The 57671-nt window shown below is 52.5% G+C and carries 41 protein-coding genes and 7 pseudogenes (2 of these 48 running past the window's edge); 19 read left to right on the top strand and 29 right to left on the bottom strand.

Features of this window, described 5'->3' with window-relative positions:
• From CE168_RS07065 to CE168_RS07095, 7 genes and pseudogenes are all read right to left on the bottom strand, one after another.
• A protein-coding gene (locus CE168_RS07065; protein ID WP_099571740.1) for an O-antigen ligase family protein crosses the window boundary here: on the bottom strand, nt 1-1092 show its 5' portion. 234 nt of this gene lie to the left of the window's left edge; only the first 1092 of its 1326 coding nucleotides appear in the window; its start codon is at nt 1090-1092; its stop codon lies off the left edge, out of view.
• Nucleotides 1093-1148: 56 nt separating this feature from the next.
• The gene (locus CE168_RS07070; RefSeq protein ID WP_099571741.1) at nt 1149-1991 is read right to left on the bottom strand and encodes an NAD-dependent epimerase/dehydratase family protein; all 843 of its coding nucleotides are present in this window, start codon (nt 1989-1991) and stop codon (nt 1149-1151) included.
• A 27-nt stretch (nt 1992-2018) separates the two neighbouring features.
• Nucleotides 2019-3050 (bottom strand): glycosyltransferase, encoded by a 1032-nt coding sequence (locus CE168_RS07075; RefSeq protein ID WP_180753744.1) that lies wholly within the window; start codon nt 3048-3050, stop codon nt 2019-2021.
• Between the two features lie 44 nt (nt 3051-3094).
• Nucleotides 3095-4327 carry a nucleotide sugar dehydrogenase gene (locus tag CE168_RS07080; protein WP_065446906.1) on the bottom strand — a complete coding sequence of 411 codons (1233 nt, stop codon included), beginning with the start codon at nt 4325-4327 and terminating at the stop codon, nt 3095-3097.
• A 50-nt stretch (nt 4328-4377) separates the two neighbouring features.
• Nucleotides 4378-5442, bottom strand: coding sequence for an NAD-dependent epimerase/dehydratase family protein (locus tag CE168_RS07085; protein ID WP_270201875.1), 1065 nt, complete (start codon nt 5440-5442; stop codon nt 4378-4380).
• 11 nt (nt 5443-5453) lie between these two features.
• Nucleotides 5454-6599, bottom strand: a complete 1146-nt coding sequence (locus CE168_RS07090) for a glycosyltransferase family 4 protein (RefSeq protein WP_099571743.1) — start codon at nt 6597-6599, stop codon at nt 5454-5456.
• A 342-nt stretch (nt 6600-6941) separates the two neighbouring features.
• Nucleotides 6942-7220, bottom strand: a pseudogene (locus tag CE168_RS07095) (transposase); the annotation flags it as partial.
• A 106-nt stretch (nt 7221-7326) separates the two neighbouring features.
• Here CE168_RS07095 and CE168_RS07100 point away from each other — a divergent pair.
• The 5 genes and pseudogenes from CE168_RS07100 to CE168_RS07120 all read left to right on the top strand — a co-directional run.
• A pseudogene (locus tag CE168_RS07100) lies at nt 7327-7452 on the top strand (IS256 family transposase); the annotation flags it as partial.
• A gap of 195 nt (nt 7453-7647) precedes the next feature.
• Nucleotides 7648-7816: pseudogene (locus tag CE168_RS09365) on the top strand (IS3 family transposase); the annotation flags it as partial.
• Nucleotides 7817-8048: 232 nt separating this feature from the next.
• Nucleotides 8049-8290, top strand: a pseudogene (locus CE168_RS09180) (IS3-like element ISBlo10 family transposase); the annotation flags it as partial.
• Nucleotides 8291-8329: 39 nt separating this feature from the next.
• Nucleotides 8330-10318: an ATP-dependent nuclease gene (locus CE168_RS07115; RefSeq protein WP_099571745.1), complete on the top strand. Its 1989-nt coding sequence runs from the start codon at nt 8330-8332 to the stop codon at nt 10316-10318.
• Between the two features lie 14 nt (nt 10319-10332).
• Complete coding sequence (locus CE168_RS07120) at nt 10333-12075, top strand: UvrD-helicase domain-containing protein (protein WP_099571746.1); 1743 nt, start codon at nt 10333-10335, stop codon at nt 12073-12075.
• A 58-nt stretch (nt 12076-12133) separates the two neighbouring features.
• On the opposite strand, the gene CE168_RS09370 is transcribed toward CE168_RS07120, so the two are convergent.
• A complete protein-coding gene (locus CE168_RS09370; protein WP_427277898.1) occupies nt 12134-12316 on the bottom strand; it encodes a DUF6809 family protein in 183 nt (60 codons plus the stop codon).
• A 74-nt stretch (nt 12317-12390) separates the two neighbouring features.
• Nucleotides 12391-12945, bottom strand: a pseudogene (locus tag CE168_RS07130) (transposase); the annotation flags it as partial.
• 195 nt (nt 12946-13140) lie between these two features.
• On the opposite strand from CE168_RS07130, the gene istA reads away from it, so the two are divergent.
• Together istA and istB are read left to right on the top strand one after the other, a co-directional pair.
• Nucleotides 13141-14601: an IS21 family transposase gene (istA, locus tag CE168_RS07135; protein WP_099571747.1), complete on the top strand. Its 1461-nt coding sequence runs from the start codon at nt 13141-13143 to the stop codon at nt 14599-14601.
• A 62-nt stretch (nt 14602-14663) separates the two neighbouring features.
• Complete coding sequence (istB, locus tag CE168_RS07140; RefSeq protein ID WP_427277907.1) at nt 14664-15368, top strand: IS21-like element helper ATPase IstB; 705 nt, start codon at nt 14664-14666, stop codon at nt 15366-15368.
• A gap of 117 nt (nt 15369-15485) precedes the next feature.
• Here istB and CE168_RS07145 read toward each other — a convergent pair.
• From CE168_RS07145 to CE168_RS07160, 5 genes and pseudogenes are all read right to left on the bottom strand, one after another.
• Nucleotides 15486-15728 (bottom strand): annotated as a pseudogene (locus tag CE168_RS07145) (transposase); the annotation flags it as partial.
• Between the two features lie 86 nt (nt 15729-15814).
• Nucleotides 15815-15949, bottom strand: a complete 135-nt coding sequence (locus CE168_RS09270; RefSeq protein WP_272896521.1) for a hypothetical protein — start codon at nt 15947-15949, stop codon at nt 15815-15817.
• A 36-nt stretch (nt 15950-15985) separates the two neighbouring features.
• Nucleotides 15986-17266 carry a hypothetical protein gene (locus tag CE168_RS07150; protein ID WP_099571749.1) on the bottom strand — a complete coding sequence of 427 codons (1281 nt, stop codon included), beginning with the start codon at nt 17264-17266 and terminating at the stop codon, nt 15986-15988.
• 462 nt (nt 17267-17728) lie between these two features.
• Complete coding sequence (locus tag CE168_RS07155) at nt 17729-19339, bottom strand: hypothetical protein (protein WP_099571750.1); 1611 nt, start codon at nt 19337-19339, stop codon at nt 17729-17731.
• 76 nt (nt 19340-19415) lie between these two features.
• A complete protein-coding gene (locus CE168_RS07160) occupies nt 19416-20813 on the bottom strand; it encodes a polysaccharide biosynthesis tyrosine autokinase (RefSeq protein ID WP_442861947.1) in 1398 nt (465 codons plus the stop codon).
• Between the two features lie 219 nt (nt 20814-21032).
• Between CE168_RS07160 and CE168_RS07165 the strand changes: the two genes are divergently transcribed.
• Nucleotides 21033-22838, top strand: a complete 1806-nt coding sequence (locus CE168_RS07165; protein WP_099571752.1) for a DUF4012 domain-containing protein — start codon at nt 21033-21035, stop codon at nt 22836-22838.
• Between the two features lie 66 nt (nt 22839-22904).
• On the opposite strand, the gene CE168_RS07170 is transcribed toward CE168_RS07165, so the two are convergent.
• Both CE168_RS07170 and CE168_RS07175 read right to left on the bottom strand, forming a co-directional pair.
• Complete coding sequence (locus CE168_RS07170) at nt 22905-23525, bottom strand: arsenate reductase/protein-tyrosine-phosphatase family protein (protein WP_099571753.1); 621 nt, start codon at nt 23523-23525, stop codon at nt 22905-22907.
• Nucleotides 23526-23729: 204 nt separating this feature from the next.
• Nucleotides 23730-24746, bottom strand: a complete 1017-nt coding sequence (locus CE168_RS07175) for an endonuclease/exonuclease/phosphatase family protein (protein WP_099571754.1) — start codon at nt 24744-24746, stop codon at nt 23730-23732.
• Nucleotides 24747-25047: 301 nt separating this feature from the next.
• Between CE168_RS07175 and CE168_RS07180 the strand changes: the two genes are divergently transcribed.
• On the top strand, nt 25048-25371 hold the full coding sequence (locus CE168_RS07180; protein WP_180753746.1) for a hypothetical protein: 324 nt from the start codon (nt 25048-25050) through the stop codon (nt 25369-25371).
• Between the two features lie 18 nt (nt 25372-25389).
• On the opposite strand, the gene CE168_RS07185 is transcribed toward CE168_RS07180, so the two are convergent.
• The gene (locus tag CE168_RS07185) at nt 25390-26931 is read right to left on the bottom strand and encodes an MDR family MFS transporter (protein ID WP_099571756.1); all 1542 of its coding nucleotides are present in this window, start codon (nt 26929-26931) and stop codon (nt 25390-25392) included.
• 538 nt (nt 26932-27469) lie between these two features.
• On the opposite strand from CE168_RS07185, the gene CE168_RS07190 reads away from it, so the two are divergent.
• Entirely contained in the window at nt 27470-27883 is a 414-nt protein-coding gene (locus tag CE168_RS07190) for a hypothetical protein (RefSeq protein ID WP_180753747.1), read from the top strand.
• On the opposite strand, the gene CE168_RS07195 is transcribed toward CE168_RS07190, so the two are convergent.
• Nucleotides 27861-29105 carry an Nramp family divalent metal transporter gene (locus tag CE168_RS07195; protein WP_099571808.1) on the bottom strand — a complete coding sequence of 415 codons (1245 nt, stop codon included), beginning with the start codon at nt 29103-29105 and terminating at the stop codon, nt 27861-27863. The two genes, CE168_RS07190 and CE168_RS07195, sit on opposite strands and share 23 nt — an antisense overlap.
• 140 nt (nt 29106-29245) lie before the next feature.
• Between CE168_RS07195 and CE168_RS07200 the strand changes: the two genes are divergently transcribed.
• Nucleotides 29246-30100 carry an aldo/keto reductase gene (locus tag CE168_RS07200; RefSeq protein ID WP_099571757.1) on the top strand — a complete coding sequence of 285 codons (855 nt, stop codon included), beginning with the start codon at nt 29246-29248 and terminating at the stop codon, nt 30098-30100.
• A gap of 50 nt (nt 30101-30150) precedes the next feature.
• Nucleotides 30151-30957, top strand: coding sequence for an HNH endonuclease family protein (locus CE168_RS07205; protein WP_236824357.1), 807 nt, complete (start codon nt 30151-30153; stop codon nt 30955-30957).
• 75 nt (nt 30958-31032) lie between these two features.
• Here the strand turns inward: CE168_RS07205 and CE168_RS07210 are convergent, their stop codons facing one another.
• The 6 genes from CE168_RS07210 to CE168_RS07235 all read right to left on the bottom strand — a co-directional run bounded on the left by CE168_RS07210 (nt 31033) and on the right by CE168_RS07235 (nt 42259).
• Entirely contained in the window at nt 31033-32109 is a 1077-nt protein-coding gene (locus tag CE168_RS07210; RefSeq protein ID WP_099571758.1) for a LacI family DNA-binding transcriptional regulator, read from the bottom strand.
• A gap of 143 nt (nt 32110-32252) precedes the next feature.
• Complete coding sequence (locus CE168_RS07215; RefSeq protein ID WP_099571810.1) at nt 32253-34307, bottom strand: beta-galactosidase; 2055 nt, start codon at nt 34305-34307, stop codon at nt 32253-32255.
• A gap of 322 nt (nt 34308-34629) precedes the next feature.
• Nucleotides 34630-35490 (bottom strand): hypothetical protein, encoded by an 861-nt coding sequence (locus CE168_RS07220; RefSeq protein ID WP_229067278.1) that lies wholly within the window; start codon nt 35488-35490, stop codon nt 34630-34632.
• Between the two features lie 632 nt (nt 35491-36122).
• Complete coding sequence (gene pdxT / locus CE168_RS07225) at nt 36123-36830, bottom strand: pyridoxal 5'-phosphate synthase glutaminase subunit PdxT (protein WP_099571759.1); 708 nt, start codon at nt 36828-36830, stop codon at nt 36123-36125.
• 113 nt (nt 36831-36943) lie between these two features.
• On the bottom strand, nt 36944-37819 hold the full coding sequence (gene pdxS, locus CE168_RS07230) for a pyridoxal 5'-phosphate synthase lyase subunit PdxS (protein WP_004223372.1): 876 nt from the start codon (nt 37817-37819) through the stop codon (nt 36944-36946).
• Between the two features lie 363 nt (nt 37820-38182).
• Nucleotides 38183-42259 (bottom strand): ABC transporter ATP-binding protein/permease, encoded by a 4077-nt coding sequence (locus CE168_RS07235; protein ID WP_180753749.1) that lies wholly within the window; start codon nt 42257-42259, stop codon nt 38183-38185.
• A gap of 668 nt (nt 42260-42927) precedes the next feature.
• On the opposite strand from CE168_RS07235, the gene CE168_RS07240 reads away from it, so the two are divergent.
• Nucleotides 42928-44751: an AMP-dependent synthetase/ligase gene (locus CE168_RS07240; protein ID WP_099571761.1), complete on the top strand. Its 1824-nt coding sequence runs from the start codon at nt 42928-42930 to the stop codon at nt 44749-44751.
• 128 nt (nt 44752-44879) lie between these two features.
• Here CE168_RS07240 and araA read toward each other — a convergent pair whose 3' ends face one another.
• From araA to CE168_RS07260, 4 genes are all read right to left on the bottom strand, one after another.
• Nucleotides 44880-46394 (bottom strand): L-arabinose isomerase, encoded by a 1515-nt coding sequence (gene araA, locus CE168_RS07245; RefSeq protein WP_099571762.1) that lies wholly within the window; start codon nt 46392-46394, stop codon nt 44880-44882.
• 202 nt (nt 46395-46596) lie between these two features.
• Nucleotides 46597-47289: an L-ribulose-5-phosphate 4-epimerase gene (locus CE168_RS07250; protein ID WP_003833806.1), complete on the bottom strand. Its 693-nt coding sequence runs from the start codon at nt 47287-47289 to the stop codon at nt 46597-46599.
• Between the two features lie 23 nt (nt 47290-47312).
• Entirely contained in the window at nt 47313-48950 is a 1638-nt protein-coding gene (locus tag CE168_RS07255; protein WP_099571763.1) for a xylulokinase, read from the bottom strand.
• Nucleotides 48951-49170: 220 nt separating this feature from the next.
• Entirely contained in the window at nt 49171-50289 is a 1119-nt protein-coding gene (locus tag CE168_RS07260) for a LacI family DNA-binding transcriptional regulator (RefSeq protein WP_236824358.1), read from the bottom strand.
• Between the two features lie 410 nt (nt 50290-50699).
• Between CE168_RS07260 and CE168_RS09375 the strand changes: the two genes are divergently transcribed.
• From CE168_RS09375 to CE168_RS08960, 6 genes are all read left to right on the top strand, one after another.
• Nucleotides 50700-50834: a class III lanthipeptide gene (locus CE168_RS09375; protein ID WP_180753375.1), complete on the top strand. Its 135-nt coding sequence runs from the start codon at nt 50700-50702 to the stop codon at nt 50832-50834.
• A 30-nt stretch (nt 50835-50864) separates the two neighbouring features.
• Nucleotides 50865-53450: a class III lanthionine synthetase LanKC gene (lanKC, locus tag CE168_RS07270; RefSeq protein WP_099571765.1), complete on the top strand. Its 2586-nt coding sequence runs from the start codon at nt 50865-50867 to the stop codon at nt 53448-53450.
• Nucleotides 53447-53572 (top strand): class III lanthipeptide, encoded by a 126-nt coding sequence (locus CE168_RS09380; protein WP_099571766.1) that lies wholly within the window; start codon nt 53447-53449, stop codon nt 53570-53572. Before lanKC ends, CE168_RS09380 begins: the two co-directional genes overlap by 4 nt.
• 76 nt (nt 53573-53648) lie before the next feature.
• Nucleotides 53649-55268 (top strand): ABC transporter ATP-binding protein, encoded by a 1620-nt coding sequence (locus CE168_RS07280; RefSeq protein ID WP_099571767.1) that lies wholly within the window; start codon nt 53649-53651, stop codon nt 55266-55268.
• A gap of 93 nt (nt 55269-55361) precedes the next feature.
• Nucleotides 55362-56024: a response regulator transcription factor gene (locus tag CE168_RS07285; RefSeq protein WP_099571768.1), complete on the top strand. Its 663-nt coding sequence runs from the start codon at nt 55362-55364 to the stop codon at nt 56022-56024.
• Nucleotides 56025-56100: 76 nt separating this feature from the next.
• Nucleotides 56101-57195 carry a hypothetical protein gene (locus tag CE168_RS08960; protein WP_143433416.1) on the top strand — a complete coding sequence of 365 codons (1095 nt, stop codon included), beginning with the start codon at nt 56101-56103 and terminating at the stop codon, nt 57193-57195.
• A gap of 152 nt (nt 57196-57347) precedes the next feature.
• On the opposite strand, the pseudogene CE168_RS07295 reads toward CE168_RS08960, so the two are convergent.
• Nucleotides 57348-57671: pseudogene (locus CE168_RS07295) on the bottom strand (Maf family protein); its annotated part runs 750 nt beyond the window's last position; the annotation flags it as partial.

Here is a 57671-nt window from a genome sequence, read left to right on the forward strand (position 1 = left end):
GACCATCATCAATAGCCAAAAAACGATTCCGTATACCGCTGCATATGTTGCTATACTTGCTGCAACAGCTGCTGGATCAATATTATCCCGTATGGTATTAAATCTATCAAATCCAATACCAAATAAATCTTCACTCAGCGCCTGAAAACTGGCTTGAACAGTCTCCATGCGGTATTGACCCGTGCCGTCGGAAATATTAATTCCTGACGCAGTTCCTCCAAATATCTTATTGATTACTTGAATATACAGTATGCTGTCAGTTCCCCGAATTACGTAATCAATAAGTACTGCCGCACCCGCAACAACCAATAGTAAAAGCAGATTCGCCTTAAATCCAAGCGCATTGCTCTCGCGTGAATGCATGCAGAAGAAGCAGGCAAGAATCACTATCATAGCAATGTACCCTGTAGTGGACTGACACGTTATCAGAGTGATAAAAATAATCGACACTAATGTTCGATATTGTTTTTCATTTTTCAGTCTTAGTTTGTCTTTCCAAAACAGAAGAATGAACAGCGCAGCATTAAGAACAATTTGGTACACGCCAGGTTCTGTATAGAAACCACAATTTCGTGTCGCATGTATTTCCAAATATGAATAGAACCACAATCCTTTTCCATGCAAGACAGTGGCCCACTGCCCAGTACCTAAATTCTGCGTCCAAAACGTTGTCGCTGGCCAAAGATCCACAAGGCTTGGAAATATACAGAAAACTGCCCAAAAAACAATACTGATAACAGCAAATACCGAAACTATTTTGACAAATCTCGTAAGGAACCATTGCTTATCAAATGCTATAGCAATATATGTAATAATAAGCATCGAAATGTTCTCAAGAAAACTGAGCGGACCGACACCGTTTGTCTTTGCGCGAATAGTTATCGTCGCCAATAAGAGAAGCACGCAAAACCATGGAATATAAGCATCTCTATATTTTTTTGAAAACAATAACAATAAAAAGTATGCACCGCACACTACGCCATACAGTATCGTGGTGTTCAAATAACGTGAAACGGCACAGCTCCCCGGAATAAGAAGCATTACATATAACAGCCCATACTGTATTATTTGCGTTTTTTTTCTGTAACTCATTTCCGATTTCCAGTAGTAGGTTGTTTGTCGATTCTTACTCTATTATAGTGAATCTTTCATGCCTTATCATCCTTTAATTTTTTGACGATAGAGCTTATTTTGGTATTATCCCCCCAAACTGCCTTGGAATCGTAAGGGCGATCAGGGAATGCACCATACTTTAATTTAATATCAAGATCATTTTCGCGAATGAACCGCTCAACTCGATCCGATAGTTTTTCCGGTCCACCCGAACAAATATTGATGATTCCAAGAACATCGTGCTGACTGATCGCCAGTGCTACCTGTTGGCAAAATTGCGGATAGTCCAAGAAATCATATTGATTCTTCCCCATTGTGAAAGGAAACTCTTTCTTTCCATCCTGTGCTGCTGCCACAATCTTAGAAAATATTGAATTACCATACTGCGTATTGCTAACAATGTAATATCCACGCAACCACTGAAACATTACATTATTCTGTTTGGCTATTATCTGCAAGGCATCACGCAATGCGTTTTTTGCAATACCATACATGTTCATCGGCCAGCAAGGAGTATCATCATGAATGCTTCCTTCATGAAATCCGATTTCATGCATGCTCCCCATACAGGCGATTTGCTGAATACCCGATTCGCACATTTGAGTCAGGAAGGCAACATGTTTGGGCAAATCCTCAAGGTGTGCCGAAGACATATGCACAAAACCATCTCTCCATGCCAAATGCAACAATACGTCCGGCTCATTGAAGCAATGGTAGGGGTCCTTCACTTCAAACAAATTCCCTTCTACACGCTTGGCCTTGCTATTCACACGATCACAGGACAAATCGGTCGCAATGACCTCGTTACCGAGCGCAAGAAGCTCATCAATGATTCCACGTCCAAGATATCCATTAGCACCAGTAACCAAAACTCGCATCATTTCTCCTTCACCTTTAATCGGAATCTATGCAGATTGAATAACCGACAGCCATTGCCTCGCTATGCTTGGCGCCGAAAGTTTTTGTCTTAACAATGAACTCTGTTCACTGAACCGCCGTTGCACATCTGGATGCGAAGCAATGTCAATCATCGCATCTGCAAGCCGTTCCTTGTTCCGTATAGGTACAAGATATCCGTTGACACCGTTTTCGATGACCATACGAGAGCCGCCAATGGGACAATCCGTGGCAATAGTGGGAATCCCTAGCGCCAAAGCTTCAATCATCGAATTCGACAATCCTTCAAAATCCGAGGAAAGGACAAACATCGTGGCATCGTAGATGCAATCATAGATATCTTTGCGGAAACCTTTAAATAAAACCTTCCCGTCAAGCCCAATATCATGAACATGACGCCGTAATTCATTTTCTTTCTCGCCCTCCCCATATATTTCAAATACATATTCAGGAAAACGAGAATTCAGTTCCTTGAACGCATCGATTGCCAGAGCAAGATTCTTTTGTGCATGCAAACGACAAACCGTCACTACACGCTTACTGCGATTGGACACTTCGCGAATAGGAAGTTTCTCATTTAATGGATTCAATATAACATGATATTTGCGCCTAGCGTATTTAGGATAGAAATCGCGGGCATCATAAGTCTGGAAAACTACCTTATCAGCACACGTATATAACCAAGGATGAATCTTAGATATGAACCTTCTATTCCCAAAAGCCCGATGAGGATCATTACGCTGCGATATGATAACCTTGTTTTTTCGTCCGATTCCCGCAAGAAGTGTGAAAAGATTCTGGTTGTCCATCATAGAAATAAAAGCCATTTCCGGAACGGCCTTCATTTTCTCTCTTATAGCTCGAACTTGCCCGATAAAGCCCAACTTCCGAGTCACGCATCCCGTATCAATATGAATACGCTTATCCAAGTCATACACGATTTGAGTGCTGTTGGTCAGCATCAACGTAACGTCGTATCCCGCTTTGATAAACTCATTCGCAAGTACGGACACAACTCGTTCCGCACCACCGCCGCTCATAGTGGGCATTACAAAACAAATCCTATTACTCATGATGAATAACCTCAGTCACGCTTGAACAGATCACGCGTGTAGACCTTGTTCTGCACATCGTCGAGACAGCTATCATATCGGTTTGCGATAATCACATCCGACCGTTTCTTGAACTCTTCCAAATCATTGACGACCAAGCTGCCGAAGAACGTGGAACCATTCTCCAGCGTTGGTTCATAAATGACCACGGTCGCACCCTTGGCCTTCACCCGCTTCATCACGCCCTGAATGCTGCTCTGGCGGAAGTTGTCGCTGTTCGATTTCATCGTCAGCCGGTACACGCCAACCGTCACCGGGTGCTCGGCATCCTTGTCATATTCGCTGTTCGCCTCATAATATCCGGCCTTCGCAAGCACGCGATCGGCGATGAAGTCCTTACGAGTGTGATTCGACTCCACAATCGCCTGAATAAGATTTTCAGGCACATCTCGGTAATTCGCCAGCAACTGCTTCGAATCCTTCGGCAGGCAATAACCACCATACCCAAAACTTGGATTATTGTAATGCGTGCCGATGCGCGAGTCCAAGCACACACCGTCAATGATCTGACGAGTATCAAGGCCTTTCGCCTCAGCATACGTATCCAACTCGTTGAAATACGCCACTCGCAACGCCAGATACGTGTTCGCGAACAGCTTCACCGCCTCGGCCTCGGTGAATCCCATGAACAGGGTATCGATATTTTCCTTGATTGCTCCCTCCTGCAGCAGCGCAGCGAACGTGTGCGCGGCTTCCACAAGCTTTGGGTCATTCAAATCGGTGCCGACCACAATGCGGCTGGGATACAGGTTGTCGTACAGGGCTTTGCTCTCACGCAGGAACTCGGGACTGAAGATGATATTCCCGCTACCGGTCCTTTCACGAATCGACTTCGTATAGCCGACCGGAATCGTGGACTTAATGACCATCACCGCATCCGGGTTTGACTTCATCACCAAGTCAATCACTGATTCGACCGCCGACGTATCGAAGAAATTCCTCTTCGAGTCGTAATTCGTCGGAGCCGCAATCACCACGAAATCCGCATCCTTGTAAGCACTTTCGCCATCCAGCGTCGCAATCAAATTCAGATTCTTCTCGGCCAGATACTTTTCGATGTAATCATCCTGAATCGGTGATTTGCGGTTATTGATCAAATCCACTTTCTCCGGGATAATGTCCACCGCCGTGACATGATGATGCTGCGCCAGCAATACGGCCAAACTCAACCCCACATAGCCGGTACCCGCAATCGCAATCTTCAACGAACCAAAGTCACGCATTTTCTTGTCCTTTTCTAATTTTTTGATAAAAGTTATTTCTTATCGGAAGTGTGATAGAAACCCGCATACCACTCGGCGAACCGACGTAGCCCTTCACGCAGGGATGTACCCGGACGATAGCCGAAATCATGCGCCAAAGCACTCGTATCAGCATAGGTGACCGGAACATCACCCGGCTGCATCGGAACCAGTTCCTTATGTGCCTCAAAGTCATAATCTTCCGGTAGTACACCGGCCCGGACCAGTTCCTCTTGCAATATAGTCACGAAATCCAATAGATTCTCAGGATGACCATTACCAATGTTGTACACGGCATATGGCGGTACGGGAAGCCCATCATTCCCTGTGGAACGATCCGGAGCCTTCTGCATCACACGAACGATGCCTTCGACGATATCGTCAATGTACGTAAAATCACGCTTGCAATTACCATAGTTGAAAATCTTTATCGTCTCACCTTTAATCAATTTATTGGTGAAACCAAAATATGCCATGTCTGGCCGGCCGGCCGGCCCATAGACCGTAAAGAAACGCAGTCCCGTGGAAGGAATGTCATACAGCTTACTGTATGCATGTGCCATCAATTCGTTGGATTTCTTCGTAGCCGCATACAGACTAACCGGATTATCCACTTTATCGCTCGTGGAAAATGGTACTTTCGTATTGCCACCGTAAACCGACGAACTCGACGCATATACCAAATGCTCAACAGGATGATGACGACATGCCTCAAGGATATTGAAAAAACCCACAAGATTGGACTGAATATAAGCATCGGGATGAGTAATGGAATAACGGACACCAGCCTGAGCGGCAAGATTTACGACGATTTCCGGCTGATACCGACTAAATAAAGCATCAATGGCCTTCTTGTCGGATAAATCCGCTTTAATGAACTCAAACCGCTCGTACTGTTCCAACTCGGACAAACGGGCATATTTTAGATGAACATCATAATAATCATTAACGTTATCCAGTCCAATGACCTGCACTGCGGGAATCGTTCCTAGCAAACGCTCCGCTAAATTCGATCCGATAAAACCAGCAGCTCCCGTAACTAGAATTGTTTTCCCCTCAAGACTGACTGCAGTCATCATGATTCCTTTCTTTATAGGTTCTCTTCGTCGGTTGCATATATGGCCAGCGTCCGTTCCGTCACCGCGTCCCAGTCGTATTTGCTGGTAATGAAACCGGTCGCATCAGCCTTGTATCGCTGCACGGCCTGCGGATCCTCCAACAGCCCCTGCAACGAATCCCGCAACGAATCCACGGAACCGTGCTCGAACGTGGCGGCCTTGTCCTCCACCACCTCCGTGCACTCGGGAATATCGGAAGTCAGGCAGCAGTTGCCGTAACTCATCGCCTCCAGCAGACTCATCGGCATACCCTCCAAATCGCTGGGCAGCACATATATATATGAGTTGCTGTACAGCTCCTGCAACGTGTGCCCCTCGACAAAACCGGTGAACACGATCCGCGGCTCCCCGGCCGCCTGCTGTTTGATCCGCTCAAAATACTCGTTGGAATCAGACGAACCGCCCGCAATCACCAGCTTTTTGTCCGTATCCAGCCGTTTGAACGCGTCGATCAGATAATGCACGCCCTTCTCCGGCACGATACGTCCCAAAAACAGTATGTAACCGTCTTTCGCCAAGCCGAACCGTTCCGTGATCTCCTGTGCCGGCACCCGCTCGCCACGCTCGATGCCGTTGGGAACGAACCGTGTCTCGCGTCCATATGTTTCATGGAAGTAATCCTGCACGTTGCGGCTCAGCACAATCACCTCGTCGGCGCATTTCGCTGCGGTACGTTCTCCGAATTTGAGATATGCGGAGGCGAACTTGCCCCATTTGGCACGCTGCCAGTCAAGACCATGAATGGTCGCTACCGTGCGAATGCCCGCCCAATGCGCCAGACGCAGCATGACGCAGGGACCTTCGGCATGATAGTGAATGACGTCCGGCCTCGTCACGATGGCACGCAACGTGGCGAAAAAGGAAGAGGATAGTGCGGCAAGCCCCCTGCCTTCAATGGTGGGAACGGAAACAACATTCACCCCGTGATAGGAGAATCGTTTACCATGTCCATTGGCCATGCCGTCGAATTCGGATCCGGCGATGTTGTGCCCGCTACGGTTATATGCAATGACCTGATGTCCACGATCGACCATTCGCGTAGCCAGCTCATCGACCACGATCTCAATGCCGCCCTCTCTGGAGGGGATGCGTTTATGCCCAATGAATGCAATCTTCATACTCAGATAGACCTCACGAGTAAAGAAAATCTACGCTCTTCACACCGCCAAGCATTACCAGCACAGACCCGCTTCCAGAAAGGATAATCCAGCATATACATAGTCCCCAATTCATACCTCATAAAGCACAGATTGACATGCCTACCAAAGACTTAGGAGACAGCTTTCTGAACCGCCGCCTAACTACAGTTCAGTGTTGCATCCCCCATAGACTGCATCATAGAGTATGGAGGGGGGTAAGACATCTACAAGGATTTGGTGGCCTTCGCATTGATCAGCAATCAACGGGTAGTGCCCGAAAGTATGCGCAAAATGTGATCTCGCCCGGCTGTGGCTCGGTGATCAGCTCGCTACCTGCAGGTAGTCATCGAGCCGGGACATGTCGAGGTAGCGTCGGGTGCTCCATTCGTTCGAGGTGACGTACCTGATCCTCGCGCAGATGAGCACGAGGGCGCCGTTGCCGTCGGGGAAGCCGCCCACGACGCGGGTGCGGCGTCGGATCTCCCTGTTGGGCCGTTCGATCATATTGTTCGTGCGGATCCTCCTGCGGTGCCCGTCCGGGAATTCGGCCAGCAGGTAGACGGTCGTCTCCCCGACGCCCTCCCCGAGGCAGTTGGCGGCGGGATAACGTCCGAAATCTTGCGCACTTTCGGATTCCCACCCTGACGTAAGAGGGCATGGCCCGCATCCTGTGTACGTCTTTCATTCGCCAAAACAAAAAACCGCGATTGGAAGCCAGGAGACGGAACCAAGACCCTCGAACATCATACAGATCGACCAGAACCTGCCCGGGACCAGGCTCGACCGGCTGATCACCGAAAAGGTCACCGAACTATTGGACGCGATGCTCGACCTTGTCACGCACCATGGCGTCGAGCTTTGTCTCAAACATAGCGTCGTCGAACTGTATGATTTCCTTGGACATGGCCTCTGCCTCTTTCCGATCGCGGTTTTCCAGTGTCAGCGACTGAAAATCGTACCCGGCACGGGCCATGTCCTCTTCCAGGAAACTCAAATCACAAAGTGCACAGAAATTCGGGCACTACCCAAGGACGGGGAGAATCCCGACATCCACAGTGACCGTGGCTGCCACTACCGGTGGCCGGAATGGATCCGCATCCGCAAGGAACACGATTTGTCACATTCCATGAGCGCGAAAGTCTGTTCTCCGGACAGCGCCGCCGTGGAGGGGTTCTTCGGCCGTCCCAGGCAGGAGTTCTTCCACAAGCGCGGTTTCGCGGGCGTCTCGTTGGACGGGCTCATCGGCATACTGGACGAGTACATGGTCTGATATCGGGACAGGCGGATCAAGACGGAGTTCGGCATGAGCATCATAGACCGTCGACGCAGGCTCGGTCTTGTGGCATGATTGGTGATGATGGAATCAATGACGAGTCCAACAAAACGTCACCGCTCCCAAGCGTCCATCTCGATTTGCCGAAATACTATTCGTACGACAACGTCATGGCCGAGTCCGTCAATGGCGCGTACAAGACCATACTAATTTGGCGATGCGTGCCGTTCTCGGATCTTTCGGATCTGAAGCTGACGACGTTCCGGTGGGTCTCGTGGTAGAACTCGAAGTGGTTCCACCAGTCACTGGGCTACAGGACACCGCAGGCGGTGGAAACCGAGTATTATGCAAACCAAGCGGCGCAGGCTGCCTCACTATAAAGACGGGAAAAAATTAGGCCACTTCATATTACTACAGATAAAAAAGGGAGATATATATGCAATTATCAAAGATAAAAATTAAAAACTACAGATTGCTTATTGATGCTGAATTGGAAGTCGATTCTAGAACAACCTTAATTGTAGGCAGAAACAACACAGCCAAAACATCCTGTTTTTCGTGCATTGGAAAGGTATTGAATGGAGAAGCTGTATCTTTCGATGACTATCCACTATTAAGAAGAAAAGATTTCTACACAAAAATCGCTCTGTTCATGGAGAAAAAGCTCACTTATGAAGACCTTTGTAGGCATATTGAAATTATCTCCATAGACTTCCTGGTGGACTATTCGTTGGATGATCTAGATGATAATTTGGGAGCATTGTCGCCATTTATCATCGATGTTGATGTGGACACAACAACTGCTCTAATTCGTGCAGAGTATCGCCTAAAAACTGACGAAAAAACCCTGTGGTCGCTCTTGGAAAGCAGCTATTATAAGGGTGGTGCCTATTCGCCGAGCGAAGAAGCCCATAAAGTGCTTGCTGATAATTTCGGCAAATTGTTTGGATTAACCGTATATGCCATCAATCCGAATAATCCAGAAGACAAACAGGTAAAAAGCCAAAAGGAATTATATGATCTGTTCCCATTCCATGCAATTCCTGCTGAACGAGTTCTTGGCGAAGATGACGCACATAATAGTTCTCTCGGATTATTAATCTCCGGCTTCTTTGATACAAGCGAAGCGGAACTGGATCCAGATGTTGCCACAGAAATAAAACGATTACGCTCGATAGTGGAAAAAGCCAATAAAGACGTTCAAAAACAGAGTGATGAAATCCTAAGTTCTGTTGTAAACAATTCTATTGGTTTTGGTTATCCCAACATAGAGGAATTAAAGCTCGGAGTTACAACGCAGCTCAGCATCAACGACCAGATCAAGAATCAGACTAAGCTGTCTTATATATCCGGCACAGCAAACGAAAGTTTGCCGAGTTCTCATAATGGTCTTGGCTACAAAAATCTGATCAAAATGGAGTTCCTCCTTGCTGCATTTGCCAAGGATATTGAGAAACGTGGTGTTGCATGTGTGCCACTTCTCTTTATTGAGGAGCCTGAATCTCACATGCATCCACAAATGCAGACGGCTTTCGCTGCGTATTTGGAAAAGTTTCTTGGCAAGCTCTCTGATGTGAAAATTCAAACTTTCCTAACCTCGCATTCCGCTCATATAGCTAATACTATGGAGTTTTCAAAAGTTCGGTATACGCAAAAGTCTAATACCGGTGTAATTTACAAAAACTTGAACACCTTTGCTCAAGACCATCCTAATAATGTAGATTTTATTCGGAAGTATTTAACCCTGACCAAATGCGATTTGTTCTTTGCCGATAAAGCCATTTTTGTTGAGGGAGCATCCGAACGGTTGCTATTGCCTGACATGATTGAGAAATGCGAAAAATCTGGAGAGTTTAGTCATTGTAAATATCCTTTATCTGCGCAGTATTATGCCTTAATTGAAATCGGTGGAGCTTATGCACATAAATTTATTCCATTTATTGATTTTTTAGGAGTACCGTGCCTAATCCTTACGGATTTGGACTCTGTAGCAAACAGTAAAGGAAAAAATGGGAAGGCGGTAAAAAAATCCGTTGTTGTTAGTCAAGGGGAAACTACGTCTAACGAAACAATAAAATGGTGGGTTCGTAGAAATAGGGGGATTTCTGAGAATAATACTTCAAAAATCAACCTTTCGGAGATTAAAGCTATAACAGCAGATGACAAAACCAGAGGGAAATGCCATATCGAGTTCCAAACTACTGAAAATGGATTGTGTGGACATTCTTTGGAAGAAGCCATACGCAATGTCAATCGAAAGCATTATAATTTAAGTGATAAAATAAGCGAGGATGAGCTTGAATTTAAAGGTAAGAGTAAAACAGATTTTGCACTTGATTTAATTTACAAATACTCTGATTATTGCGTTCCTGATTACATAAAATCCGGGTTAAAATGGCTAAATAACCAAAGAGTTCTTGAGTAAGGAAGGGCCAGTTCATGAGTAAAGAGTGTATTGGCGTAAATTATGGTATTGCAAAAGCAGAAGCCGATAAGGTTGATGCACGGATTATCGAAGCGCTTAAATCAGGACACAGTTTCCGTGTTGAAGCTGGTGCGGGTTCTGGAAAAACGTACTCTCTGAATCGAGTTATTGAATGGATACAAGCAAATAAATGGTCTGCCTATAGCCGAAAGAAACAAAATGTGATCTGTATTACATATACAAATGCGGCTGTGGATATAATTGCAGAAAGACTTGCCAAAGATTCATTTATTCTTCCCTCTACAGTTCACTCGTTTGCATGGAATGCAATCAAACAGTATCAGGGTGTTTTAATCGAAGCTGTCACAACAAATCCCGATTATCTGCCAGACGAAGGTGACTTTAATCAGGTCACCGAAGTTGCATATACTTTGGGGCATCGCTACAAGGAAAATGGTGTTCAGTACCTCTATCATGACGACGTTCTAAAGCTCTTCTGCCAACTTCTTGATAACGCTAAATTTCGCCGGGTATTTGCAGATAAATACCCTTTGATATTGATTGATGAATATCAGGACTCCTATAAGCCGATTATTGATCGCTTTATTAATTTTTTCATAGCAAAAAGTGCTGGACCGCAGTTCGGCTTTTTCGGCGATGCTTGGCAAACCATCTATCAGTCAAACAAAGCCTGTGGAGAAATTGAACACGAAAAAATCGAGGTAATAAAGAAGGGATCAAATTTCCGATCTGCGCCAAGGATTGTTCAACTTTTAAATAATATCCGTCCTGAATTGCCGCAAAAATCAGCCATTGATGGATTTGACGGTGAAGTTTTAGTGATTACGTGTGATGATTATTCGGGAGCTCGTCGCACAGAACGTAATTTCAAAAATGAATTGCCGGCTGCCGAGTTTAAGGCAAGACTGAACACTATCGTAACAAAAATTGAGCAGAACACACCTGCTGATGAAGATCTTAAAGTTCTGATGATTACGCACAAAGTTCTTGCTTCTCAACAAGGCTACGAGCAACTTTTGGATATACTGAATGATGCGTTGCGCAACAAGGAAGATCCTTTTCTTATTTTCTTTGCTGATACGATAGAATCGATATATCATGCGCTTGATACTTCGAACACCCAGTTGCTTTTTGACACGCTCGGAATCAAGCGGTATCCAATTGCAAAAAAATCCGAAAAAACCAAATGGAAAATGCTGTATGAGCAACTAACAGAAGTTCGCACACAAAAAGCTATTGACGTTTTGAAGACTATCATTGATAGTCAACTGATACCCATTCCGCCTAAAGTGGATGGATGGTACCGACTTTATATGGATGCTCCAGAAACAATGTATGCATCAAAGGCCACAATTCATCAGTTTTTACAGCTAGATTATGCACAATTTATTGCTGTTAGGGATTTTCTATATCCAGACGCACAATTTTCAACAGAACATGGCGTAAAGGGCGAAGAATACGATAATGTTGTTTTTGTTATCAGCAAGGGATGGAACCAGTACCAATTTGAAACCTATGCGCCAATGATAACAGGTCATGCTTCTATTCCTAAAGGCAAAGAAGCATCGTATGAGCGAAACCGGAATCTTTTCTATGTTTGTTGTTCAAGGCCAAAAAAGCGGTTGTTCTTTTTTGTCACCGTGCCGATAGATTCCTCATTCAGAACTTTTTTGGTAAAACTAACCGGTAAAGAAAATATTCTAACCTATCGACAATTTATGGAAGCATCTAATTAGCGAACAACGAAATGCAGCTCACCGGTCATTGCTGATCGATGAGCTGCTATATGCTCAATTATTCTTCCATAACTTCTAACATCATTCTGGCACCCAGTCTAAAACTGTTCTGAAATACCAGGCAATCCGTGGTGGTTTGATGCGCTTGCACACAATCGGTATATTTCTCGAACAATTCTTTCTGCTCGTCCGTTATGGTAGCTTTAAGCGTTTCTTTATTCCTGTTAATCAACTTCTGCAACTTCTTGGATTAGGAGGGAGGGTAGTGCCCGAAAAGTTGCACACTTTGGATCATGGCCGTCCATGGCACGATGATCAGTTCGCTTCCACGAGGTTGCCATCGAACCGAGACATGTCGAGGTAGCGGCAGGTCGACCATTCGTTCGCAGTGACGTAGCGGATGCGGGTACATATGGGCATCAACGCGCTGTCACCGTCGGGGAAGCCGTCGGGGGAAGCCGCCGGCCACGCGCTTGCGCCGCCTGATCTCCCGGTTCAGCCGTTCGACCATGTTGCTCGTGCGGATTCTCCTGCGGTGCCCGTCCGGGAACTCATCCAGCAGTTAGGTCCCCGGATTCTCTCCCGCAGACAGTTCGCCGTGGCCTTCAGCCTCCTGGCCTCCATCTCCGCGGTGACGGTCTCGGCCTTGTCCAACGCGGATTCCCGGGACTCCATGGCGAACACGGCCTTCAGGGCCGCCGACGCCCATTCGCGGTGGCTGGGCGGCACCTTGGAGAGCACGTTGCGCAAAAAGTGCACCATGCACCGCTGGCACCTCGCCTTCGGCAGCATCGAGTCCACCGTGGCGACCAGTCCCGCGCACCGGTCGCCGACCACGAGCCGGACGCCCTTCAGGCCGCGTTCGATCACCGCGGACGCGAACGGTGTGTGTGATCGAATAAAGGTGTTCACTGTCGGCACTTGTTTCTGTACACCTTGAGCGTTCAATTTGGACGGTGTCGGCGGTGATGGCGCCGGTGGAATGAGAACACCGGCATCGTCCGGTTCCTTGATGGATTCCAGAGTGCCTGTCAACCAAACTGATGGTTCTCGGGAGGAAAGGAAATGACGACACCGGTGTGTGTTCAACAGCGTATCAGGCAGCTCGACCGCCAGGGCTTGAGCCACAGGGAGATATCGCGGAAACTCGGCGTATCGCGCACGACCGTGGTCAAGTACGCCAACCACGGGGATTACTCTCCCAAGCCCCTTGGCTCGGGGCATGCGGGCAGGTCGCTGGTCGACGCGGGGTATTCGGCCGTCGTGGACGGGTGGCTGACCGCGGATCTGCGCATGCCCGTCAAGCAACGCCACACCGCGACGCGCGTGTACGAGCGGCTCGTGGCGGAGTGCGGGTTCACGGGCTCGTATTCGTCGGTGCAGCGTTGGGTCAAGCGCTGGCGACGGGAGCATCGCATGGAGTCGGACGGCTTCGCCGAGTTGGAGTGGGCGCCGGGAAGCGCGCAGGTCGATTTCGGCCAGGCCAGGGCCGTGATCGCCGGAGTCGAACGCGTGGTGCATTTCCTGGTGGTGTCGTTCCCGTATTCGAACATGCGCTGGGTGGTCGCCCTTCCCGGCGAGACCTCGGAGTGCGTGTGCCAGGGTTTGCTGTGGATCTTCGAGCGCATGGGCATGGCGCCTAGGGTGGTGGTGTTCGACAACGCCACCGGCGTGGGCCATCGCAGGCCGGACGGCACGGTCACCCAGACCCGCTTGTTCTCCCTGTTCTGCGCGCATTACGGGTTCGAGCCGCGGTTCCGCGACCCATATTCCGGCCATGAGAAGGGCAGCGTGGAGAACGCCGTCGGCTTCGTCAGGCGCAACCTGATGGTGCCGATGCCGTCGGCCGAGAGCTTCCAAACGCTGACGCGCGTGTGGCTTGACGAGTGCGAACGCGTCGCCGGGTCGGATCACTACCGGCATGATGTTCCGATGATCGAACTATTCGAGGCGGAGAAGGACCACATGCTTCCATTGCCCGGCGTGCGGTTCGACCCGTGCGACTGGAGGAGCGTGAAGGCCGACAAGACCGGCGCCGTCACGATCGACGCGAACCGGTATCTGGCCGGACCGAAATGGCGTTCCATGCGCCTGCAGGCCGGGGTGCGCGTCTTCGAGATCGAACTGCGGGGCCCCGACGGCGAAACGATCACCACGCTGGAGAGGATTTGGGGCCATTCGGCGAAAACCCAGGTGGATCCGGCGAGCCTGCTCGCGATCATCGCGCGAAAGCCCCGCATATGGGGCGAAAGCCCGATCAGGAACGATTTCCCCGAAACCGTGCGAGCCCTGCTCGACCGCATGGACGCACGCACGCGCTCCAATCTGCTCGACGACATCCGAGCCGTTGCCGCCGACTGCGGGTTCGCCGCCACGGTCAAAGCGGTGGAGACCGTCATCAACGCGGGACGGACCGTCGACCGCGCGGCGATCGGCACATGTGCCAAACGCATCCTCGAGGGTGCGGGAACCGAAGGCGGGCAGGATTTGAAGCGTTACGACAAATACATGAAGGAGGCCGAATGAGCCAGCAAAAACCGCGGCAGCGCGGCGGCCGCGTTCTTGACAAGGTCACGCCGGAACAGGTCATGGGCCTCGCCCGCAACCTGCCGTTGACACACAGCGTGCTCGAGAAGGCCCTGGAGGACGCCACGCCCGGCCAGCTCGGCTTCCTGGCCAACCTGTTCGAGAAGGAGAACGCGAGCCGGGCCGAATCCAAACGGCGGCGGCTGCCCGGACAGGCCGGCTTCCCCCAGAGCAAGACCCTGGAGGGATACGACTGGAGCATGGCCTCGTTCCCCGCCGACTGGGGCCGCGAACAGCTGGAAAGCCTGGAATTCGTCGACCGGGCCGAGGACCTCGTGCTCTACGGCGACATCGGCTGCGGCAAGACCCACCTGGCCATCGCGATCGGCATGCTCGCATGCCAACGCATGATACCCGTGAGGTTCTTCACCGCCTCCAGCCTGGTCATGCGTTTGAGGAAGGCCAAGGACGACAACAGATTGGACGCCGAGCTCAAGTCGATAGGCAGGGCCGGGCTGGTCATCATCGACGAGCTCGGCTACCTGCCCATCGACATCGACGGGGCCAGGCTTCTGTTCCAGGTCATCGCGGACAGCTACGAGACCCGCAGCGTCATCTTCACCTCGAACCTCGAGTCCGGCAGATGGGGCGACGTGTTCGGCGACGGGGACATGGCCGCCGCGGTCATCGACCGCATCGTCCACCACGGCAGGATCCTCCGCTTCCACGGCGAATCCTACCGGAACAGACACTCCCTCATGAAATAAACCAGACAAACAACAAAAAACAAGGAACCAACCGCCGACGGTGTTCAAGCTGAACGCCGAAGGTGTTCAGATTAAGTGCCGAAAGCGTCCACCTCAATTTGACGAAATACAAACGGGGGCGCCCTTCAATTTCGGCACCTTGAGCCCGAGCCTGCCGGCCTTGGCGGTCAGGCTCCGCTCGTAGTGGCTGGCCCGGTAGGCCTTCCGTCCGCCGGAACGCTCGTATCTGGACACCCGACGATCTCGTCGGCCTGAAGCGTCGGGCATCGCATTGAGTACCTCGGACGCCTTCTGCGTGACAAGCCGGTCGAGCCTGGTCCCGGGCGTGTGCCGATCAATCCGCATGGCATTCTCGGGCATGGTTCCGTCTCCTGGTTTCCAACCTCGGTTCTTTCGTTTTGGCGAATGAAGAAATCGTGCACAGGACGCGGGCCATGCCTTTCACATCAAAGACGGAAACCCAAAGCACGCAAGAATTCGGACGTTATCGCTACCGCCGGATAACCGTAGATCGCCATGCCGGCTTTCATTAGATGCAATACCATGTGCGCTGCCTCAATAACATCCGGATTCTTGCCCATGTCTCGCCTATATAACGCAGATGCGAGCTTGTGCAGTTATGAAGACCGCAGTCGGCTCGTTACGAATGCGCAGACAGCGGCAGCGACCAGCAACAGAAGCGATGCGACTGCGAGCGCTTGGATTGCAGAGCCGGTACGGGGCATGTCTGACTGCTTGGGCTCGGCGGGCTTACCAGGCTCATCTAGCTTGTCTGGCTTGACCGGCTCTTCTGGCTTGGCGATGGATTTGATGTTCACTGTTACTTGCGTGCTGATTTCATCATGGCCGGAGGTACGGAATTGCGGGTCCGCTCCCCCATCGGCGGTTTCAGCATTGCGTGTTGCAGTGATGGTGACGGTTTGGCTTACCGCATCAAATGCCTTTCGCTTGGCGACTGCCTGCAGCGCGAGCTCGATCTGCTTGTTCAGAGCTTGCAGTTGCTCGACATCCGCTACGAGACGATAATCGGAAATACCGTTCAGTTTGGTTCTGGTGAGGTCCAGCAGACTGTCGTTGGTTAGCTTCTGCAAGGTTGAGCCTTGCTCAAGTGCTACCGTGGGGTAATCACTTGAAATAGCCAGCTCACTGATATTAAACATGCCGTCGTCTCCGTTTGGAATTAGGCCTGCCATGTCGGCCAAGTAGGGTGTGAGATTCTCCGTAGTGGAGAATGAACCGCCCATGAGCACAAGCGTGTCAAGCCCGGCGGGGATTGCGCCATGGTATTCACCGCCGCGAATGCTCACATGGCCGAGGTGTTCTACATCATCCAACACGCCAATCAGTGTTGGTACGGTGAATGTTCCTGCGGAAATACTGGCCTCGGCAGAGGCGCTGCCTGTTTCTGCGAACCGCATGAGCGTAGTGTTCGATGTGAAGTTACCACCTTGAATCTGCAATGCTCCACGGCAGTCGATTGCGGGATTATCTCCGCCGACAACCGTGCCCGATCCGGTGATGGCGAGCTGCATGTTGGCAGGAACGGTGATTGCCGTGGTATTGCTGGCATTGAGCGTATGTCCGTTCAATTCGAGCGTGACCCCGCGCACCACTTTCGATGGGGTGACGGTGATGCTTTCCGTAGTATCGGTAAGCAATGTGACCGTATTGTTCTTCATCGACGTATGGCCAATTGCGTCTTGCACGCTCATATAGGTCGTGTTGTCCACTTGAGCGACCGGCTGCGGCTCATCTGCAAACGCCATCACGGGAAACAACAGCGTTCCCGATAATGAGATAATCAAGAAAGACGCGATAATCGCCGTCGAAAGCGTTGACAACATATGGATGTGGTTTGATTGCAGGCGTTCGACCGCCTGCTTTTCATGCTTATACATGATCGTTCCTTGCATGGAGCGGTGATTAACTATTTCAAACGCACCGAAATGCGTGTAGACCACCCTCAGCTCTGAGGGATAAAGAAAACAAAATAACAGTACTACAGCGTTGAAAAATTATCTCACACAATCTACTTAAAAAGCAAATCCACTACCGAAAGAAACTAGACAAATAGTAGAGTAACTAACTCTATATCAGTAGTATTGCAATCATGTCGGTAATTCCCCAGAAATTCTTTATAGAAGTAAAGAATAAAAATCAATAGTAAAAGATACACCACAATTCAAATACTATAGGAAAGTTTTCCTACTGATGTGTCAGTATTGCATGCAAAAAAGACGCGATCCATCCAGGTGATACAAACACCCCATGAACCGCGTCATACCCCACTATTTCCCAGTGCATAACACCTTAGGGCAGAAGAACATTCAAAAGCTCGGCAAGAGCGAACCCAAAAAGATTCAGAGCACACCCTGATCGCTTGGAGTCTGCGAGCCAGAGCCAGAATCGCTGCCGGAACCGGAATTAGAACCGTTATTGCCGGGATTACTACCGGTACTAGGATTACTGCCAGGATTGGCATCAGAACCAGAGTTATTACTACCGGTACTAGGATTACTACCTGAACCAGGATTATTGCCAGGTGTAATAGGAGCCGAGGGAGTCAATCCGCCGGAAGGCTGCCGCGTGTACTGGTAGTTGTACGAATTGCCAGTATTGCTCTGTTGTTGCTGTTGCTGCTGCGCAGCCAACGCGTTCATGGAAGCATTCACATCATCAGAGGCGGTTTGCAAATCCGTTATCGACTGGTTAATGGCATTAGTATCGGTACTGTTGCCATTGAACAATTCCAAAGCATGATCAATGGCGCTTTGCAACGTCACTCGTGTGGAATCATCCGCCACTTGGTACAAGCTATCGTCAAGCAGTGACTGCGCATTATTGATGGCTGTTTCAAGCTTCTTCAGCGCATCAGCGTTGTCTTGCTTCCCCTTAGCCTTCTGACTGTTCGTAACGGCTGTTGCAGAATCATTCAAGGTCTTGGACTGGCTTTGCAACGTAGGCAGTTGCTCGTTCATGGCTTTACTGCGCTGGCGAAGTTCAGCGTTGCTCAAATCAGCACTGCACTCCCCCACCGCCGTAAGATTCTGCGCATCTTTCACTGCAGACTGCAACGCGGTCAACGTTTTCGCATCCGAAACCTGATCGCTTTTCACATTCTGCAACGCTTTGGCGTTCTTCAACGCCGACTTGTGTTCCTTCACAGCCTTCTCATATGCCTTGGAAGACTTTTTGCACATGCTCAACGCGGTACGGTGCTGTTCGTTCCGTTCAAGCCCTTGGTCATACTGCTGGCGCTGCCAAACACCAAATCCAACGCCCGCGGCGACCAACGCCACTATGGCCACAATCGCAACGGTAATAATAATTGTCTTGCGATGTGACTTCTTTGGCGGAACCGGAAGAAGCCTCAATGGATCATGCTCATCGTTTTCCATGTCAGACAGGTCATCTGGCATGGGCAGGCTTTCAGGTATGAAGGTAGTAGAAGCAGAGGCAGGAGAATCCACAAAAAGCGGCATAGTGGAATCCACAGAAAAGGCCGACTCTACCGGAGATGCAAACGAAACAGTTCTCTCGGCAGATTCAGCAGATGGTGAAGCATCAGCAGACTGTGTAGCATCGAGCGTTGCGGTCGAAGAAGACATCGAATCAGGCTCGAGCGACGGGGTGGAATCGTTGTCAGCACCAGAAATATGTTTTCCTGCACTATTCGGAAAATCCTCAACACGAAGGTTTACCGTGGGCGCATCACTCACCGGGGTGGATGACGTGGCAGCAGTCATGCTTGTGGCTGCAGCCTGCGCATAAGCCGCATCGGATGCCTCGCCACGTTCCACAGCCGACTCAACTTCCGAGAAGGTGATCGGTGGAATATCCCAGAACGTATCCACCACATCATGTTCGGAAGCCGACTGCGCCTTGGTCTGCTGCTCGCCCTGAGAGTCCAAAGAATCTCCCGACGAAACAAGATGCGACAGATTCGGCACAGTATTGTTGTTGTCACCCATGTTAATTCCTTATTATAGCGTGAGACCGAAGCTTCACGCTCCGGTCCCATGTTCACGCCTCATACACTACTTGTGGCTACTTTTTGTGGCTTTTCTTCCGCGGAGCATCCTCGTAGTAGTAATAGTAGTTCGAATTGGAATGCGTCTTCTTCGGATCGGCATAGTTGAAGATGAAACCAAGCACCGGAACTTCGGCTGTATGCAAGGATTCGGAAATCTCCTTAAGTTCCTTCTTCTCGCACACGCCACGACCGGTCACCAGAACCAGACCCTTGGCCCAACGACCGAACACGGTACCATCGTTGGAAACACTCAACGGAGCGGTATCGATAATAACATAATCGTACTGGGTCAAAGCTTGCTTGACCATCATACGCATGGTGTCTGACCCAAGAAGCACGCCAGCATTCGCCGGGCGTTTACCAGCAGGAAGAATATGCAGATTCGGCTTCCAGTAGTTCTGCACCACATCTTTCGGAGACATCTGGCCAGAAAGCACGTGCGCCAAACCGGCAGAACCTTCAAGACCCAAATGATGAGCAACGGAAGGATGACGCAAATCGGCGTCGACCAACAGCACGCGAGCACCACCTTCAGCCAAGGCCGCAGCCAAGTTGATTGACATGGTAGTCTTGCCCTCAGAAGGCTGCGCACTGGTAATGACCAGTAGCTGCCCCTTGCCCGCAACCTTATCGGTCTGCAAGAATTCGATATTGGTGTGAATACGGCGGAATTCCTCAGCGATAGGGCCATTAGGTTGGCTGACGAGCACTGGGCGCTTCTCACCTAGGGAATTATCCTGAGGCACGGAACCCAAGGAAGACGCCCCAACCAAGCTGCGCACGTCGGAAGTCTCCTCGACCTTAGTGTTCAGCATGTCTTTCAGCAGTGCGGCGAACACTCCAAGCACCAGACCTGCGACCACGCCGACCGCCAGATACAGCGGCTTATTCGGCGAGCTCGGGCTTTCAGGAACACGCGCCCTCTGCACGATGGAGATCTTCACCGGAGACTTATCTGCTGCGGAATACAGATCGTTTTGAATCACGTTCTGCATAGACACTGCCACTGCATTGGCAATGTCGGATGCCTGCTGCGCGTCACCGTCTTCCGCGGAAATGTTCACGAACGCGGTGTCCGTAGGATTGGTGACAGTCAGTTGCTCGGCCAGACTCTTCACTGAAGTATCCAGTCCAAGATCCTTGATGACCGGCTCAAGCACGGTTTCGGTGGTTGCCAACGTTGTATACGACGTGATCTGGCCGGCGATGTACGTGCCACCCGTGTACTGCTGGCTAATGCCCGCATCATCCCCCTGGGATGCATTGTACGTAGCCATAGCCTGAGCCGTGGCGGTATACTTCGGTGGAACCAAGAAGGTGTACGCAGTCACCCCGGCGAAAACCATCACAAATACGATGGCAGCGGTGACCAGATGCTTGCGAATGATACGCATCAAATCCATCAGCGTGATGCCGTCTTCAGAATCATCTTCAACGACAACCTGCTGGACATTAGTGTTCTCTGCGGAAGTCACTGAACCCCTCATCTCCGTATGTCAAAAACCTTAAGAAATGCTACCTTACCCCCTAGAAATAGAGTCGGTTTTTATCAGGCAGCAATCGCTTTTTCACTATTTATCCATACGAATGTGCCATGATAAAAGGCTGGAACACCTAACAGAGGGGGATTAATGTCTCAACATGCGAGCGCTCACGCCGCCCGTTCTCATAAGCTTCGCAATACATTTCTTGTTATTACGGCACTGCTCATCCTGCTGGTCATTGCCGGGGGCGTCGTCGGTCTGAATTTCTACAAGCAGGCGAAGGAAGTCAAAGCTCACGAGGAGCAGGCGGTCTCGTCTATTTCGGCCATCACCAACGTCAATACGTTGAAGGATGCGCAAGCGTCGGCCGCCGCGATCAAGCAGGCACAGACCCATACCGCCGCAGCAAGAGATATTGCCAATGGAACACTGTGGAACATGTTGTCAAAGATGCCGGTTGTGGGCGGTGATGTTACCAACGTGCAGGGCATGACGCAGGTGGTGGATGATTTGGTGCAACAAACACTGCCGTCACTCACCGATGTGGTACAACAGCTTGCGAACGCGCAGATCAGCGGCGAAAATGGCCAGTTGAATCTTCAGCCCATCGTGGATGCGCAAGACGACTTCTCTTCGGTAAGCAAGCAGGTGAAGTCGTTGAATTCGAAGCTCAGCAATCTGCCTGAGCCACGTATCGGCATGGTAAAGAAGGCATATTCGCAGAGTCGCAGCCAGTTCACCAAGGTTACGGACATGGTGGAGCAAGTGAACAATGCGCTACAGATGCTCCCCTCCTTCTTGGGACAGAACGGTGCCCGAACGTATCTGCTGGTGGCGCAGACCACTTCCGAACAACGTTCCGGCGGCGGACTGGTGGGCTCCATGGGTACGTTGCAGACCGATCATGGACAAATTCAAGTCGGTGAGTTCCATCACAATGGAGACTTCATTAACGGCAGTAATGGCAATGCTTCGGAACATTCCGTATTCAAGGGACCCCTGGGATTCTCCTTCGATATTCGCGATACGTTCGCGGTGCCAGACATCGCCCGCAATGCGGAAATGATGAATGAAGCTTGGCAGCGTTCCCAATATGCTTGCGATGTTGACGGTATCGTATCTGTCGATCCTGTGTTCATCCAGAAAATGGTGGAAATCAACGGCAATGTGACGTTGGAAGATGGTACTGTGCTCACTGGCAAAAATACCGCTGAATACATGCTCAACACCATCTATAAGGAAGTTCCTGTATCTCTACAAGACACGTATTTCGAATACATCGCCTCCACCATCATGAACAACGCCTTCAGCAACATGGACATCACCAAGATGATGAAGGTGGCTCAAAGCATCGGCGAATTAACTAAGAACCGCCATTTCTACGCATACACGTTCCATGATGATGAAGCCAAATATTTCCAAGGTGCCGGACTCGCCAAGGGCACTCCAGACAGCGAGACCGATCCGGAAGTGGGCATTTACCTCAACGAACAGAATCCGTCGAAGTTGGGATGGTATATCGACCGTAAGTCGCAGATTACCAAAACCGGTCAGAATGCCGATGGGTCGAAAACCTACCATGTCACCTACACGTTGACCAATACGCTGACTTCCAGCGAAATGGCCACCTGCACCGGCTATATTCTGGGCGGCGAGCAGGCAGGTGTAACGGGTAAGCCTGTTGCGGCTCCGGGAACGTCTGCGCAACGTATGCTGTTTTACGCACCAAAGGGCGGTTCCATCAGCAAGATCACCTCATCCGGAGACGTACGAGACCAAAGCAATGCTGTGATGGATGATCAAAAACTGGTCACCAATGTGGCTTATATCGCCCCCGGAGAAAGCGTGACTTTCGATCTCGACGTGACCACCTCGCCGAAGGCCGAAAGTGACCTGACCATCGATCAGACACCATCCGGCAAAATGACTAACGAGGTCAACTACCAGTACTGACCGATTCGTGCCGGCGCTGACTGAAGGCACCGGCACGAAATCGTCGACCATGACGGCCACTGCCATCTAAGCCCACATATTGTAAGTATCAGTGGACCGCACAGAACAAATCTGCGAGCGCACAGGCGCTATACCCACGCTGTAATGCTTTTTCATGCTTTTCAGCATGGTTCGCAGAGCATCATTGGTCTGGTTGGCCGCAACACGGAACTTGTCGAACGACTTGCCGTGCGGGTCAGCGATGTCTTTGGGAGTGGGCAGCATCGGACGAATCATAGAAGAGACTTTGATAACGGAAGCAAGGCGCTCCTGGATGGTCAGTCCGCTTACCATGCCGTTTTGCGCACAGTATTGGCACATGTTGGCAAAGTCGTTAAGCAGAAATGTATAACGGACCGCGCCGGGCGCGAGGGCAACGATGTCTTTGCGCTGTTCTTTCTCGAAACAGAGAATCAGATCAGCACTCTCAGCCATAGATCGGGTGAGTCTGCGGGATCGGAATCCGCTTGGTTCAATGTTGACGCTGGTCATAAGTCTGGCACTGGACGGATCCATCTGGCATCGCGGAAGGCCACGCGTGCCGGCGCTAGAAACCTGCACAGTGGTGCCAGCGAGGTAGCGAGTGAGCAAAAGTTCGCCCATAGGTGACCGGCAGATATTGCCTGTACAGACGAACATGATATGCATACCGCACACCCCTTTGTATCTCTACCTAACTAATGAAAACTACAATCCTCAATCTTACCTCAGGTATAGATATTACAATTTGGGGTTTAACCATTTTACCCCTTCGGGGATACCGCAGGAAACACATACACCCCCGACAAAGGAGCGTGCTTCTTGAGTTGCAGGCTTATCGCGGAAGTTCGTTTCCGCCGCCACTTTCCGCCGCTATGCAATGGTTAGGGTGGCAAGCAGTGCGAGATGGTCGGAACCTTGAATCCGCTTGGTTTCCAAATTTCTGGCGTGCACGCCCCTGTCGTAAATAATGTGGTCGATTTCAGCGATCGGGAATACCGAAGGATACGTCATATGCAATCCCTCGCCGGCACTCTCCCCCGCATCCGTAAAGCGATCACCCAACAGATATCTGAAGCTTGCATGATCCCACGTGGAATTAAAATCCCCCATCAGCACATACGATTCCCCATTATCGTAATGCTGTAATTGCGCTATGGAATCCAAACTTTTATTCCATAATCCCTGATTGCTTGGTCGTGGAGAAAACGGATGAACCGACCCAAATCGTACTTTTCTGCTATTGAAATCAACTGTCGCGGCAGGAATACTACTGGATTCAATAGGAATAAGATCTTGTGTTGTTTTCTGTAGCGGATACGCACTGTAAAGTACGTTCACACCGCCATTATCGTGCCAAGTAAGTTGCGCGGAAACAGAATACGGAAGATAACTCTCAATTCCAGCATCATGCAACCGATCTAATAATCCTGATGAAACTTCCTGCATTGCAAGAATTTCAACATGCTCACTTTTGATTGTTTGCACGATTTGCTGCGCATCGGCACAACCTTGCTTCGTATTGAACGTCATAACGCGCACTGTCGCAGAAGGTTGTATGGCACGATCATTGGTCGGAACGACATACCCCCAATGCCAAATAATTTGGATGATCACGCACAATACGCTTAACGCGACTAAAAGTTTCCGTTTGCCAACAGTGCGAAAAACTGTTGCAAAAACTGCGATTATCACGGAGAGCAAACCCAGCCACGGCATCAGCGCGACGATCAAAGGCACGTACCGTTTACCATCAAGACTGTTCGGCAGCATGCGCAGAAGCATCGCGAATACGATGACGGCGGATGCGAACCACAGCAACGCCGTAAGCAGTGAAGCGCGCATTTCACGACGCGTCTCACTTCGTTGAACATCGCCAAGTCGAGTCATGCGCACTCCTTCCCCATTCCATATTCCCGTTTCATCTTCCCGTTCCATGCAATCCGCAATCGTATGCAGTCACATGTTGCAACCGGTAGTCTCACGCATCGTTTTTCACAACTTCTCTCACAACATCTCTTCTCGTGAACACTACCCACGTTCATTCCCACATATGTTTCCCGCGCGCATTTAGGGTGACGCCTTCACAAGAGTGCCACTATATGGACACTTTCCGGCATTTGGAATCGTTCTGCTACGTTCATCCGATAATCTATAGGTTGCAAAACGGTGCTTAACAAAAGAGGCAATCATGAGCGAAGAAGCAATACGAGAAGAAGTGGCGCAAGCTGTGGAAGTGGCCGCAAACAAGGCCGCCGAAGAGGAAATCAGCAAGCTAGCCGAATTCGAAAACGCCATCGACGAGACGCTCGCCTCCGGATATTTGGACGATACGCTCACCGTCACCGACGCAGACGGCGTGGCGCAAGTGCTGCCGATGCTTGATTCCGAACCAATCTCACACCTGGTGGAAGGCTTGGAAGCCGTAGGCGGGAGCGCCAATGTGTTCGTGCACACCAGCGCAGGCGTGGTGGCCCTCAGCGTAGTGGAATACAAGCCCAACGAAGAAGAGTAGCCGTCGCAGCATGCACGCTCAGGCGGCACGCATGCGGTTGAGGGCGCGCTGCACGGTTTCATGGGTGGAACCGGCACCCTGGCCACGCACGCCGAAGAACACCATCAGCACCATCACAAAGCAAATCGCAGCGCTGATGCGCAACGCCCACTGAATGCCGAACACGTTGGCAGCCGCATACACGGCTTTTTTGCCACCGAGCGCAGCCCAACGCAACGAAGTGAACGTCTCCATCAAAATAACCAACACCGGGGCGCCAATCGCGCCCGCGATCTGACGAACCGTATTCGTCACCGCGGATCCGGCGCTCACCTCTTCCGGTTCCAAACAGTTCAGCGACCATGTGGTGATCGGCATCAACACGAAACCCATGCCGATCTGGCGCACAAACTGCCAAATCGATACCCACCAAATCCACGAGGTCATGGAAATCAAACTCATCATGACCGTGCCGAAACACAAAGTAATCGTGCCGACCAACGCCACCGGGCGTGCGCCGAAACGGTCAAGCACTTTGCCGCCGAAAAACTGCGAAATGCACTGGCCGAGCGCGCCGGGAAGCATCACTAGGCCGCTAATTGCAGCGGAATAGCCGCGGCAATCCTGAATATACAGGGGCATGATCACCATAATCGAACTGAACGCGAAGAACGAAAGCGCGGCCGTGATCGTGCCAACAGTAAAACTACGATTCTTCAACACACTCAAATTCAGCAACGGCGGCTGCGCTTCAGGATTTTCGACCTGCCTGCGAGCGCCATGAATCTGGCGGAACACAAACCAAATAATTCCCGTGATACCAATCAACATTGGCAGCCAAACCATCGGATTTACAAACGAATACGATTCAATATTCGTAAAGCCGAACATTAAGCCGCCAAAGCCGAAAACAGACAGTCCAACGGAGAAAAAGTCAGCCTTCGCGGTTTTATCGTTCTCGCCGAAATTATGCAATCCAAAATAGGCAAGAAGCAGTGAAATCACGCCGATAATGGTCAACGTGAGGAAAATTGAACGCCAACCGTTCAAATCCGTCTGCACGCCGCCAAGCGTCGGACCGATCGCCGGAGCCACGCTCATCGCCATGCCAACCGTGCCCATTGCGAAACCGCGGCGAGACAGCGGATAGATCGAAAACACGGTGATCTGCAGCACCGGCCACATCACACCCGTACCAACCGCCTCAAGCAAACGCCCGATCAGCACCATCAAAAATGTTGGACCAAGCCAGGCGAATACCGAACCGATCGTAAACACGACCATGGAAACAAGCACGATTTCGCGCGTCGAAAAACGCCTCGTAAGGTATGCCGTAAGCGGCACCATCACGCCCATGACCAGCTGGAAAATCGACGTAAGCCACTGGCCGGTCGTAACGGAAATACCAAAATCGCTGACAATCGTCGGCAACGCGGCGCTCAGCTGCAATTGCGTGAAATTACCGACGAACGTAATAAATGTAAGAATCGCAATGGAAATAAACGCCGTGCGCGTTAAATGACCGTTCTGATACGATTCCTCTCGAGTAAGCGCTCGGGACATGTTCCGCTTCGCTGACATCAATCACCTTCTCCACATTCAAACGCAAAAAACTATATGACAGCCCATATGACATGGATGCTTGAGGACTGCGAAATTGCGCTTACTGAGTGGATTGTGAGGCAGCATTGCAGCACATGGCAGCATTGCGGCACATGGCAGCATTCCGGTGGCGTTCCTCTGGATATTCGCTTACGAATCCCTGTTTTTGTCATTTCGGGGTAACACTCCCCCATTTAGAGGCATCATGACACGCAAAACGGTAGGCAAGTTTTCGGCGTAGGCAGTGCCGGAGGGTAATGATGACAATTAGAGCCATGTTCCACATCTGCATGGAGTTGTGGGGCATTTTCATATGCCTGATTTGCACAGGCGGAATTCTCATTGCCACACCACAAAAACCAGACGCACTCGCATCAAAATACTTATGCAGATCGCCTGCATGCTTCTTCTTGGAGCCGACGCGCTCAGCTAGTATTTTCTCAACAATCCCGGAGAAACCGCATACTACATGGTGCAACTCGTTAATTTCTCCGTATTCTGCATTAATTATATTTTCATGAGTTTATTCACAACCTATATTTGGTTGACAGTAAGCAACCATAATCATCGCAAACCAGCCGCATTGTATGCCGTCTACGCATTGTCCGCAAGCGGAATTCTTTTACTCATCATCACTCAATTCACTGGTCTTTTCTACTATTTCGATGACCACAATCGTTACCATCGCGGTAACTACTATCTTCTTTCGCAGGCAATTGCGGTCTTGGGAATCGCATTATGCCTCTTCATGTTGATCTCATATCGCAAGAATCTTGATCGCATTATTTTCCTTTCCATGATGTCGTTCTTCGTACTACCAGTATTGGCGACCATCTACCAAGCACTGGCATACGGTTTTTCATTGCAATGTTTGGCGGCCGTAATCCACACAGAAAACGGGATGTGCATCAGGAGCGGCCGGAAAGTGTGAGGAAGACGAGAATCACATTAAGCGCAACAATCAGCGAAACAACTACCATATTGATCGCGAATTTCACCGGACCATCCACATAGTCGCCCATTAATGAGCGATCGTGAGTGTATTTCATCAGCGGAATGATCGCGAACGGAATACCGATCGACAGTATCACCTGCCCTATGATCAGCGCCTCCGTCGGATTCTTCGCAAACCACAGTACAATCAATGCCGGCACAAGCGTCACCACGCGACATGCCCACATCGGCGCTTTGATACGCAACAGTCCATGCATGATTTCGGCGCCGGCATACGTGCCGACCGATGTGGAACTCAGGCTGGAAGCCAACAGTCCAATTGAGAAAATCGTGCCGATCACAGGGCCCAGAGCGGCTGCGATGGCATGCTGCGCGCCTTCGATCGAATCAGTGCCGGTCACGCCATACAGCGAATTCGCCGCGAGAATCAGCAGCGCCAGATTCACCGTGCCGGCCAGAAGCAACGCCCATACCACATCGACCTTGCTGCCATGCAGCAGCGTCTTGATGTCAGGCTTCTTTTGCCCCGCGGAATAATGGTCATTGACGAGTGTGGAATGCAGGTAAATCGCATGCGGCATCACCGTGGCTCCCAGCATCGAGGCGGCCATGAGCACGGTCGCGGACCCTTTGAAACGCGGGATCAAGCCCGTTGCCACCTGCGTGGGATTCGGCGGGTCGATGAAAAGACCCGCGATGAAGCCGAACGTGATCACCAACAGCAGCGCGATGATCATCTTCTCGAAAAGACGATGCGTAGGCCCCTTCTGGAAAATCAGCAACACCGTGGAAATCGCGCCGATAATGCAGCCGCCGACGAACAACGGCAGACCGAACAGCAGTTTCAGTGCAATCGCTCCGCCGATCACCTCCGCCAGATCCGTGGCGATGGCGATCACCTCAGCCTGCATGAAGAACATGAACCGGCCGGCATCCCCCAGACGTTCGCCCAGAATCTCCGGCAGACTCCGGCCCGTGACGATGCCGAGTTTGGCTGACTGGTATTGGATGAGCACGCTCATACAGTTGGCCAGAACGAGCACCCATACCAGCAGATAGCCGTATGTGGCTCCGGAAGTAACATTCGCAGCCACGTTGCCTGGGTCCACGTATGCCACAGCAGCCACAAAAGCGGGGCCGAGGATGCCGGCAAGCGCGTGCCCGTAATGCTGGTGAGATTGTGGTTGAGGAGTAGTCATTGCATTCTTTGAATCCATATTGTCCTCCATATCCGCGCAACGTTATAGCGCGCTTACCTGCATGGAATTGTTACGGCCGTTACGCCTCCCGCTAAACTGGTGTAGAGAACATCGCATATTCGATTCAAGAGGTTGTTTCCATGGCTACTTTCCATACTCCGATGGTTACGCTTTCCGACGGCAATCTGATTCCGCAGATCGGTTTGGGCGTACTGCGCATCGACGATGAGGGCGTTACTCCCGTAGTTGAGAGCGCACTGGAAGCCGGCTATCGGCACATCGACGGTGCCGCGGGATACAACAACGAGGCCGGTGTGGGGCGTGCGTTGCGCAATGCGGGCTTCACGCAAGGCGAGCATCGCAAGAATCTGTGGGTGACCACGAAGCTGCGCGATTCGGAACAGGGGTACGATTCCGCGCGCAAGGCGTTCGACCGGCAGCTGGGTCTGCTGCAGCTCGACTACGTCGACATGTATATGCTCCATTGGCCGACTCCGTTCGACTGGCGTTCCGGCGAAACGTGGAAGGCATTCCAGGAGTTTCGTGCGGAAGGCCGCGTGCGCACACTGGGCGTGTGCAATTTCATGCCCGAACATCTTGACCGCTTGTATGAGGAAACCGGTGAATATCCGACCGTCAACCAGATTGAACTGCACCCGACTTGGCAGCAGCGCGAGGTTGTGGCATACTGCAAGGCGCACAGCATTGCAGTGGAAGCGTATTCGCCAATGGCCCGCGGCGCTGATTTGAACGCTGGAAATGGCACGATTGAACGTATCGCAGCTGCGCACGGGGTCACCCCGGCACAGGTGATTCTGCGCTGGCATATCGAAAATGGAACAATCATCATCCCCAAGTCGACGCATGCGGAACGACAGAAGCAGAATCTTGATCTGTTCGGTTTCGCGCTTGCTCCTGAAGAGCATGCCGCGATTGACGCGCTTGATGGTCCGACGCGCGCAGGTCATGATCCGATGACGTTCACTTACGCCTGATATTCCCAATTCCGCAATTTCAGTGTGTCGCATGTATTATTTCAATAATTATGGCACGAAAGAATAATCGTAATTCTTATAATTATCGGAATATTGAACAAGATGTGCGTGATATTCAGCGGGCTGGCAAACGGTTCAAAAAAAGTTGGATTAATGCTGACGGTCCGCTGGAACGCATTCTCATTCTGCTGGTCGTCGTTGCGGTAATCGGCGTCACTATCGGCATGCTTCTGCCGAAGGTCAATCCGACCGTAGGTGAGATTACCGGCGAATACACGGCAACCGGCACTGCCGCGGAAACGTTGGAAAAACTTATGGTCGATGACAATCCCAGCAAAGCCGGATATGATCGCGACGCGTTCGGATTCCGAGAAACCGACAACGACGGCAATGGTTGCGACGTGCGTGAAGACGTGCTCGCCCGCGATTTGACGAACGTGCAATATAAGAACAGCCGCAGCTGCCAGGTTGCATCGGGCACGCTTGATGACCCGTATACCGGTCAGACCATTCAGTTCGTGCGCGGAGTGAAAACATCTTCGGCGGTGCAGATCGATCATGTAGTCGCGCTGGAGAATGCATGGCAGTCGGGCGCGAACACGTGGGATCATGCGAAGTTGTACCAATTCGGCAACGACATGTACAATCTGCTGGCCGTGGATGGGCCGGCGAATCAGCAGAAGGGTTCCGCTTCGGCCGCATACTGGCTGCCGACGAACAGCGAATACCGTTGCGATTATGTGGCTCGGCAGATTGGCGTGAAAGACAAGTACGGGCTGACCGTCACCACGCAGGAAAAACGAGCGATGCTTTCCGTACTGCACGGCTGCCCCGCGCAGGCATTGCCGGCAAACTGACGCTAATTCCCGTCCGCACAAGTCCTGTTCTGCGGCTGTGCAAGTCCGGAACTGGCTGTGCAGACGGCAGGTCAGCTACGCGCGGGTGGTGGCACGGGCGATCACGTGCGACTGGGTGGTGATGCAACTCGGTTCGAGCGTGCACGTGCCGTCGATCCGATCGAGGATACGGCTGACCGCAGTCGGCGCAATCCAGTCAAGGCAGGAATCCATGGTGGTCAGCGGAGGCTGGAAATATGCGGCTTCTTCAATATTGTCGAAGCCGATCACCTGCATCTGTTCAGGCACGGAAATGCCGTTCGCAGCCAAAGTGAACAGCGCACCCAACGCAAGCTGGTCATTGAACGCCACAATACCGTCGAATGGAATCCCGGAATCAATAAGCTGCTGCGTAATGCGAGCGCCGGAGCCGATCGTCCAATCCTGCCCAGTGATCATTACCAGTCGGGAATCGAATGCCGCTCCCCGCGCGGCGCACGCTTCGAGCACGCCGCGAAGTCGCAGTTGCGCATTGCCTTCCACTGCTTCACGCACGGAATCGATATGCTCCGGTTCCGTGCGCGATCCGACTACCGCGAGCCGGGTTGCGCCATGGTCGAACAGGTATTCGGCTGCGAGTCGGGCTTCCTGAATATCGTCGGGGGTAACGTGGTCGGCTTTGCCGTGTGTGGAACGCGCGCCCACGCATACGAGCGGATAGTTCACGTCCAAGTCCGCCGCTTCAAGGTTTTCGACTTCGGAGATCGACAGGATCATGCCGTCCGAGACGGTGGTGTTGAAGTTGCGCAGGAGTGATTGCGCTCCTTGTGCGGATCCTTCGGCGTAGGTGGTGACGTATACGGAGTAGCCGTAGCCGCGGGCCGCGTCGATTACGCGGTTGGCGAGCTCCGACAGGTATGGGGCGGTCAATGTTGGTACGGCGAGTGTGATGAAACCGGTTTTTCCGCGGTTGAGATTGCGCGCGGACACGTTCACGCGGTATCCGAGTCGGTCGATGACTTCCTGGACTTTTTCTCGCGTGGAGTCGGTCATACGGCCGGAATGGTTGATCACGTTGGATGCGGTTTTGAGTGAAACGCCTGCCTCTTCGGCCACGTCTCGTAGGGTGACGCGTTTTTTGTCCGGCTTCGGCTCCGGCTTTGACTCGCCCATGTTCGTCTCCGTGATTGTTGAATATGCCGGTAAAAAGTTTACCAGTTATGGCAAGCCCGCCATTCTTGAGTTTCAGAATGGCGGGCTCAGGTTGTGTGAGGTTGCATGAGATTGCGTGAGGTCACGCAATCAATCACACGGGATCACGCGCGCTTTACGACGAGCACGCCGTTGCGATGCACGGTATAGCTGCCCGCCTGCTCCCCTGCTTCCGTTTGGAACAGGTAGACCGGCTCACCGTCGATGCCCTGCAATGCGATTTCTTTCTTGCCTCGCGGAAGGTAGAAATCGAAGGTTGCGTCTGCGGACTTGCGTACGGTGTGCAGCACGTCGGGATTGACCGGATCCGCAGAATCTTCCACGATATTGGCGCTCACGAATTGCGTGAGATCGGCCACGTTGAGATCGCATCCGACGAAATATGCTTCGCCGGAACCGTACGGATTGCGGGTGATTGCGGCGGTGCCGTCGAGCTCCCATTCGTCGGCTTCTTCACCTTCGTAGGTGGCCAATACCTGCGCGCGTTCGCCGTCGACGTTCACGTCGTTTTGCCACAGGCGAGTGACCGCTCCGGAGCTCAAACGAATCTCAGCGGGCTCGCCTTCGGCTTCGGCGCCGAGAATGTTGAATTCTTCGCCGCGAATGCCGAGCATTTCGCGCAGCAGGCCGTCTCCGGCTCCCGGGTATCCGCCGAGCCAGGTGTGGAAGTTTTCGTCGATCAGTCCGGTTGCATAACCGATGACCACACGGCCGCCGGCAGCTGCGAAATCGGCCAAACGCTGCGTATCTTCGGCGCTGAGCATGATCACGGTCGGCAGTACGACGGTCTTGTATGCGCTCCAATCGTATTTCAGCGGCACAATGTCGGCACGGGTGCCGGCGTTGAGGAACGCACGGTACCAGTCGCGCACGTCATGCCAATGGTTGAGCTTCATGCTTGGCAGGGTTTCGGAGCGTGTGGCCCATTCGGATTCCGCGCTGAACAGGATCGCCGTGTCGGAGAGTTCCAATTCGGTGCCCTGCACGCCAGCGTCGCCGAGGGTTTTCAGCGCTGCGCCCAGTTCGCACACTTGGCGGAACAGTTTGGTGTCTTCGCCCGCGTGGGGCACGAGTGCGGAGTGGAAGGATTCGGCTCCGAATGCGGAGGCACGCCACTGGAAGAAGTTGATGGCGTCGGCACCCATGGCCACATGCGCAATGGAGTCACGCACGGTTTCGCCCTTGCGCTTGCGTGCGTTGAGCGGCTTCCACTGCACGGCCGAAGTGGAATGTTCCATCACATACCACGGCTTGCCGAGCGCGAGGGAATCCATCAAAGCGTCGGAGCAGAACAGTTCGTCGATATGCGATTCGCCCTCATGGAAGTAATGGTCGTTCGACACGAAATTGACTTCTTCGGCCCAGTCGGCATAATCCATGCAGCACTGGTCGGTGGAGACCATGAAGTTTGTGGTGAACGGCTTGTCGGGGCAGATTTCGGCGATTGCATCACGTTCAGCCTTGTAGAAGTCGAGCAGCATATCGTTGCCGAAGCGTTCGAAATCAAGCTTTTGACCGGGGTTCACCATGGAATCGGCACCCATGAAGCGCGGGATGAGCACTTCGTGGAAACCGTTCATTTCCTGACCCCAGAAGGTGGTGCCCCACGCCTTGTTGAGGTTTTCGATGGTGCCGTATTTGCGTTCGCACCACAGGCGGAAAGCACTGAGCGCGTTGTCGGAGTAATCGTAACGGTTGTTCCAGCCGTATTCGTTGCCCATATGCCATGCGGTGACGTACGGGTTGGTGCCGTAGCGTTCGGCTAGTTTGCGGCACAGGGTGAGCGCGTATTCCTTGAACACCGGGCTTGTCGGGCTCCAGGATTGGCGCGATCCCGCGTTGACGGGATGGCCGAATTTGTCTTGCGGCAGCACTTCCGGGTGCTTTTCGTACAGCCACAGCGGCGCGGTGGCGGTTGCGGAGGCCAGGTCAACCGCAATGCCGGCTTTGCCGAGCTTGTCGATGATGCGGTCAAGCCAGCCGAAATCCCAACGGTTTTCTTCCGGCTGAATGCGATCCCAGCTGAAAATGGCCACGGCCACGGTATTGACACCGGCCTGTTTCATGAGGCGGACGTCTTCGTCCCACACGTCTTCCGACCACTGGTCGGGATTGTAATCACCGCCGTATGCGATGCCTTTGCCGTTGTCGGTCAGCAGTTCCGGCCATTTGAAGGGCTGGCGATTGGGGTTATCGGAGTTACTGGTATGGCTAGGTTCTTTGGATTTGTTGTTTTCTTTGCTCTCATCATTGAAGGTTCGCACATTCTCACCTTTCCGAACATACTTGATACAACTGTGTATCTATTGACAATACTTTATAATAGATACTTCTGCAATTCTGTCAATTTCGATTGCGCGTCCGATAGCATTCCCATACACGAAAAAGTCAGATCATGGGGCAAAAAACTCAATCAACACAGAATAGAGGGGATGAATATAGCTCAAAATCATCAAAAACATACCCCCATACGCGAAAAAGTCAGATTCTCCGCATTCTTCGCATACGACAGGCCACCTTTCTCCACGGAAGCGGCGTGCTCAACGCAATCGGACGTCCCAACTTGCGTGCACGGATGGCGGCGATATTCATCGCAAACGCAGCACGGTGCGGCTCATCCGACAAATCAAGCTGAGTAACCGAGACGACCGTCCATCCCATGCTTTCCAACTGCCTGCGCTTCCATGCGTCACGACGCCATTGCGTCCGGTCCGTGCGGTGATGGTCGCCGTCATACTCGATGCCGATCAGCAATTCCGGATCGGCCAAATCGAGCGTAATCGCGGCGCCATTATCGAATGAGATTCCCGGAACAGAGTAATTCGATGTGAAACCCCACAATCCGTAAGAATATAAACAAAGCCTCGTCTGCGTCTCTTTAGGTGAATCGCTGCGCGAGTCCATCAACGTAAGCGCGTCGTAACATTTTGCCTTGCATTGAAACGTCTCATGTTCCACGAAATCACGCAACTTCGACTCGGTGGTCCTGCCATGTCGAATCATCGATTCCCCCAATTCCGTCAATCCGTCAACCTGCGTGCCTTTCGCCATCAACGCCCATGTCGTTTCCGCATTCAGGACTCCAATGCCATCAGTCGTATATCGAATATGCCTTGAATCAAGCCCCGACCAGCAATGCACATAAGCATCCGGCGACGAAAGACGACTCAATCGGGGGTCCGAAACGGTGACATGTAGCTTGTCCGAAACAAAATTCGTTTGCGACGGCCGTTCGACCTTCCACATATCGACAGCCGAAATATGGCTGACTGGACCAAGCAACACAGCCTCACGGCACGCTTCCCAAGTGATGGACTGCCTTTCTTCAAGGGATCGAGCCATCAAAGGTTTGTACATCTCATTCATGTTTCGACGGTATTGAAGCACATTCGTAGTTGTCCAGCCGAACCGGGGTTGTGGTCGGAGAATGCAAAAACGCGCGATAAAGGCGTGTCGGCTGTGGATAACCCATGGCAGAATCCATTTGGGTCAATGAATGTGGATATTCCTGTGGATTGATGTGAGTCTATTTCTGAGCAAGTTCCCCATTTTCGGACGGGTTGCGAGCTCATCGGAAAATCCACGCATCAGTTCTGAATGCAAGGCGAATGGCTACCTATGACTTTTGTTGCCCCTCCTACGCGAAAAAGTCGAAAATGGTAAAAAATACGGGACCTTTCACAAACGGGGGTATAAAATCGGCTTAAAGTCGTTTGAACAGTACCCCCGTATGCGAAAAAGCCAGTTTCCCGCCTGGAAATTCGACTCTTTCAAAATAGACAAGGCAGCCAAGGCATGCCCAGAGGCATCGGAATCCCGAGGATATCTCCGAAGAGGACCAGAGAGTCCCGAATAAACCCAGATAAACCCGAACAACCCGCAAACCACGTATAAAAACGGCGGCTTCCAAAACAATACCCTTGAAAGCCGCCGATCGCTTGGTCAAGCCGCGACATGGACCACAGGCTACGGATTTACAGGCCCAAGAACAGCTCGTGAATGCGGGTATCGTCGGTCAGTTCGGGGTGGAACGCCGTAGCGAGAATCTTGCCCTGACGCAAACCGACCACATTGCCGTTAACCGACGTTTCGACCGTGGCCTGTTCGCCAACCTCAGCCACGAACGGTCCACGGATGAACACCAGCGGGAAATCCTTGAGCACAATAGACTCGGAAGCGGCACTTTCCGGAACGCGCTCCCCCGGCGCAACCGAAACGGCGAAATCGCCAGTAGCGGAACCGAAATCGGCGGTCGCAGCGAACGAACCAAGCTGACGTCCATACGCATTGCGGCGCACGACCGCATCCAACGCGCCAAAATAGACGTTCTCGTCGTTATCGAGACGACGAGCGAGCAAAATCATGCCCGCACATGTGCCGAATACCGGCTTTCCAGCGGCGATATGCGCGGCGATCGGCTCGAACAAGCCGGTCGAACGCAGCAATTTGCCCTGCGTGGTGCTTTCGCCGCCAGGCAGAATCACGCGGTCGATCGAATCGTCGAAATCCTCGGCGGCACGCAGCAGTTTCCACGGCGCACCAAGCCGATCCAGCATCGCGGCGTGCTCGGCGAATGCCCCCTGCACCGCAAGGATGCCGGTCACGCCATGCTGTGCGGAAGCCGCACCTTCGGCAACGTCAGTCGATTCTTCCTTCGAAATGTATTCAACGGCAACAACCATCGGATCTCCTTACCCGAACCATCGCGAATCATGCGAAACGGGCTGCGCGCGGCGCATCGAACAGACATGCCGACAGCCGCACGCAGCGCACAGCGCACGAAAATACAGCGCAATCACTCGCCGCGGGCGGCCATGATGGTTTCGATCTCGTCTTCGTTGATGCCGACCATGGCCTCGCCGAGATTCTCGGAAAGGCGGGCGAGCAGGTCGGCGTCCTGCCAATTGGCGGTGGCCTGCACGATGGCAGCGGCACGCTTGGCCGGATCTCCGGACTTGAAGATGCCGGAGCCGACGAACACGCCTTCGGCACCCAGCTCCATCATGAGCGCGGCATCGGCCGGAGTGGCCACGCCACCGGCAGCGAAGTTGACGACCGGCAGACGGCCGTTGTCGTGCACGTACTTGGCGAGATCGTACGGCACGGCCAGCTGCTTGGCGGCCTCGTACACTTCGTCGTCGCGCAAAGAGACGAGCTCGCGGATCTGCTTGTTCATGGTGCGCATGTGGCGCACGGCCTGGATCACATCGCCGGTGCCCGGCTCGCCCTTGGTGCGGATCATGGAAGCGCCCTCGGCGATACGGCGCAGCGCCTCGCCCAGGTTCTTCGCGCCGCACACGAACGGCACGTCGAACTGGTTCTTGTCGATGTGGTACACGTCGTCGGCGGGGCTCAGCACTTCGGATTCATCAATGTAATCGATTTCGATGGCCTGCAGAATGCGGGCTTCGGCAACATGGCCGATACGAACCTTTGCCATGACCGGAATGGACACGGCTTCCTGAATGCCCTTGATCATGGCAGGATCGCTCATGCGGGAAACGCCGCCGGCAGCACGAATATCGGCCGGAATACGCTCAAGCGCCATCACCGCGCACGCGCCCGCATCCTGTGCGATCTTCGCCTGCTCCGGGGTGGTGACGTCCATGATCACGCCACCCTTGAGCATCTGCGCCAGATTCTTGTTCAGTTCGTTCCTGTTGTTGGCCATCGCCAGCCTTTCGTCGAATCGTATTCCACCCTTCTGCAGAGCGGATATCTCTTGACACAGATACTAACGATTTTTCGTTACAAAATCATGTGAACTGAATATTTGCACGTCTCAAAAAGTTGCTTTTCTTAAATTCTGACTATCATTTTCATGATTGTTTCATTTTCTTACGATTTCGATTCCGCCGACGATTCCGCAATTTCGTTCGCTTTTCTTGCCTGATATGCGCCATTCGCTTTCGATTCGCGCGCACGGCTCCTTTCGACCGCACTTTCGATGCACGCTATAAGAAATACGAATGACGCATGATTTTCATACGACCACATTGCGGACGGGGGTACAGATGGATTCGCGTATTGCACACTACATACGCAGTATGCGCTCGGCGATGCGCATGGTGGAATCGCGGTGCGACACCAGCACGACGGCGCTCCCCCGCTCGGCAAGATCATTGATCGACCCGAGAATCACCGACTCGTTATAGGCGTCAAGACGGCTCGTCGGCTCGTCGAACAGCACCAAATCGGCGTCACGCAGGAACATGCGGGCCAATCCGATGCGCTGCTTCTCACCCTCCGAAAGGCGGCCGCCCAGCTCACCGACCTGCGTATCCAAGCCGTTCGGTAGCGCATCGACCAACTCGAGCGCGGATGCCTTGGCGAGCGCCTCGCGCAATACGGAATCGGGAATGGCAGAAGCTGCGGAATCGAAAGAATCGCAGGCAATAGCGAGATTTTCGCGAATCGTTCCGTCGAACAGATACGTCTCCTGCCCCATCATCGTCTGCACGCGCCGACGCCATCCGGCGTCAACCTGCGGCAATGGAACATCCGACAGCGAAATCGTGCCGGAATCCGGATCCCAGTAGCGCATCAGCAGTTTCAGCATCGTTGATTTTCCACGCCCGGACGGGCCTTGAATACCGAGAATGCCCTGCCGTGAAACATCGAGTGAAACATGCTCGAGCACCGGTTGCGAGGCGATGCCGGCACCTTGTTCGCCGGAGGATTGCGCTTCCGCGGGGCGTGCCGGACACATGCCAGTCGCATACTCCGACCGCCCGTTTGGCGTGCGTTCGCCGGAAATACGGGCGCCGGATCCATAGCCGAATGTGACATCGCGCATTGTCATGCCCTGATATTCCGGGCGTTCGCTCCCCTGCTCGACCACAGCGGGAGCCTCATCCATCAATGCGAACAGGCGACGTGCCGAAGCAAACGTTTGCGTCAAATTCGCCGGCAGCGCGCTCAATGCAAGCGTCGGACCAAACGAGCTGACAAGCAATACAAAAGCCGCAACCAGCGCAGGGGCGTTCGAATCCGCGGAACCCATCCAAATCAGGCCTTCCGGCATATCGGCGGCAGTGAAAACCACGGTGCACAACGTCATCACAAGGAAAGCTGCAATTGCGGTAAACAGCATCACCAACACCGCGCCCAATCCTGCAAAATCGCCATTCTTCGCACTCAATCGTAAACGTTTGCCCCACAATGAAAGAGTGCGCCGCGTGATGGAAGCGAGCCGGGCATCGCCTTGGCCGAAGCGGATGATTTCGCCGATACCGCGCATATCGTCAAGCATTTCGTCGTCAAGGGCGGCGGATTCCTCGCGGAGTTTCGGACCGACGCCTCGCACCGCCGACGCGAACAACTTTGGCAGTATGACGCCGACGGTGAGGTGCGCGATGACCAACGTCACAGCGAGGGGTGCGCTTAGGGTGAGCAGTGCGAGTGTGTAGACGACGGTGGTCACAACGGCGATGACGATCGGGCTGATGGTGTGTGCGAAGAAGATTTCCAGCAGTTCCACGTCGGTGGTGACCAGTGCGATCAGGTCGCCTTTGCCTTTGCCCGCAAGCTTGGCGGGGGCGAGACGGCGCAGGGCTGCGAAGGCTTTCGCACGGAATAGCGCAAGCAGACGGAACGCCACGTTATGGTTCATGAACTGTTCAGCGTAACGCATGCCGCCGCGGATCAGCGCGCATACGGCCATGGCTGCGAGCGCCGCGGGAACGCTGAGGTTCCAGACCGGCGAGCCGACTGCGGCGAAGGCCGCCGCGATGCCGAACACCGGCAGGAAAGTGGCGGCGAGATGGCCGAGCGTGCCGCAGACGCACGCGACGATCATGTACTTGCGCTGCGGCCCAACCTCTTTGAGCAAACGCGCAATCACCCGCGCCGTCGGCATTGCCTTCGCGTCCGATTCTGCCGAATCGGACATACGAACGCCCGTTTTCGCACCCTGTGCGTCCGTTTCTGCAGAATCGGACATCCGAGACGTAGTTTCGGCACGCTGCGTGACCGATTTGGGAGAATCGGACAACTGAGCGGTGTTTTTAGTGAGTTGGTTGTCCGTTTCTGCAGAATCGGACACTTGGAGACCCATTTCCGCACGCTGCGTGACTGATTCTGCAGAATCGGACACTTTAAGTGCGTGGGATGCAGAGGTGGAATGGGTTGCGTTATTGCGTAGACCTACGTTTTCCACGGTTTGCTGGGCTTGGAACAGTTTGGCGTATGTTCCGTTGGCTCGCATGAGTTCCGCGTGCGTGCCCTGTTCCGCCACGAGGCCCCATTCGAACACCACCACATGATCAGCGTCGGCCGCATTCGCCATGCGATGCGTCACCATGATCACGGTTTTGCCGCGATCGGCAAGCGCACGAATGGTTTGCAGAATCAGGGTTTCGCTTTCCACATCGACGCTGCTGGTGGCTTCGTCGAAAATGTAGACGGCAGACTCCCGCAGCAATGCGCGAGCGATGGCGATACGCTGCTTTTGGCCTCCAGACAGATTGCTTGCGCCCTGTTCGATGGTCAGGTCAAGTTCTTGCGATTGTGCACGCACGAATTCGTCGATATGTGCTGCTTCCAGCGCTTGCCACAGTTCGTTTTCGGTGGCATCCGGCTTGGCCATCAGCAGATTGTCGCGCAACGTCCCTGCAAAAAGGTGGCTTTGCGCCGCCACGATGGCGATTTCTCTCGTAAGGGATTCGATGGAAAGATCGGCGATTTGGTACCGTTGCGTCGGGTTATTTCCTATGTTTCCGGGCCGCAGCCACATACATCCTTCATATCCGGAAAGATTTCCGGCGAGCAGTTCGACGGCGGTAGATTTGCCGGATCCGGACGGACCGACGATGGCGGTCACCTGCCCGCGCCGCGCAGTGAAAGAGACGCCATGCAATGCGACGACCGAACCATCGTCATCTTTCGGCATGCCTGTTTTTCCGGCACCAACCACACCGGATTTTTCCCCGGTTTCCCCGGTTTCCCCGGTTTCCACATCCGCCACAGCCGTATCCGCAGCCACGTCCGCATATCGGAACGACACGTCATCAAAGCACACGTCCACACCGTTATCGGAAGCGCCGAATTCCGGCATTCCCTGCATTCCGTGCGCAGGAATCGGCGTATCAAGCAATGCGAAAATACGCTTGGTTGAAGTCATGCCGTTCATCGCAACATGGAAGAACGACCCCAATTGGCGCAGCGGAATGAAGAAATCCGCGGAAAGAAGCACTATCAGCAGCACGCCGGCAAGCGGCAATGCGGCACCGCTCGCATACTGCCAGATCGCCACGCCCACGCCGGCCGCGGCACCCCCGTATGCGACGACGTCCATGGCGGTGAGCGAGCGCAGCTGAATTTGCAGAACATTCATGGTCATTACGCGGAATTGTTCCGCCTGCTCGTTCATTTTCTTGGCGGCATGCGCATCCGCGTCAAAAGTTTTCAGCGTTTCAAGACCTTGTACATTGTCAAGAAACATAGATCCCATGTCGGTGTATTTGCCCCAATATTTTTTGAATACTCGGGCTGTACGCATTGCGACCATGCCAACAATCAATACAATCAACGGCGCGCATACAAGCAATGTAACAGCCGTCGGCATATTAATCGGCGCAACTATAAAAAATAACGTTACCGGCGCGAGAATCGCATAAAACAGTTGTGGTAGGAATAATTCGAAGAAGCTTTGGATTTGTTCAATGCCTTCACCGGCAGATTGCACCACATCGGCAGTACTGATATGTTGCGAATACGACGGTCCAATCGCAAGCATTTTATTGAATAATTGTTCACGCAAAGCGAGTTTGACACGCTCGGCCGCTTCTGCGCCGAAATAGGCCGCGGCGCGCATCATCAGAAAACGCAGAACCGCACAGACCACAATTGCCAGCGCGCATCCGATATACGTTTCCGCACTGAATCCGCCGTAGCCAAGGCCGACGAACATGCGGGAAAGCAGTCCACTATCGCCCATGGAGAACATTGGATCGAACGCCGATTCCACCACGGCAAGCACCGGCGAAAGCATGACCACCACCGTCACCACGAATACGACGTTGGACAGCAGCCCGATCCATTGGCAGAACACTTTCGCCGCAACCAACCTCCCCACGCCGGGAGCGAGGGAGAACAGCCTCTTGTCAAACATAAACACCTTCCGTCCAATGAGCGCACTCGCGTTGCCAGCTCGCCTACGGCCCAAAGCGCAATCGCCATGCATCCAACAAACGAATCGCAACAGGCCAATACGGGAAAACCGGTGCGTGGCAAACCGTTTTCAGCCTATCCAAGGCAGCTCGCAATCGTCAAGGGCGCATTGCATACAGCGAACCGTCGCAATCGAATTGCCATAATCGACCTCAAATCAGCAACGTTGAAAAGAGAAAGGCTGGATGTTCGCCGTTGAGCAGGCAGCCCTCTGACGCAAGGGGTAAATTGCGTCACTCGTGAGTGTACTCGATAAAAATCGCTCGCACCACCATTTCTTCGCATTTCGCTGATTTTACCGTCGTTTCGGGGATATTCGGGAAGCATGGCAGCACCCCCGCAACCGTTACGTCAAACTTTTTTTGAACAGACACAGCGCGACACCCATCGTTTGACTTTTGACGATTTTCAATCGTTTGTCAGTTCATACAAAGTTGCTCAAATATTTCTTGTCGCTTCTCACAATGCAGACTTACGGACCCGTAACTTACCATATACGAGGTGCGCAAGGGGTAGGTAACGCGGACACACGGTTTGCATCGCTCCCGCACGCATCACAAGCAGAAATACGCGGAAATAACGCAAAAACCGCGAGAAAGAGAACGCTCCATGCTCACCGAGTACACCGCACCGGGCGAATCCGTCGAGGTCGGCGACGACGAATCCATCTATTCCCTGCTTACCGGACGCATCGCGCGCACTGGCGAGAATACCGTGATCGCGGAACGCAAAACCGCCCCCGGCCAATGGATGAAGGTCACTACCGGCGAATTTCACAAGGATGTGATCGCCGCCGCCAAAGGTCTTATCGCGTTCGGCATCGCCAAGGGCGACGCCGTCACCATCTTCTCCGCCACCCGCTACGAGTGGGGTGTGCTCGACTTCGCACTGGCCGCAATCGGCGCGGTCAATGTGCCGATCTACGACACTGATTCCGCAGCGCAAGCCGAGCGCATCCTCAACGATTCGGATGTGAAACTGGCCATCGCCGACAATCGCGAGCGCTTCGACCGTCTCGACTCCGTAATCGACCGCTGCCCGTCTCTCAAGCACATTCTGATGCTCGATTCCAACGCCATGGGCGCGTTGGAAGGCTTGGGCGTCACCGTGTCCGACGAGGAGCTGGAAGCGCGCATCGATTCGGTGCATGCAGACGATCTGGCCACCATCGTGTACACGTCCGGTTCGACGGGAGCTCCAAAGGGTGCCGAGCTTTCGCACCGCAATTTCATATCGATCACGCGCGCGGGCAGTCTGGCGTTGCATGAGATCGTTCTCGAAGATCATCCGCGACTGCTCCTCTTCCTGCCGCTCGCCCACTGTTTCGCACGGTTCATCCAGTACGCGTCGATCGCTTCCGATGACGGCGTGGTCGGCTATCTGCCGGACACAAAGACGTTGCTGCCCGATTTGCGTTCCTTCGAACCGACATATCTGCTGGGCGTGCCACGAGTGTTTGAGAAGGTGTATAACGCAGCCTCCCGCAAGGCCGGCATGGGTTGGAAGGGACGCCTGTTCCTCAAGGCTGCCGAGGCCGCACGCGATTGGTCGCGCATGCAGCAGGCTGGTGAGAAGCCGACCATAAAGCAGACCGCCGAGCATCTCTCGTATGAGGCTTCCGTATACCGTACCGTGCGTGGCGCCCTCGGCCCGCGCATCCGCTACGTGGCATGCGGTGGCGCTCCTCTGGACGTATCTCTGGCGCATTTCTTCAACGGTATCGGCCTGCCGATGATTCAGGGTTACGGTATGACGGAAACCGCTGCGCCGTTCGCAGCCAACCGCGTCACCGACAATGTGATCGGCACTGTCGGCCAACCGGCTCCGGGATCATCTGTACGCATTTCCGATGATGGCGAACTACAGGTCAAGGGACCAAACGTGTTCAGAGGCTACCATAATCTGCCCGAGAAGACGGCGGAAGCGTTCACCGAGGATGGATGGCTGAAAACAGGCGATTTGGCGTCGATCGACGACGAAGGACGCATTACGATCACTGGCCGTAAGAAGGACATCATCATCACTGCCGGCGGTAAGAACGTCTCCCCGATTCCGATGGAACAGGAAATCGTGAAATGTCCGATTGTGGAGCATGCGGTAGTTGTTGGCGACAATCGCCCATTCATCGGTGCGCTGGTCACGCTGGATCCGGAAGGATTGGCAGCTTGGCTGCCGTCCGTAGGATTGTCTGCAGACACTCCGCTCGACCGCATCGCGACCGCCGCTGCCGTACATGATGAGATTCAGAAGTATGTGGACAAGGCGAACGCAACGGTTTCGCGCGCCGAATCCGTACGAAAGTTCGTAGTGCTAGATACCCAGTTCACGCAGGAAAACAAGTGCCTGACCCCGTCGCTGAAAGTGGTGCGTCCGGCAGTGAACCGCGTGTTCGCGCAGGTGATCGATCAGCAGCTGTACTCCGGCAAGCGCTGAATGGGGCGATCGTAGAGAAAAATACGGGCCGTCGTTGGGATTTCCCAGCGGCGGCCCGTATTTTTTTATTGCATCTTCGATGACGCTCGCAGCGTCATCGAAGATAACGTGCGCAACGCTCCGTTATTTCAGTGACGGTTGTTGAGACGGTGGTACATTTCGCTCAGCTGCAGTTCCTTCTCGAACTGGCGGGCGGTGGTGTTCTCGTCAATGACGGCGAGCTCGACACCGGCGATACGGGCGAAGTCCTCCCAAGCCTCACGACCGACGGAGGTGGTCATGCAGGTGTGGTGGGAGCCGCCGGCCGCGATCCAGCACTGCACGGCGGTCTTGAGGTCCGGCTTCGGCTTCCAGACAGCACGTGCGCACGGCAGGTTCTTGAGGGAACCCTGCGGCTCGACGATGGAGACCTCGTCCATGAGCAGACGGAAACGTTCACGCTCGTCAGCCATGGAAACCACGACGGCGTCGCCAGGCTTGCCAGAGAACACCAGACGCACCGGATCGGACTTGCCGCCGATGCCCAGCGGGTAGATGTCCAGCTTGGGCTTGGCGATGGTACCGATGGACGGGGAGACTTCCAGCATGTGGGAACCCATGTCGAGCTCGTTGCCGGCGGTGAAGTTGTAGGAGTAGTCCTCCATCAGGGATGCGCCACCTTCAAGGCCGTAGCCCATCACGGCGCCGATACGCACCAGCACGGCGGTCTTCCAGTCGCCTTCGGCGGAGAAGCCCCAGCCGTACTCGGACGGGAATCGCTGCGGGCCGACACCCGGCAGCTGCGGCAGGGCACCAAGGTCTTCGAAGTTGTCAACGCCGGCGGTGCAGCCGTTTTCGCGCATCATGTTGACCATGGCGCACTCTTCCTTGGCAGCGATGAAGAGCTCGTCGTAGCGGGAGTCGAGCAGCTCGGGAGCCACGTCGTACTTGGCCTTGTAGTCCTCGATGAGGGCCTTGACCTGATCGTCCTTGACCTTGTCGTAGGCAGCGACGAGTTCGTTGACGGCCCAGGTGTTGATGGAAGCGCCGAACACGCGTTCGGCCTCGGTCTTGTCGCCCTCGGTGACGGCGACGTTGCGCATGTTGTCGCCCCAACGCATGACCTTCATGTTCTGGGATGCGTTCCAGCCGGCGCAGGCGCGTGCCCAGGTGCCGACCTTTTCGGCGACTTCCGGATCGGTGTAGTGTCCGACGACGATCTTGCGCGGAATGCCGAGGCGGGACACCATGTAGCCGAACTCACGGTCGCCGTGGGCGGCCTGGTTGAGGTTCATGAAGTCCATGTCGATGGTCTCCCACGGAATCTCCTTGTGGTGCTGAGTGGCCAGCTGCAGCAGCGGCTTGGTAAGCACTTCGAGGCCACGGATCCACATCTTGGCCGGGGAGAAGGTGTGGCACCAAGTGATCACACCGATGACGTTCGGGTTGGCGGAGGCTTCGGTCATGAAGGCCTTGACGCCGTCGGAGGACTTCAGGGTCGGCTTAAGCACCACCTTGACTGGGATCTTGCCAGTTGCGTTGAGCGCGTCAACGATTTCGCCGGTCTGCTGAGCCACCTGGCGCAACGCTTCCTCGCCGTACAGGTCCTGCGAACCGACGCCGAACCAGATTTCCTTACCTTCGAACGGGTTTTCCATTGCCATCGTTGTTTCCTTACTTCATTGTGTTGGATAGAGGTATGTGTTATGTGACAGAGCGGAACCATGCAGAATCCGCTCCGTCAAGTCAGTGTCAACGCTGTCAGCGCGCAGCGCTGGCGTGACGCGCGCGTCCGCAAGGCGCACCGAGCGAAGGCGTACAACGGTACGTCGAGGTCGGAGCAACGCGAGCGGACGCTCCGTCACGTCAATGCTGTCCGTAGACGTTGGTGTAACGGTCGTTAAGCTTGTCGATGTCTTCCTGGGCAATCGGGATGATGTCGCCGATCTGCTTGGCGGCCCACATGGTGCGGGCGACCTCTTCGGTCATAGCGGCCGCCTTGACGGCGCCTTCAGCATCCTTGCCGATGGTGAACGGGCCATGGTTCTGCATGAGCACGGCCGGGGACTTCGGATATTTCTTCAGGGTTTCCACCACGCCTTCGCCGATGGCTTCGGAACCGATAAGACGGAAGGGACCTACCGGCACCGGACCGCCGAATTCGTCACCCATCATGGTCAGACCGCAAGGAATGTTCTGACCGGTGGCCGCCCATGCGGTGGCGTAGGTGGAGTGGGTGTGCACTACACCGTAGACGTCGGGCATGTGGCGGTAGATGTAGGCGTGGGAGGCGGTGTCGGAGCTCGGGGCTTCGGAACCGTCCACCACGTTGCCGTCGAGGTCGCAAACGACCATCGAGCTCGGGGTGAGGTACTCGTAACGCAGGCCGGAGGGCTTGATGACCATCAGGTCGGCGGTGTGCAGACGCTGGGAGACGTTGCCGGCGGTCCACACCACGAGGTTCCACTTGATGAGCTGCTCGTGCAGGGTGGCCACGACTTCGCGCACCTGCTTGACTTCGGCGCGTACTTCCGGGCCGTAATCAGCCAAAGTTGCCATGATATGTTTCCTTTCTACAAAACTTACTTGGTTTCCAAGGGAATATTTGCGATTGCCGTGTGCTCAATCGGCAGTCCCTTGCGGAAGCGATCGAAAAATTCCTCGAATCCTGCAACGTCGTTTTCGTCCGGATTTTCCGTGGTGGAAGCTGCATCTGCGAATACGCGAGCGTCAAGGAATTCATCGAGCGGCTGATCGGCGTGCCACAGATAATCGGCGAGCACGGCCATGCCCCATGCGCCACCTTCGGCTGCAGTAGACATCACCTTGATCGGGGTGTTGAATGCGGCTGCAAGGATCTTCTGGGCAACCTTCGGTGTGGTGAAGATGCCGCCATGTCCGACGAGGGAGTCGACCGCGACGCCTTCGTCCTTGGTCATCACGTCCATGCCGATCTTCACCGGGGAGAAGGCGCTGAACAGCTGGGCGCGCATGAAGTTGCCGAGGCTCATGCGGGCTTCCGGACCGCGTGCGAACAGCGGACGGCCTTCGGGGAGTCCTGCAAGGAATTCGCCGGAGCGGAACGGGTAGTTGATGAGTCCGCCGCAGTTGGAATCGACGTCGTCTGCGATGGCGGCGCGGAACAGCGTGCCATACAGGGTGCCGGCGTCGATCGGAGTGCCGATCGCGGCTGCGAATTGGCCGAACAGGCCAACCCATGCGTTGAGGTCGGACGTGAAGTTGTTGGCGTGGCTCATGCCTGCAAGATCGCCAGCCGGAGTGGTGACGAGGTCGACTTCCGGATGCAGGCGTTCCAGCTTGTGTTCGAGCACGACCATGGCGAAGATGGAGGTGCCGGCGGAAACGTTACCGGTGCGCACACGCACGGAGTTGGTGGCCACCATGCCGGTGCCCGCGTCACCCTCCGGCGGGGCGAAGGTAATGCCCGGCTGCAGCGTGCCGGTCGGGTCGAGCAGCTTGGCGCCCTCCTCGGTCAGCGTTCCAGCAGGAGTGCCGGCGACCAGCGGCTCCGGCAGCAGGTCGGCGAGTTTCCACGGCTGGGCTGCGACTTCCGGAATCGCGTTGAACTTCTCGATGAATTCGGTTTCGTAGGTGTGCGTGGTCGGGTCGATCGGGAACATACCGGATGCGTCGCCAACGCCGAGCACCTTCTTGCCGGTGAGCTTCCAGTGCACGTAACCGGCGAGGGTGGTGAAGAAATCGACCTTGCCAATGTGCTCTTCGTCGTTGAGCACGGCCTGGTACAGGTGTGCGATGGACCAGCGTTCCGGAATGTTGTACTGGAACAGTTCGGAAAGCTTCTCGTGTGCTTCGGAAGTGTTGGTGTTCTGCCAAGTGCGGAACGGCACCAGCAGTTCGCCGTTCTTGTCGAAGGCGAGGTAGCCGTGCATCATGGCGGAGAAACCGATATGACCGACACGGATAAGCTTTTCTCCGTATGCTGCTTCCACGTTCTGCGCCATCGACGAGTATGCGGACCGCAAACCATGCCAAATCTCTTCCTGGGTATAGCTCCACAGGCCATCCTCAAGATGGCTGGCCCAGCCATAATCGCCGGCGGCGATCGTGTGATAGGTGTCGTCGATGAGTACGGCCTTGATTCGGGTGGAGCCGAATTCGATGCCTAGGCTCGTCTTACCGGCACGGATCTTCTCGGCGGTCAATGCGACTTGGTCGTCAAGTTCCTGCTCCTGCACCATAGTGTCAAACTCCTTGTGTCCGAGCGCCTACGCAACCACTCTGTCAACCGAATGTTAGCGCTCACTGTTAACGCTCACTATTCTAAACGCAAATTACGAACCGCACAAACTCGCGTGTCAAAGAAACAATCCGTCAGCGCAATCGTCCGAAACAGCGAACCGGTGCCGAGTCCGCACTCAGCACCGGTTCACGAAATCACAGGAGGAGAACAGCCGACCATCAACGTCGCTGCACGGGACCGATTGAACTGCGCTTGATCAGTTCCGCCGATACCAAACCAACGCCATGCCGGGACGCGGCGAACGAATTCTCGTCGCCCTCCCCCAACAGATACAACGCCTCACGCATCGCAGCCACACCCAACTGCTCGAAACCAGGACGAACCGTGGTCAGCGGAGGGAACATGTTGTCCATCGCAGGCATGTCGTCGAATCCGACCAAGCTCACATCCTGCGGAATCCGCACGCCATGCTCATGCAATGCGCGTGCCACCCCAACAGCCTGACCATCGTTCGCGCACACCATGCAAGTTGGCAAACCGCCGCCGGCGCGGCCGACGTTGTCGAGAATATGATTCATCTTGCCGTACGCCTCGGAGGATTCCCAGGTCTCGCACTGCACCGTCACGGAATTGACCGAATTGGCCGCGCACAGCTTGTTCCATGCCACCAATCTCGTAGCCGCATCACGCCAATCCTTCGGACCGGCGAAATACAGTACGGAACGATGCCCGTATTCCACGACGAGACGCATCACGTCGGCCATCGCGGACCATTGGTCCACGCCGACGACGGATACGCGACGGCGATCGGCGGAAGACATCAATCGCAAACCATCCTGCACGCCGATACTGCCATGCGTGGAAGTGACGATCACACGCGGCTGCATGACCTGCGTACGGCAAGCCGCCGAAAACATGACGTCAGTCGGCGTGAGGAAGATATACGCATCAACGTTCATCTCATCGAACGTACGGCATAGGTCGTCGAACTCAGCCTGCGTACACAAAGCCTCGTGCACCATGCTCACCGTCATGAACAGACCATGTTGCCGAGCCATCGATTCTATCGACGAAATCGCGGAAATCGGTCCGTAAAACCGTTGACCGCCGGCGATGAGCCCGATGGTGCGGGAACGGCGCGAGGCAAGCGCACGGGCAGAGTTGCTAGGGCGATAGCCAAGTTCGCTGATAGCCTTCTGCACCTTCTCACGCGTCACATCGGAAACGTCCGGCGAATGGTTGATGACCCGGGATACGGTCTGATGGCTCACTCCCGCATATTTTGCCACTTCGAACATCGAAGGACGTTTTTTGCCTGCATTGCGCCTGCCTGCCATGCCCCGTCGCCTCCCGCACACAACTATTGGTACGTTCGCCTATTGTACACACACTTATGGTGAACGCTAACATCACACCCTTCAACGACACACATACACAAAAGTTGTACGTCATCACTTGTCTTTGAACAATACCATTTATAACATTAATAATAGTTTCTTTTAAGAAACATTCACAATGTAAACCATGTCAATTCTACGAAAAAATTCAACAATAATCAGAAAATACAACAGAGTAGGAATATCATGAATAAAGTCCTTACATTACAAACAATGAAAGCAGACACGGACATAAAAACAAACTCTATTTTTTCATCATTGTCAGCGGCACTTTGTATATGGACCACATTTATGCCAATGAGCACTGCGTCCATTGCCGTCTGCTAACGATTTTACTTAAGAAGATTAGTATGAAGTGGATTTTGGAACTACAACAATTACTACTACCCGAAGAAGAGCCAGACGATGGAGGTTCGACAATCAGCATCGCCTTCGTCTGCAAAAAGGAAAGCACCATCAGCCTGTTATTTTGCATGGATAGATGAAGCGGCCTGCCTATAGGAAAGAGGGAAACCATGAACGGAAAATATAGAGATTTCATTGGTCAACCTGGGTTGCATTACACCCCCGCCACCCCGGACATCAACAGTCGTGAGTATGCCATCAACCCGCCCAATAACTGGATTAAGATCACAGACGATTACTGGTCTTACGTGGCACCGGCACAGCATATACTTCCAATCCAAGGGTGGAAATTACATGTATCATCCACTTTAGGCAATGCTCAACAGGTGCTGTCCATTGTATCGTCATATTGTTTCGAGAACAGCATTTCGTTTAAATTTACAACAACCCCAAGGAAACTGTTACTCAAGAATTCAAAGAGCGGAAATCGTGCGGCATGCGGTAAATTCATCACCATATATCCCAATGAAACTGACCTTAAACACACTATAACCCATTTGGATGCGCTTCTCGTGGAGTATCGTTCCGCACCATACATCCTGAGTGACATGCGATACAAACAAGGGCCGATTTTTTACCGCTATGGTGGATTTCAGAAGATTCAGGACCCCACAGGGACATTATGCGTCATAAAACCTGATGGATCATATGTGGAGGATGCCAGAGTTCCCTATTATCGAGTTCCCAATTGGGTAACAACACCAGCCTTTCTTACTCAGGATCAACGTGCGCAGGAATCCGGCGAACAAGTTCCTGATTTCCATGGATTTGAGGTACGAAAAGCTCTTCACTTCAGCACAGGCGGAGGCATATATCAAGTTTCAAAAGACAGTACCGACTACATCATGAAAGAAGGACGTCCACATTGCGGCTTGGACGCCTCAGGTCATGATGCCATAGCAAGAATCAAGCATGAAGCACAAATACTAAGAGCTCTTGAAAAGTTTAACGGAGTACCCCATATTATCGACGAATTCGACGCCTGGGAGCATCACTATATCGTAGAGACCTTTGAACAATCGATGACACTGGGCCGATGGCTCGCTTTAAACTATCCTTTCAGCCGAAGCAAGTCCGCTGAAGCAACTGCGCAGTATTTGAACACATTACAAATTATTGTCAAGAATCTGACGCAAACACTCTTGCAATTACACAAAGAAGGATATGCGCACGGAGATATTCAACCGCATAATATTATCGTTAACCCTGATACCGGCCAAGGGGTTTTCATTGATTTTGAGACAGCAGTCCTTCACGACTACGATCACTCTCTTTCCATCGGCACACCTGGGTATCTTGATTCGGTCAACGACCCATTGAACACAAGAGATTGGACAGGCCTTTACCGTTCAATTCGAGGCGCTTTACTTCCGATAAGCACTATCGAAATGCTGGGATCAAACAAACCTAAAGAAATGCAACAATGGATCGCCTCTGAGTACGGCCTGGAAGGAAGCACAATCCTTAACGCTATCCTTCATGCCGCACAATCAGAAGGTATCGATGCGTCAGCAAACCAAACCGCTCTCGTCGCATCCAAACAATATCGCCCCACCAGCATACAGGGAATCGTCAAAGATTTACGCGACTCACTCTCAGCTGCAATCGACTGGTCTTCACCAAGTCTCATTCATGGAGATCCACTTCAATATGAACACCGATTAAACCGATACTCCTTGGCCTACGGCGGAGCCGGAGTTTGGAAAACACTCCTTGATTTTACACCCGATCATCCAGCATTACGGGCAAAACTTCCAGAGTGGCTCAACACTATTGATTCCAATCTTCCCAGCTATATTGAAGGATATTTCTCATATGGTTTATTCACCGGGATAGCCGGAATAATCGAACTTGCAATCAGAGCCAAGCAACGGCATATCGCGCAACATATCGTTCACATGCTCGCAGAGCATATCGCATCTTCTGATTCCAAAGGCATTACTTCCATCTCCATCGAATCGGGATATGCAGGAATAATTCTTGCCCTTACGTACTATCACGAACATTATCACGATAATATATCCCTCAAAATCGCAGAAGAATGCATAGAACGATGCGCTGCAGTGCTTACGGAGCCCAACAATACCCTCATATACGACTCCAGCGCAACACCAACAGGGTTGCTATATGGCTGGTCCGGTGTTTCCTTGGCATGCATGCGTATGTACGACATCACTTCGTCACAAAAGTATCTGGACCTTGCCGATACATGCCTTCAGCAAGATCTGCAACGTCTGAACATTACCGACGGCATATGCAATCTGGCAACCGACGATTCTCGTTTGATGCCATATTTCTCACTTGGGAGCGCAGGCGTGAGTCTTACAATGCAACGCAGAACGCAATATCCAAGCACCCGAAATCATCAACAAGAGCATCTAGCATCCATACATAACGCCCTAATCGCGCGCCCCTGCGCACACGCCGGTCTTTTTAAAGGAGAAGCCGGACTCATTGGCACACTTCTTACCCTTTCAGGCCATGATCAAACCTCCAGACAGATTGCGCTCGATTATGCATCGCTTTTTCTCATTCAGAAAAGCGATGACGAATCACTGTATGCACCAGGCGATTTTTCATATCGTTTTTCAGATGACCTTGCCACCGGAACAATAGGCTGGATTTATGCATTGAGCGGTAACGTCTTATCCATTTTCCCCGGATTCCCATTATCGGAAAGGAGGTGGCCACAATGAACGAGATTCTCCAAATGCAAGCTCTGTATGTCGAAGAAACCGAACGCACAGCAGGCGCGTCCTCCGTCAGCGTTGCATTCAGTTGCAAAAAGTTTAGTTCGATTTCTCTCTTGATCTGCTAAAAAGACCAAATCTAGTGGATGAATTCATATTGAATTCATCCACTATCATAATGAGCAATACTTTGAGGAGAAAACTATGCCATCCGTCCTATACACCCTTCTACGAGGATCAAAAATCCTTATTTTTCTTCTCATTTTCATCAATATTTTTTCCAATATATTAATATATGTACAACCTCTATATATCGGAAGCCTCGTGGGCTTTTTTTCATCGAACGGCACCATCGATATTCAATATTGTATTATTCTGTTTCTTTTATTCGTCAGCAACTCACTACTCAATGCTTTAACCAATTATTGCAGCCAGCTGCTTTCCCAGCGCTTTGTACTTAAGCTTCAATTATTAGTTGGACGACATATTTTTAACCTTAGTACTTCAGAGTTGGCAAGATACTCCAACGGCGAACTAGCATCGAGAACAATCTCAGATATCACAGTTGCAAAAAACATCGTCAGCCCTCAAGTTCTTTCCTTACCTGGAACAATCTTACTTATATTGTGCTCCACAATCACTATCATCATTATTGACCCCCTTCTTTCTTTGACCACTATCTTCTTACTTGCATTAATCCTGATAATTTCTCTTATCTCAGGAAAACAGATCGCAAAACTCACTAAGAGCATCCAGCAGCAGTATTCCCATATCGGTGAGAATATTCAGAAATTTGCTTCAAGTGCCATTTTTGTAAAAGCAAACAACTTGGAAACACAATCAATTAGAAATTATACTTTAGCTTCAGAAAGTTTATTTCATTCATCAAAAAAACTAGCCCGTATTCTAGCGATTCTGTCACCTATATCTTCACTTGCAGCCCAATTCTTTTTGATTATCGTCATATTCCTTGGAAGCATGAGAATAGCTTCCAACGACCTTTCATATCAATCCTTGGCCGTAATCATTACTTTCCTACTGGTATTGGTTTCTCCCCTAGGAAGCTTCACCTCATCCATCAGCAGCATCGCTTCCGCCTTAGCCGCATTTGAGCGGCTCAAGCCTCTCATCGGCGACAATCAGGTCACCCATACCTTAACGGGGAATCTCGAATTAGCAAACTCATGTCACCAACTTCGATTTGACAATGTTTCAGTCCAATATTCCCCATACTCCCCTGCTGTATTTCAAGCTATGTCTTTTGAGCTTCCCGAGAACGGGCTTGTTTCCGTAACTGGGCCGTCTGGCTCGGGGAAAACAACCCTCGCTCTGACTGCCATCGGAATCATCACCCCTTCCGAAGGGCAAATCCAATATGGGACACAAACCATCGAACAACTTGGAGGAAAATTCATTCGCGAACATCTTGTGTCCCTTGTCCTGCAGGAGTCTCCCCTATATGGAAGAACCTTACGCGAATCCTTAACGCTCGGTCGTAACATCTCAGACAGTACCGTGCTTCGCTGGTTTGAACCATTTGGTTTGACATCGTTCTATCGCAAGCTGCCCGATGGGTTGGACTCAGCTCTTTCTGATCTGATTTCCGACGCATCTGCCGGAGAAATGCAACGATTAAGTATCATCCGAGGTTTTCTACGGAATACACCCATCATCATCTTGGATGAGCCGACCTCTCATCTAGATGCGGAATCAGAGAGAAAAGTATCCAACGCAATACAAATGTTTGCCAAAGATCACACGGTCGTAGTCATTTCTCACCGTTTGGAGCCGATTCAAAACGCTGTCTTCAACATTCAACTATAGTTCTCGCAGACAATGCAATGCATCCGATACAAATGAAACCTATCCTTTTATAAAAGGTTTGCTTTCAAATCGCTTCGGAAGAATCGAGGAGGCATGACGGTTTCAGCGGACAACCCAAGCAAGTCGTTTTCATTCTGCCGTATCGCCGTGGTGGACAACGATCCTATGGCGTTGGCGGCACTCACACAACTCATCAAAGAACAAGCAACGTTTGCTTCACTACTTTGGACGTCCATGGACGCTCAGCACGCCCTTGAACACTGCTCCCGTTTCGAAGACATACCAGACATCCTAATCACAGACATGTCCCTCGAAGGTATTCAAGGAGATTCACTATGCAGAAGAATAAGACTAACCAACACAAAGACACGGCTGTTGGCAGTCACCAGCTTTTCCTTATCCTCATATGAACATAAGGCACGACGAGCAGGAGTGCAAGGCCTAGTGAGCAAGAATGACGAGAAAGCCATCATTCAAGCCATCGCCACGTTACAGAGAAGTGATTCCTTACCGGGATTCGAAACACCAATCCTGGCACAAACTCGGCTCAAACATGAAAAAACTTCACCTTTATTGACCGTACGAGAGGAAGAGGTTATCGGCCTGGTATCCGAAAAGGGGCTTACCGACCGCGAGATAAGTGCTGTAATAGGAGTCAAGGAAGCGACCGTACGCAGACATATGCACAACATCATGAAAAAAATGAAGGCGAAAACCGCTCGACAAGCCGTCGCCATATGGCTCGGCGGAAGATAATCTCATGCATCGTCAAATCATCTCCCGGTGTCCACTATCCCCGATTACGATAACCATCATTCTCATAGCAGAATCAATGGTTTTATGCACTTGGGCCTTTCATCCTTCCAACTCACCATATGTTTGGGTACTGACGATTTCTCAGATCGCATGCATCGCATTTTCCCCGGCTTATCCTCGTGCCGCATTCGGAACGGCTTTACTTATCAATCTATGCGGCACACTGCTTCAGAACGATTCTGGACCGACATCGTTGTATTCCTTGCTTGTCGCCTTTGGTTTCTTATGTTTTCGCAACAGCAATATCACCTCCTTGATAGCATCAGTACTGATCTGCGGAATCCAAACAATCGGAATGCTCTGGACACATTCCTGGAACGATATAAGAACTTTGTCGTCTACCTTAATTGCTCTAGCGCTTACAGCATTGCTGGGATGCGGTTTGCGTTGGCAAGAGGACGCATTGCGGCGGCGCCGCGAAGCGGAGCATTTACACATGCTGCTTAACAATAGAGAACGAGATATCAATACTGCGACACAGTTGCATGATGCAATCACCAATAGCTTGTCGCTCATTGCTCGAACGGCTCAACGTCAAATGAGGTTGAATCAATCAGATTCCAACCAATCTTGGGACTTCATCAATCAAGAAGCCTTGAATGCTTTGAAACAGACTCATCTCATCATTGAAAACCTTCAGCATCACGGAAAAAACGTAACCACTGCATCGGCATCGGAAACACCGTTTAACCAGTATCTCCATACGCTGCTAAAACACCATGACGATAACTTGCATCACTTAGGATTCTCAGGCAAAAGCATACTTGATGACTCGATAGCGATTCGCCTCAACGAGTCGGAACAACACTTATTTGTCATGCTACTGAACGAGATTTACGCCAATATAGCACGCCACGCACCAACTGGATGCCGTTATGATCTTTCCATCCTGTCTAATGAACGAACCTTGGAAATCACACAAATCAATCCCCTATATAATTCGTCGCACAATGATACTCAGCCAACCACAGAACTTCCGAAAAGCCAATATGGCTTATCAGCATTATCAGCGCAACTGAAAACTATTCATGGAACCCTTACTGTCGAAAAGGATGATATGTGGATTCTTTTTGCCACGATGCCAAATGAGAGCAATCTGACATTGCTCTAATAACTCATTTGCTGCTCATAGTCAGGCAAACACGTGCAGCATCGCCACAAAGCCCGAATAGTATGAGCGTCCAATCAAACAGAAGCTACGACCACGCGTGGTATCAGCGAAAAACCAACGCCGATACCACGCACCAAAAGAGACTCTGGAAGCTAACAGTTCCGAGCCAAGCTGCGCAACCGCGACGCGAAATTGGGCCAGTCGGTACGCATGGCGGTTAACAGTTTACGATTGGGGACTTCCTCAATCGGCACCCATTCGATTTCCATGCTTTCGTCGTCATTCGGCTTGGGATTGACATGATGCCCCGGCTTTTCGAAAGCGAACACGGTGGTGTACGCCCACGGTCCGTGGTCTTCGCAGTACGATCCGACCACGTCAATATCTTCAGGGGTAATGTTGGCTTCCTCATAGGATTCGCGCAGTGCACCCTCGATCGGGCTTTCACCGTCGGCGGTGGCACCTCCTGGAATGCC

Source organism: Bifidobacterium sp. N5G01 (assembly GCF_002742425.1).
Classification (GTDB): domain Bacteria; phylum Actinomycetota; class Actinomycetes; order Actinomycetales; family Bifidobacteriaceae; genus Bifidobacterium; species Bifidobacterium hominis.

Coding starts and splice junctions, on each gene's coding strand:
- CE168_RS07255 (WP_099571763.1), bottom strand. CDS start 48,950: ATGGTGCAGGAGCAGGAACTTGACGACCAAGTCGCATTGACCGCCGAG.
- CE168_RS07260 (WP_236824358.1), bottom strand. CDS start 50,289: ATGGCAGGCAGGCGCAATGCAGGCAAAAAACGTCCTTCGATGTTCGAA.
- CE168_RS07210 (WP_099571758.1), bottom strand. CDS start 32,109: ATGGGCGAGTCAAAGCCGGAGCCGAAGCCGGACAAAAAACGCGTCACC.
- CE168_RS07200 (WP_099571757.1), top strand. CDS start 29,246: ATGGCTACTTTCCATACTCCGATGGTTACGCTTTCCGACGGCAATCTG.
- CE168_RS07075 (WP_180753744.1), bottom strand. CDS start 3,050: ATGAGCGGCGGTGGTGCGGAACGAGTTGTGTCCGTACTTGCGAATGAG.
- istB (WP_427277907.1), top strand. CDS start 14,664: ATGGGCCTCGCCCGCAACCTGCCGTTGACACACAGCGTGCTCGAGAAG.
- pdxT (WP_099571759.1), bottom strand. CDS start 36,830: ATGGTTGTTGCCGTTGAATACATTTCGAAGGAAGAATCGACTGACGTT.
- CE168_RS07070 (WP_099571741.1), bottom strand. CDS start 1,991: ATGCGAGTTTTGGTTACTGGTGCTAATGGATATCTTGGACGTGGAATC.
- CE168_RS09375 (WP_180753375.1), top strand. CDS start 50,700: ATGAAGTGGATTTTGGAACTACAACAATTACTACTACCCGAAGAAGAG.
- CE168_RS08960 (WP_143433416.1), top strand. CDS start 56,101: ATGGTTTTATGCACTTGGGCCTTTCATCCTTCCAACTCACCATATGTT.
- CE168_RS07155 (WP_099571750.1), bottom strand. CDS start 19,339: ATGGGTGACAACAACAATACTGTGCCGAATCTGTCGCATCTTGTTTCG.
- CE168_RS07205 (WP_236824357.1), top strand. CDS start 30,151: ATGGCACGAAAGAATAATCGTAATTCTTATAATTATCGGAATATTGAA.
- CE168_RS07220 (WP_229067278.1), bottom strand. CDS start 35,490: ATGGCTCGATCCCTTGAAGAAAGGCAGTCCATCACTTGGGAAGCGTGC.
- pdxS (WP_004223372.1), bottom strand. CDS start 37,819: ATGGCCAACAACAGGAACGAACTGAACAAGAATCTGGCGCAGATGCTC.
- CE168_RS07085 (WP_270201875.1), bottom strand. CDS start 5,442: ATGATGACTGCAGTCAGTCTTGAGGGGAAAACAATTCTAGTTACGGGA.
- CE168_RS07195 (WP_099571808.1), bottom strand. CDS start 29,105: ATGACTACTCCTCAACCACAATCTCACCAGCATTACGGGCACGCGCTT.
- CE168_RS07280 (WP_099571767.1), top strand. CDS start 53,649: ATGCCATCCGTCCTATACACCCTTCTACGAGGATCAAAAATCCTTATT.
- CE168_RS07150 (WP_099571749.1), bottom strand. CDS start 17,266: ATGTATAAGCATGAAAAGCAGGCGGTCGAACGCCTGCAATCAAACCAC.
- CE168_RS07165 (WP_099571752.1), top strand. CDS start 21,033: ATGTCTCAACATGCGAGCGCTCACGCCGCCCGTTCTCATAAGCTTCGC.
- CE168_RS07285 (WP_099571768.1), top strand. CDS start 55,362: ATGACGGTTTCAGCGGACAACCCAAGCAAGTCGTTTTCATTCTGCCGT.
- araA (WP_099571762.1), bottom strand. CDS start 46,394: ATGGCAATGGAAAACCCGTTCGAAGGTAAGGAAATCTGGTTCGGCGTC.
- CE168_RS07170 (WP_099571753.1), bottom strand. CDS start 23,525: ATGCATATCATGTTCGTCTGTACAGGCAATATCTGCCGGTCACCTATG.
- CE168_RS07190 (WP_180753747.1), top strand. CDS start 27,470: ATGAGTTTATTCACAACCTATATTTGGTTGACAGTAAGCAACCATAAT.
- CE168_RS07175 (WP_099571754.1), bottom strand. CDS start 24,746: ATGACTCGACTTGGCGATGTTCAACGAAGTGAGACGCGTCGTGAAATG.
- CE168_RS07120 (WP_099571746.1), top strand. CDS start 10,333: ATGAGTAAAGAGTGTATTGGCGTAAATTATGGTATTGCAAAAGCAGAA.
- CE168_RS07235 (WP_180753749.1), bottom strand. CDS start 42,259: ATGTTTGACAAGAGGCTGTTCTCCCTCGCTCCCGGCGTGGGGAGGTTG.
- CE168_RS07090 (WP_099571743.1), bottom strand. CDS start 6,599: ATGAAGATTGCATTCATTGGGCATAAACGCATCCCCTCCAGAGAGGGC.
- CE168_RS07180 (WP_180753746.1), top strand. CDS start 25,048: ATGAGCGAAGAAGCAATACGAGAAGAAGTGGCGCAAGCTGTGGAAGTG.
- CE168_RS09270 (WP_272896521.1), bottom strand. CDS start 15,949: ATGGGCAAGAATCCGGATGTTATTGAGGCAGCGCACATGGTATTGCAT.
- CE168_RS09380 (WP_099571766.1), top strand. CDS start 53,447: ATGAACGAGATTCTCCAAATGCAAGCTCTGTATGTCGAAGAAACCGAA.
- CE168_RS07250 (WP_003833806.1), bottom strand. CDS start 47,289: ATGGCAACTTTGGCTGATTACGGCCCGGAAGTACGCGCCGAAGTCAAG.
- lanKC (WP_099571765.1), top strand. CDS start 50,865: ATGAACGGAAAATATAGAGATTTCATTGGTCAACCTGGGTTGCATTAC.
- CE168_RS07115 (WP_099571745.1), top strand. CDS start 8,330: ATGCAATTATCAAAGATAAAAATTAAAAACTACAGATTGCTTATTGAT.
- istA (WP_099571747.1), top strand. CDS start 13,141: ATGACGACACCGGTGTGTGTTCAACAGCGTATCAGGCAGCTCGACCGC.
- CE168_RS07240 (WP_099571761.1), top strand. CDS start 42,928: ATGCTCACCGAGTACACCGCACCGGGCGAATCCGTCGAGGTCGGCGAC.
- CE168_RS07185 (WP_099571756.1), bottom strand. CDS start 26,931: ATGTCAGCGAAGCGGAACATGTCCCGAGCGCTTACTCGAGAGGAATCG.